The organism is Actinomadura nitritigenes (assembly GCF_017573545.1).
GTDB classification, from domain to species: Bacteria; Actinomycetota; Actinomycetes; order Streptosporangiales; family Streptosporangiaceae; genus Spirillospora; species Spirillospora nitritigenes.
The window spans coordinates 339,896-396,131 of sequence record NZ_JAGEOK010000003.1 but is presented as its reverse complement, the minus strand read 5'-3'; the positions used below and the strand labels follow the sequence as shown (position 1 = coordinate 396,131).

Genomic DNA, 56,236 nt, shown 5'->3' with positions numbered 1-56,236 from the left:
GCCTTCCAGCCGGGGTCGGCGGTCGAGGCGACCTTCGCCTTGCCCTCGCTCCACCCGGCGGCGAGCTGGTCCAGCTCGGCGATCACACCGGAGTCGGGGTCGGCGTACAGGTGGAACACCCGCAGGCCGTCCCCGGTCTCGCGGACCGCGAGGACCGCCCGGTCGCCGAGCTTGGTCAGCTTCTTCTCGAACGCCCGCAGCGCCCCCGACGACGGCTCGACCGGGAGCCGGTCGGGGTTGGCGTTGGCGTACGGGACGGTGATCGCCACATGCAGGTCGCAGAGCGGGTAGTCCTGCCGGTGCAGCGGGAAGCGGGCGCCGAGCCGGGCCGGGTGGCCGCGGGGCGTGCGGCCCTCGCCGGTGAGCCAGGCGGGCTCGCTGAACGGCTCGGCGATCTGCTCGACGACCGCGGACAGCATCGACGGCGGCAGCGAGTCGATCGGCGCCTCCGTCGCGATGGAGACCTCGCCGATCCAGCGGGCCACGTCGTCCTCGCCGAGCGCCCAGTCCAGCACGTGCAGGGCCACCGCCACCTGCTGCTCCTCCGACACGAACAGGAAGTCGGGGTGGTAGGCGGTGATGTGCACCCGGGCGCGGTCGGCGTCGGCGCGCATGCCGAGCCGGACGTACTCCAGGTCGAACTCGTGTTCGCCGAGGACCAGGTCCTGCGACAGCATCTCCAGGTCGGGGCGGCGGGCGGGATGGAACGTCCAGCCCCCGGCCGCCGCGCCGGCCGGGGCGGCGCGGAACCAGCGCTCGGTCAGCCCGCGCAGCTCCGGGTCGCCGCCGCCGGTGATCGTCAGGGACGGCGCGCGGTCGTCCGCGCCGCCGATCTCCCACTGCAGGTCCGGGTGGATCCGGTGGACGCGCCGGGACAGCTCCTCGATCGCCTCCGCCGACAGCCCCTCGCCGGGCGCCGGGCCGCCGGCGTCCTCCGGGTCGGCGCCCGAGGCCGCCAGCGACGCCTCGAGAGTCGGGCGGGCCTGCGCCCACCATTCCCAGAACTCGCTGATCGCGGGCGGTGTCGCGGCGGAGGACTCGCGCGGGCGGCGGAAGATTCCCATAACCCGCCTCATCGTACGCGGAAACGACGACGACCGACCCTCGGACGCCGCGTACGCTCGGATGCACTATGACTCTGCGCGTACTCGCCGCCATGTCGGGCGGCGTCGACTCCGCGGTGGCCGCGGCCCGCGCCGCCGAGGCGGGGCACGACGTCACCGGCGTCCACATGGCCCTGTCCAGCAACCCCCAGTCGTACCGGACGGGAGCGCGCGGCTGCTGCACCCTGGAGGACTCCCGGGACGCGCGCCGCGCCGCCGACGTGATCGGCATCCCGTTCTACGTGTGGGACCTCGCCGAGCGGTTCCACCAGGACGTCGTCGAGGACTTCGTCAGCGAGTACGCGGCGGGCCGCACCCCGAACCCGTGCCTGCGCTGCAACGAGAAGATCAAGTTCGCGGCGCTGCTGGACCGGGCGATGGCGCTCGGCTTCGACGCGGTCTGCACCGGCCACTACGCGCGGCTGGACGGCGGCGTCCTGCGCCGCGGCGTGGACGAGGGCAAGGACCAGTCGTACGTGCTGGCGGTCTGCACGCCCGAGCAGCTCGCGCACGCGATGTTCCCGCTCGGCGACACCACCAAGGCCGACATCCGGCGGGAGGCGGAGCGGCGCGGCCTCCAGGTGGCCGACAAGCCGGACAGCCACGACATCTGCTTCATCGCGGACGGCGACACCCGCGGGTTCCTCGCCGAGCGGCTCGGCTCGGCGCCCGGCCCGATCGTCGACACCGACGGGACGCGGGTCGGCGAGCACGACGGCGCGTACGCGTACACGATCGGGCAGCGCAAGGGGCTGCGGCTCGGCGTCCCCGCCCCGGACGGCAAGCCCCGCTACGTCCTGGACATCTCGCCGGTCATCAACACCGTGACCGTGGGCCCGCGCGAGGAACTGGACGTCCACGAGATCACCGGGGAGCGGCCGGTATGGCTGGCGGAGGCGCCCGCCGGGCCGTTCGCCTGCCACGTTCAGCTCCGCGCGCACGGCGAGGTCTACGCCTGCACCGCCGAGCGGGACGGCGACGGCCTGCGCATCCGGCTCGCCACCCCGGCGCGCGGCGTCGCGACCGGCCAGGCCGCCGTCCTCTACGAGGGCGACCGCGTCCTCGCCTCCGCCACGATCGCCGAGACCGCCCGCGTCCCCGCTTGACGAGCACCCCATGACCATGCGTTGACTTGCCGCGAGTCAATGAGCTCTTGTGCGCTTGGAGGGTGCTGTGGAATTCGGTGTGTCGACGTTCGTGACGGACGACGGGATCGGGCCGGCCGCGCTGGGGCGGGCGCTGGAGGAGCGGGGGTTCGGGTCGCTGTTCGTGGCCGAGCACACGCACATCCCGGTGAAGCGGGAGTCGCCGTGGCCGGGCGGCGACGAGCTGCCGCGGCACTACTACCGGACGCTCGACCCGTTCGTGACCCTGACCGCGGCCGCGACGGCGACCGAGCGGCTGCGGGTCGGGACGGGCATCGCGCTGATCGTCCAGCGGGACCCGATCGTGCTGGCCAACGAGGTCGCCTCGCTCGACCTGATCTCCGGCGGGCGGGCCGTGCTGGGCGTCGGCGCGGGCTGGAACCGGGAGGAGATGCGCAACCACGGCACCGACCCGAAGACCCGGATGCGGCTGCTGCGCGAGCGCGTCCTCGCGGTCAAGGAGCTGTGGACGAAGGACGAGGCGGAGTTCCACGGGGAGTTCGTCGACTTCGACCCGGTGTTCTCCTACCCCAAGCCGGTGCAGGACCCGCACCCGCCGGTGCTGATCGGCGGGTCCGGGCCGACGACGTTCGACCGGGTGATCGAGTTCGGTGACGGCTGGATGCCGATCTTCGGGCGGGGCACCGACGCGCTGGCCGCGCAGATCGCCGAGCTGCGGGAGCGGGCCGGGCGGCGCGTCCCGGTGACGGTCTTCGCGGTCCCGCCGAAGCCCGAGGTGATCGGGAGCCTGGAGGGCGCCGGCGTCGACGAGGTCCTGTTCAACCTGCCCACCGAGCCGGAGGACGACACGCTGCGCCGCCTGGACCGGCTGGCGGAACTCCTCTGATCGTCCCGCCGGTAGGGTTCCGTCCGTGACGAGCGACTTCCCGTGGCAGGCGGGCACGGCGACCGGGGTCGGGTCGTATCCGGGGGACGACCCGGCCGAGGCGCTGCGGATCGTGCTGGGGGAGCTCCCCGAGCTGCCGCACCTGCCGGAGCTCCCCGCGCGCGGGCCGGGCGCCGACCTGACCGGGCGGACGGCCGGGCTGCTGGTGGACATGCCGGTGCGGGTGGAGCCGTCCGGCTGGCGGTTCTCGGACCGGCCGGGCCGCGACACGCTGCGCTCCCTCGACCACCTCGCGCGGGACCTGGACGTCCTGGAGGAGGTCGCGGGCGGCCACGACGGTCCGTTCAAGATCCAGGTGTGCGGGCCGTGGACGCTGGCGTCGACGATCGAGCTGCGGAACGGCGACCGCGCGCTGAAGGACCCGGGCGCCGTCCGCGATCTCGTCGCGTCGCTGGCCGAGGGCGTCGCGGCGCACGTCGCCGACGTCCGGCGGCGCCTGCCGTCCGCGCAGGTCGTCGTGCAGCTGGACGAGCCGGGCCTGCCCGCCGCGCTCGCCGGGACGGTCCCGACGGCCAGCGGGTTCGCGCGGCTGCGGGCCGTCGAGGCGCCCGTCGCCGAGGACGCGCTGCGGCAGGTGATCGACGCGGCGGGCGCGTACCCGGTCGTGCACTGCTGCGCCCGGAACGTGCCCTACGCGCTGCTGCGCGGCGCGGGCGCGAAGGCGGTCTCGGTCGATCTGAGCCTCGTGCCGAGGCGGGACGACGACGCGGTGGGCGAGACGATCGATGCGGGCGTCGGCCTGTTCCTCGGCGTGGTGCCCGGAACGGACGCGGCGCTGCCGTCCCTCCAGGCGACCGCCGCGCCGGTGAAGGAGCTGTGGCGCCGGCTCGGCTTCCCGGCCGCGCAGCTGGCGCGGCAGGTCGTGATCACGCCGGCGTGCGGGATGGCGGGCGCGTCGCCGCGCTACGTCCGCACCGCCCTCAAACGCTGCCGCGACACCGCGAGGATGCTGTACGAAGCCGCAGAGTAGGGGGCGTGCCGCTGGTCATATTGTCGGTGGCAGCGGCGAGAATAGGCGCATGACCACCAGCAGCGAGGGCGTTCCGACGGAGGCGGCTCAGCGGCACCTGGAGCTGAGCGAGCGCATCGACGAGGCCAACTACCGCTACTACGTGCTCGACCAGCCGACGGTCACCGACGCCGAGTACGACCGGCTGATGCGCGAGCTCCAGGCGCTGGAGGCCGAGCACCCGGAACTGGTCACGCCGCGGTCGCCGACGCAGCGGGTCGGCGCGCCGATCACCACGGACTTCGCGACGGTCGAGCATCTGGAGCGGATGCAGAGCCTCGACAACGCGATGAGCGCCGACGAGCTGCTGGCCTGGGACGAGCGGGTGGTCAAGGAGGTCGGCGAGGTCGCCGGCTACCTGTGCGAGCTGAAGATCGACGGCCTGGCGATCGCGGTGACCTACGAGAAGGGCCGGCTGGTGCGCGGGGTGACCCGCGGCGACGGCCGCACCGGCGAGGACGTCACCAACAACGTCCGCACCATCGGCGCGCTGCCGGACCGGCTGGCGGGCGAGGGCTGGCCGGACCTGCTGGAGGTGCGCGGCGAGGTCTTCCTGCCGGTCGAGGGGTTCGAGCAGGTCAACGCGGTGCAGGTGGAGGCGGGCAAGGAGCCGTTCGCCAACCCGCGGAACGCGGCGGCGGGGTCGCTGCGGCAGAAGGACCCGCGCGTCACGGCGCACCGCCCGCTGAGCATGCTCGTCCACGGGTTCGGCGCGTGGGAGGGCGGCGAGCGGCCGGAGAGCCAGTCCGGGGCGTACGAGCTGATGCGCGGCTGGGGCCTGCCGGTCAGCGACCGGTACAAGGTCGTCGGCGGGCTGGACGCGGTCCGCGAGTACATCGACTACTACGGCGAGAACCGGCACGACCCGGCGTACGAGATCGACGGCGTGGTGGTGAAGGTCGACCAGTTCTCGCTGCAGCGGCGGCTGGGGTCGACGAGCCGGGCGCCGCGCTGGGCGATCGCGTGGAAGTACCCGCCGGAGGAGGTCAACACGAGGCTCCTCGACATCAAGGTGGGCGTCGGCCGGACCGGGCGGGTCACCCCGTACGGCGTGATGGAGCCGATCAAGGTGGCCGGATCGACGGTCGAGCGGGCGACGCTGCACAACGCGGGCGAGGTCAGGCGCAAGGGCGTGCTGATCGGCGACACCGTGGTGCTGCGCAAGGCCGGCGACGTGATCCCGGAGATCGTCGCGCCGGTGACCGCGCTGCGGGACGGCTCCGAGCGCGAGTTCGAGATGCCGGCCGAGTGCCCCGAGTGCGGGACGGAGCTGGCGTACGAGAAGGAGGGCGACGCCGACATCCGCTGCCCGAACGCGCAGTACTGCCCGGGGCAGCTGCGGGAGCGGCTGTTCTTCGTGGCCAGCCGGAACGCGCTCGACATCGAGGCGCTCGGGTACGTGGCGGCGACGGCGCTGACGCAGCCGCTGGAGCCGAGCGACCCGCCGGTGAAGAACGAGGGCGACCTGTTCCACCTGACGGTCGACCAGCTGCTGCCGATCCGCAGCCTCGTGCTGGACCAGCGGACGGGGACGACGAAGACCGATCCCAAGACCGGCGAGCCGAAGGTCGTGTCGTTCTTCGCGAACAAGGAGGGCGAGCCGAAGAAGACGGTCGAGGTCCTCTTCGACGAGCTGGAGAAGGCGAAGCGGCAGCCGCTGTGGCGGGTGCTGGTGGCGCTGTCGATCCGGCACGTGGGGCCGTCGGCGTCGCGCGACCTGGCCCGCGAGATGGGGTCGATGGACGCGATCGCGAACGCGACGGAGGAGGAGCTGGCGGCGGTGGACGGCGTCGGCCCGACGATCGCCGCGTCGATCAAGCGCTGGTTCGAGGTCGACTGGCACCGCGAGATCGTGGACAAGTGGCGGGCCGCCGGCGTCCGGATGGAGGACGAGGGCGCGGCGGGCCCGCGGCCGCTGGAGGGCGTCACCGTGGTGATCACCGGTTCGCTGGAGGGGTTCAGCCGGGACTCGGCGACGGAGGCGGTGCAGCGGCTCGGCGGGAAGGTGTCCGGGTCGGTGTCGAAGAAAACGGGCTTCGTGGTCGTGGGCGACAGCCCAGGGTCGAAGTACGACAAAGCCGTCAAACTCGGCGTACCGGTCCTGGAGGAGGAGGGCTTCCGGGTGCTCCTCGCTGATGGGCCAGATGCGGCCAAAAATGTAACTATGCGCGCGGACGCATGACCCGGCGTGGTTAAGCGGCCCCTCACCAGTGTCGCGTTACTCAGGGGTACACTTCAGCTACCGACAGGTGAGGGGCCGGTACGGAAGGGGCATAACGGAACGTACGCAATCGGTTTCGCGAAGTTGAGCAAAGGCCGTACTCTCCCTCACATCACGACCCACCTGAATCTTCGGACGCACCATCCGGGGGGAGTCGCCCCGGAGTCCGGTGCGCCCGGTGCCGGGGACGGCCCCCCGAACCCCCCGAGGATGTGATGAAGGACCCGAACAACACGCGGAACACGGCCCCGCGCCGCGGCTCCCCGTTGTGGATCTACTTCGTCGTCGTCATCCTGCTCGGCGTCGCCGTGTGCGCCGCCGCGTTCGCCGGGCTGACCGGCGCCGACCTCGACGCGCTCGCCGGGAACCCGGTGTTCTGGATCCTCGGCTGCTTCATCGTCTTCGGCGAGCTGCGGCCGATCATCACGCCGGGATCCACCGAGACCAACGGCGCCACGACCTCCACCACGTTCGCCTTCGCCGCGCTGCTGTACGCCGGGCTGCCCGTCGCCGCCGCGCTCCAGGCGATCGCCGTCGTGACCTGCGGGGTCTTCCGCGGCCGCACCCCCCACCGGATCGCCTTCAACGCCGCCCAGTACAGCCTCAGCCTCGGCGCCGCCCAGCTCGTCCTCGCCCTCGCCGGCGACCTCGCCACCCCGTCCAGCACCTGGGTCCCCGACGGCGACGACCTGCCCGCCATCGCGCTCGCGGGCACCGTCTACTTCCTCTGCAACGACACCCTCGTCGGCTCGGCCGTCGCGCTGCACGAGCGGGTCTCGCTGATCAAGGCGCTGCGCTGGGACCTCGCCTACCAGGTCCTGGTGCACCTGGCGCTGCTCGGCCTCGCCCCGCTCATGGTCATCGCGATGGACCGGTCCGCGCTGTTCGTGCCGCTGATCCTGCTGCCGTTCATCGCCGTCTACCTGAACGCCTCCGTCGCCGTCCGGCGCGAGCACCAGGCCCTGCACGACGGCCTCACCGGCCTGCCGAACCGCAAGCTGCTGATCGTCCGGACCGAGGAGGCCCTCGCCGAGGCCCGCGGCGCCGAGAAGCGCAGCGCGGCCGGGCGCGCCGCGAAGCGCGGGCCGGTCTCGCTCCGGCCGCCGCGCCGCCGTGCCGTCCCGGAGGAGCGCGACCAGCGCGCCGGGCTGTTCCTCCTCGACCTCGACCGGTTCAAGGAGGTCAACGACACCCTCGGGCACCCCACCGGGGACCGGCTGCTGCAGCTCGTCGCGCACCGGCTCACCCACAGCGTCCGGCCCGGCGACCTCGTCGCCCGGCTCGGCGGCGACGAGTTCGCGGTGCTGCTGCCGTCCGTCCGGGACGAGGCCGCCGCCCGCGAGGTCGCGGCCCGGCTGCGCGCCGCGCTCGGCGAACCCGTCCGGCTCGACGGCATGTCGTTCGACCTGGAGGCCAGCGTCGGCATCGCGCTGTTCCCCGACCACGCCCCCGACTTCGAGCTGCTCCTGCAGCGCGCCGACGTCGCGATGTACAACGCCAAGGAGGGCCGCACCGGCGTCGAGGTCTACTCGCCCGCCAACGACCGCAACTCCCCGGAGCGGCTCACCATGCTCGGCGACCTGCGCCGCGCCATCGACCGGTCCGAGCTCGAGCTGTTCTACCAGCCGAAGGTGTCGCTGCGGGACGGCCAGCTCGTCGGCATGGAGGCGCTGCTGCGCTGGCGCCATCCCGACAAGGGGCTCCTCGAACCCGAGGCGTTCCTGTCGATCGCCGAGCAGACCTACCTGATGCGCTCCATCACGCACCACGTCGTCGAGGCCGCCCTCGCCCAGACCGCCGCCTGGTGGCGCGAGGACCTCGCCGTCCAGGTCGCGGTGAACGCCTCCGGGCGCGACCTCCTCGACATGGGCCTCACCGAGACCATCGAGGAGGGCCTGCTCGCCCGCGGCCTGCCGGCCGCCGCGCTGCAGCTGGAGATCACCGAGCGGATCCTGATGAGCGAGCCCGCCTACGCCTCCGACACCGTCGCGAGGCTCGCCGAGCTCGGCATCCCGCTCAGCCTCGACGACTTCGGCACCGGCTACTCCTCGCTCGTCCGGCTGAAGCGCCTCCCGGTCGAGGAGATCAAGATCGACTCCTCGTTCGTCGGGCGGCTCGCGGAGTCCACCGACGACGCGGTGATCGTCCGCTCGATCGTGGACCTCGTCCGCACCCTCGGCCTGCGCTCGGTCGCCGAGGGCGTCGAGGATCCGCAGACCGCGCGCCTGCTCCGCGAGATGGGCTGCGACGCCGCCCAGGGCTGGCACTTCGGCCGCCCGATGGACGCCGACACCGCCACCGACTGGCTCCGCCGCAACGTCCAGCGGGCCCCCGAACCCGCGGCGTAGCGGACCTCAGTAGCGGCGCCGGGTCTCGTAGGGGTCGTCCTCGTAGTAGTGCTCCTCGCGGATCGCGGGCGGCGGACGGCGCTCCACGCTGCGGCGCGCGGAGGCGATCCGGACGATCCCGACGACCAGCCCGATCAGGCCGCCGATCATCAGGATCACGCCGACCAGCCGGATGTCGATGCCGCTGAACTGGAAATTGACCGCATAGGCCAGGATCGCGCCGATGATGATCAGGGCGATGCTGCCGCCGATGGTCACGGCGGGCTCCTCTCGTCGTCCCGGGGTGGACGTGAGGAGCGTTCCCCGCAGGAGGATCTGAAACGGCCCGTGCCGCGCCGCCGCGGCGGCGCGAGGCGGCGCGGCGGGGTAAAGCGTTCGGGCGGCGGGGCCTCGGCCAATAGGATGGCGGGTATCCCAATCGATCGCAGGAACGGTTTCTCATCATGTCCGCCATCACCCGTGACGAGGTCTCGCACCTCGCCCGGCTGTCCCGGCTGGCGCTCGGCGACGATGAGCTCGACCATCTCGCCGCCCAGCTCGACCAGATCATTTCCGCGGTCGCGCGGGTGCAGGAGGTCGCCGCGGAGGACATCCCGCCCACCTCGCACGCGCTGCCGCTGACCAACGTGTACCGGCCCGACGAGGTCCGGCCGTGCCTCACGCCGGAGCAGGCGCTCGCCGGCGCGCCCGCCGGCGAGCAGCAGCGCTTCCGCGTACCGCGGATCCTGGACGAGGAGGCCTGATGGCGGAGCTGTTCCGGAAGGGCGCCGCGGAGCTCGGCGAGCTGATGGCGGCGGGCGAGGTGTCGGCGGTCGAGGTCGCGCAGGCGCACCTGGACCGGATCGCCGCCGTGGACGGGCGGGTCGAGGCGTTCCTGCACGTGGACGCGGAGACCACGCTGGCGCAGGCGCGCAGGGTGGACGAGCGGCGCGCGGCGGGGGAGGAGCTCGGCCCGCTGGCTGGCGTCCCCATCGCCCACAAGGACGTGTTCACCACCACCGACATGCCGACCACGGCCGGATCGAAGATCCTCGAGGGCTGGCGGCCGCCGTACGACGCGACGGTGACGAGCCGGCTGCGCGAGGCCGGCCTGGTGATCCTCGGCAAGACGAACATGGACGAGTTCGCGATGGGGTCGTCCACGGAGAACAGCGCGTACAAGACGACGCGCAACCCGTGGGACCTGTCGCGCGTCCCCGGCGGGTCGTCGGGCGGGTCGTCGGCGGCGGTCGCGGCGTACGAGGCGCCGCTGTCCACCGGCACCGACACCGGCGGGTCGATCCGCCAGCCCGCGGCGGTCACCGGCATCGTCGGGACGAAGCCGACCTACGGCGGCTCGTCCCGGTACGGGATCATCGCGTTCGCGTCGTCGCTGGACACGCCGGGCCCGTTCGCCCGCAACGTGCTGGACGCGGCGCTGCTGCACGAGGCGTTCAGCGGCCACGACGCCATGGACTCGACCTCGATCGACCGGCCCGTCCCGAACGTGGTGGAGGCGGCGCGCAGCGGCGACGTGGACGGCCTGCGGGTCGGCGTCGTCCGCGAGTTCGCCGGCGACGGGTACGAGGCGGGCGTGTCGGCGCGGTTCACCGAGGCCGTGGAGCTGCTGGAGTCGCTCGGCGCGAAGGTCGTCGAGGTGTCCTGCCCGCACTTCGCGTACGCGCTGCCCGCCTACTACCTGATCGCGCCGTCGGAGGCGTCGTCGAACCTGGCGCGGTTCGACGCGATGCGGTACGGGCTGCGCGTCGGCGACGACGGCACCCGCAGCGCCGAGGAGGTCATGGCGCTGACCCGCGCGGAGGGCTTCGGGCCCGAGGTGAAGCGGCGGATCATGCTCGGCACCTACGCGCTGTCGTCGGGCTACTACGACGCCTACTACGGCAAGGCGCAGCAGGTCCGCACGCTGGTCAAGCGCGACTTCGACGCGGCGTTCGAGCAGGTGGACGTGCTGGTCTCGCCGACCACGCCGACCACGGCGTTCCCGATCGGGGAGCGCGCGGACGACCCGATGGCGATGTACCTGGCCGACCTGTGCACGATCCCGGCGAACCTCACCGGCAACGCCGCGATCTCCGTGCCGTGCGGCCTCGCGGACGGCCTGCCGGTGGGCCTGCAGGTCATGGCGCCCGTCCTCGGCGACGACCGCGTCTACCGGGTGGGCGCCGCCGTCGAGCGGGCCCTGGAAGAGCGCTGGGGCGGCCCGTTGCTGGCCAAGGCCCCCGAACTGGCGGAGGCGAAGTGAGCACCCCGACACTCATGCCGTACGACGAGGCGCTCGCGAAGTACGAGCCCGTCCTCGGCCTGGAGACGCACATCGAGCTCGGCACCGCGTCGAAGATGTTCTGCGGCTGCCCGACGGCGTTCGGCGCGGACCCGAACACCCAGGTCTGCCCGGTCTGCCTGGGCCTGCCCGGGTCGCTGCCGGTGACCAACCACGCCGCGATCGAGGGCATCATCAAGATCGGCCTGGCGCTGAACTGCACGATCGTCGAGTGGTGCCGGTTCGCCCGGAAGAACTACTTCTATCCGGACATGCCGAAGGACTTCCAGATCTCGCAGTACGACGAGCCGCTGTGCGTCGACGGCCATCTGGACGTCGAGGTGGACGGCGAGACGTACCGGATCGAGATCGAGCGCGTCCACATGGAGGAGGACACCGGCAAGTCGCTGCACGTCGGCGGCAGCACGGGCCGCATCCACGGCGCCGAGTACTCGCTGGTGGACTACAACCGGGCCGGCATCCCGCTGGTGGAGATCGTCACCAAGCCGATCCCCGCGACGGGCGACAAGGCGCCGCTGGTGGCCCGCGCGTACGCGACGGAGCTGCGCGAGCTCGTGCGCTCGCTCGGGGTTTCGGACGTCCGCATGGAGGAGGGCTCCATGCGCTGCGACGTGAACGTGTCGCTGATGCCGCGGGGCGCGTCGGAGTGGGGCACCCGCACCGAGACCAAGAACGTGAACTCGCTGCGCTCGGTGGAGCGCGCCGTCCGCTCGGAGATCGAGCGGCAGGCCGGCGTGCTGGACGCGGGCGGGCGGGTGACCCAGGAGACCCGCCACTTCCACGAGGACACCGGCCGCAGCACCAGCGGGCGCAGCAAGGAGGAGGCGCAGGACTACCGCTACTTCCCCGAGCCCGACCTGGTGCCGATGGCGCCGTCGCGGGACTGGGTGGAGGAGCTGCGGGCGTCGCTGCCGGAGCTGCCCGCCGCGCGGCGCCGCCGCGTCCAGCGGGAGTGGGGCCTGTCGGACCTGGAGCTGCGCGACGTCGTCAACGCGGGCGCCGTCGACCTGATCGAGGCGACGATCGCGGCGGGTACGGACGCCGGCGCGGCCCGCAAGTGGTGGATGAACGAGCTGTCGCGGCGCGCGACCGAGCAGGGCGTGGAGCTGGCCGAGCTGCCGATCACGCCGGAGCAGGTCGCGCGGATCCAGGCGATGGTGTCCGCCGGCGAGCTGAACGACAAGCTGGCCCGGCAGGTGTTCGAGGGCGTCCTCGCGGGCGAGGGCGGCCCGGACGAGGTCGTCGCGGCCCGCGGCCTGAAGGTCGTCAGCGACGAGGGCGAGCTCGCCTCGATCATCGACCAGGTGATCGCGGACAACGCCGCCGTGGCGGACAAGGTCCGGTTCGGCAAGGTCGCCGCCGCCGGCGCCCTCGTCGGCGCCGTGATGAAGGCCACCCGCGGGCAGGCCGACGCCGGCCGCGCCCGCGAGCTGATCCTCGAGAAGCTCGGCGCGTCCTGACGGTTCCCGCCGTCCCGCGGGCGCGCCCGCGGGACGGCGGGGACCCGCTCGCCCTCGGGTCGACCGGCCGAGCCGGTCGTTCCGGTGGGTCAGCGGAGCGGGACGGTGATGATGCGGTCGTCGGTCTTCGCGGGGGTGCCGCGGCCGTCGCGGTTGCTGGTGGTGAGCCACAGCGAGCCGTCCGGGGCGCGGACGGCGGCGCGCAGCCGGCCGTAGGCGCCGGTGAGGCGGGCGATGGGGCGGCCCACCGCGCCGTCCGCGGACAGCGGGATCTGCCAGAGCCGCTCGCCGCGCAGCGCGGCGGCCCACAGGGAGCCGCCGGCGTAGGCGAGCCCGGACGGGGACGCCTCGGACGTCCTCCACGTCAGCAGCGGGTTCGTGAAGCCCTCGTGGTTCCCGAAGCCCTCGACGGCCGGCCAGCCGTAGTCGCGGCCCTTCTGGACGAGGTTGATCTCGTCGAAGCGGTCCTGGCCGAACTCGGTGGTGTAGAGGCGGCCCTTCGGGTCCCAGGCGAGGCCCTGGACGTTGCGGTGGCCGTACGTCCACACGCGCGTGCCGAACGGGTTGCCGGGGGCGGGCGCTCCGCCCGGCGTGACGCGGAGGATCTTTCCGGCGAGGGAGTTCCTGTCCTGCGCCTTCTCGCCCTGGCCGGTCTCTCCGGTGGTGACGTACAGCATCCGGTCGGGGCCGAACGCGAGGCGCCCGCCGTTGTGGATCTCGCCCTTGGGGATGCCGGTGACGATCGGGCGCGGGGTTCCGAGCCGGCCGTCGTAGGAGGCGCGGACGACGCGGTTGTCGGTCGCGGACGTGCAGTACAGGAAGATCTGGTGGTCCTGGGCGTAGCCGGGCGAGACGGCGACGCCGAGCAGCCCGCCCTCGCCCGCCGCGTCGACGCCGGGAACGGTCCCGATCGGTGTCACGGCGCCGGACGGGGTGACGCGCAGCAGCCGCGCGGATTCACGTTCGGTCACAAGTGCGTCACCGCCGGGTAGGAACGAGATGGCCCACGGGATCTTCAGGCCCGTGACCAGAACCCGGGGCGTCCCGGGCGCGGTGGTGCCCCCGGACGGCAGCGGCGGCGGGGTGCGCGCACCGCCCGTGTCCTTCGACGGTGACGACGAGCACCCCGCGAGGACGAGCGCGGCAAGGACGATCAGGTGCTTCCGCATGAGAACGCCTCCCGCCCCAAGCATGACACTTCGGTGTCGCGTGCATCACACCGTCCCTCTCCGCACCCCCGGCGGACGGTCCGGGACAAGAAGGGCACCGGCCGCTCGGGGCCACGAATGCGGTCACCCAACGTGATGCCGGGCAAGGCGCCGATTCGGTGACGATCACGTTTCGGCCGTCCCAAACGGATCGCCGACGAGGCGGTTCGTCGCCATGAGGACGCCCAGCCTCAATCGGTCCGTGACCTACGGAACGTACTGTGAGCATCACGGTGATCCCGCAGTGCAGCAACGTCGCTGATCTCCGGCAAGCGCATCCGATGCGCCGCCGTCCCGCGCCGACCCTGCGCGGGGCACGATCCACGACCCTCCGGCCGTTATCCCTGCGACCGGATGAGGTCTCCGGACCCAGGTCCCCTCTGGCGCACCGCCGCGACCGCGAGGGACGGACAGCTCCCCGCGGGGCAGGAAGGGACACGGCGCGATGAGCGGCGAGAACGCCAGGCGGATGCCGCCGCGGGCGGTGCCGGTCGCCATGGCCGCGATCGTCGGCGTCCTGTACGCCACCGGGTCGCTGCTCGGCTGGGGCGGCACGGCCTTCATCGCCTGGACCGAGGCGGTCGCCGCGGGCGCCGCGGCGGTCTCGCTGCTGATGTCGGCGGGGCGGCCGAAGGGCGCCGCCGCGGACGCCGGCGACGTCGGGATCTTCCGGCGGGTGTCGTCCGGCGGGATCTGGCGGGCGTCGTGGCGCTGGTACGGGGTGGCGGCCGCGGGCTGGTTCGGGGGCGCGGTCGGCAGCGCGCTGGACGGCCACGTCTCGCGCAGCGCCCTGTCCCTCTCGGTACCGGACCTGTTCTACCTGCTGGCCGCGGTGGCGCTGGTCACCGGCCTGATCGTGCCGGTGCGGCTGGCGCGCGACGTGGGCATGTGGCTGCGGTACCTGGCCGACACCTACGTCTGCGCGTGCGCGATCTTCGTGCTGGGCTGGGTCGCGCTGTTCGGCTCGCTGTACCACCAGTCCGGGGAGTCGGCGTCGGAGTTCCTGCTGGAGCTGCTGTACCCGCTGATCGACGTGGTGCTGGTGTGCGGGGCGCTGCCGTTCGCGCTGGGCGCGGCGCGCGGCCGCCGGCGGCTGGCGTGGATGGGGTTCGGGGCGCTGGCGGCGTTCGCGACCGCCGACGTCGTGACGACGTTCGTCCGGCTGGACGGCGGCGGGCCGTCCGACGACCCGTCCGACATCCTGCGGCTCGCCGGGCTGCTGCTGCTCCTGCTGGTGCCGTGGACGGGCCCGGCGCCGGCGGCGGAGCCGGACGGCCCGTCCGACGACGTCCCGGCGGACGCCCTGCCGCCGGGCGCCGCGCCGGAGCCCGACGAGCGCGGCCGAATGATCGGCCCCGGGCTGGCGCCGGCGGCGGTCGCCGCCGCGGCCTCCCTGTTCGTCGCCGGGCACTCGCTGACCGGCCGCAACGGGCTGGAGCCGGTGGTGTCGATCGTGGCGGGCTCGGCGGCGCTGGTGCTGCTGGCGCGGCTCGCGGGGCTGCTGCGGGAGAACGAGCGGCTGCACCGGGCCGTGGAGGCGAGCGAGGAGCACTTCCGGGCGCTGTCGGAGAGCAGCAACGACGCGGTGCTGATCTGCGACCTCGACGCGACCGTCCAGTACGCGAGCGCGGGCGCGCTGCGCACCTACCACTACACGCCCGAGGAGCTGCTCGGGCGGCCGCTGCACGAGATCATCCATCCGGAGGACCTGCCGCGCGTCCAGGAGGCGTTCACCGAGTTCCTCGACGAGGAGGACGCGGCCGGCGGGGACCGGCCGGGCGCCACCGGGTCGCTGCGGGTGTCGTGCCGGGTCCGCGCCGCGGACGGCACGTGGCTGCCGACCGAGTCGACGATCTCCCGGTACGCGGGGACGGGCGAGGCGCCGGGACGGCTGCTGGTCACCACCCGCGACCTGAGCGAGCAGGCGGCGCTGCAGCGGCAGGTCGCGCACCTGACGTTCCACGACGGGCTGACGGGCCTGCCGAACCGGTCGTACTTCGAGGAGCGGACCCGGGAGGTGCTGGCGCAGCAGCGTCCGGGCGGCCGGGTCGCGGTGGTGTTCGTCGACATGGACGGGTTCACCGACGTCAACGACTCGGCCGGGCACGCGGCCGGCGACCAGGTGCTGGCGCAGGCGGCGCGGCGGCTGCGCGCCAACGTGCAGGCCGACGACACGGTGGCGCGGTGGGGCGGCGACGAGTTCGCGGTCCTCGTGCAGCTGCCGTCGGACGACCGGGAGACCCGCGCGGCGGTGGAGCTGGCGGGGCGGCTGCTGCGGGTGCTGTCGGTGGACCCCTACCAGGTGGGCAGCAAGCAGATCGTGCTGACCGCGAGCGTCGGGATCGCGTTCGCGGGGGACGAGGAGGCGCCGGCGGGCCCGGCGAAGGACCGGGGCGGCGACGCGGGCCGGCGGCTGCGCCGGAACGCCGCGGACCTGATCCGCAACGGCGACCTGGCGATGGCGCGGGCGAAGGAGCTGGGCGGCGGGCGCGTCGAGGTGTTCGCGCCGCACATGCACGCCGACGTGGTGCGGCGGCTGGAGCTCGGCAGCGACCTGCAGCGGGCCCTCGCGGAGGAGCAGTTCGCGGTGGAGTTCCAGCCGGTGGTGGACCTCGCGACGTCCCGGGTGACCGGGGTGGAGGCGCTGCTGCGCTGGTGGCGGGGGAGCGAGTCGGTGCCGCCGGAGGAGTTCATCGGGCCGGCGGAGGAGTCCGGGCTGATGATCCCGCTCGGGGACTGGGTGCTGCGGGAGGCGTGCCGGGAGGTGGCGCGGTGGCGCCGCGACTCCTGGGACGTGGGCCTGTCGGTGAACTTCACCGCCCGGCAGATCGCCGCGCCCCGGTTCGTGGAGTCGGTCGCGGCGGCGCTGGAGGAGACGGGGCTGCCGCCGCAGGCGCTGACGCTGGAGGTCCGCGAGGAGGTGCTCGTCGAGGACGGCGGGCAGAACGTGGCGCGGCTGTCGGAGCTGCGCGACCTCGGCGTCCGGCTGGCGATCGACGACTTCGGCACCGGGTACGCGTCGCTGGCCTACCTCGGCCAGCTCCCGGTGGACATCATCAAGATCGACCCGTCGTTCGTGGCGGGGCTCGGCTCGGACGAGACGCTGTCGCTGCTGACCCGGACGATCGTCCGGCTGGGCCGCGACCTGGGGCTGACCGTGGTGGCGGAGGGCATCGAGCGGCCGGAGCAGCTGGAGCTGCTGCGCGCGATGGACTGCCCGCGCGGCCAGGGCTTCCTGGTGGCGCGCCCGATGGCCGCCGGACGGGTGGAGTCGCTGGTCCGGACGAACCTCGCTGCACAGCATCTGCCAGGCGATCTGCCGCTTCCGCTGCCGGGCTGAGGAGACCGGTTCCGCCGGGAATCCGTCTCAGATGCCGAGATTTCCTGTCCACGGATTTGACCGGCGGCCGGATCTCGGCGAAAGTGGCTCCGTGCAGAACACCACCAGCATCCTCGTAGTACTTGGTCGGCGCGCAGGCTGACCAAGCTCACCGACCTGCGCGCCTCCCCTCGACCGCTTCCGGCGGCGGGGGTTTTTTGTTGCCCGGCGAGCCCCAGACTTCTCTCCCAAGGAAACAGGATCATGACGACCGAACAGATGACGGGAGCCCAGGCGCTGGTGCGCGCCCTGGAGAACGTCGGCGTCGACACCGTGTTCGGCATCCCGGGGGGCGCGATCCTCCCGGCCTACGACCCGCTGTTCGACTCGAAAAAGCTGCGCCACATCCTCGTCCGGCACGAGCAGGGCGCCGGCCACGCCGCGCAGGGCTACGCGATGGTCACCGGCAAGGTCGGGGTGTGCATGGCCACCTCGGGGCCGGGCGCGACGAACCTGGTCACCGCGATCTCCGACGCCTACATGGACTCGGTGCCGATGGTGGCCATCACCGGCCAGGTCGCGACCTCCCTCATCGGGACCGACGGCTTCCAGGAGGCCGACATCGCCGGCATCACGATGCCGATCACCAAGCACAACTTCCTGGTCACCCGCGCCGAGGACATCGCCCGCACCGTCGCCGAGGCGTTCCACATCGCCGGCACCGGCCGGCCCGGGCCCGTCCTGGTCGACATCGCCAAGGACGCGATGCAGGCCACGGTCGAGTTCCAGTGGCCCGTCCAGCTCCAGCTCCCCGGGTACCGCCCCGTCACCCGGCCGCACTCCAAGCAGGTCCGCGAGGCGGCACGGCTGATCGTCGAGGCGGAGCGCCCGGTGCTGTACGTCGGCGGCGGCGTGCTGAAGGCCGGCGCGGCCGCCGAGCTGAAGGTGCTCGCCGAGCTGACCGGCGCCCCCGTCGTCACCACCCTGATGGCCAAGGGCGCGCTGCCCGACAGCCACCCGCTGCACATGGGCATGCCGGGCATGCACGGCGCGGTCGGCGCGGTCGGCGCGCTGCAGCGCTCGGACCTGCTCGTCGCGCTCGGCGCCCGGTTCGACGACCGGGTCACCGGCAAGCTCGACGGGTTCGCCCCGCACGCCAAGGTCGTGCACGCCGACATCGACCCGGCGGAGATCTCCAAGAACCGGCACGCGGACGTCCCGATCGTCGGCGACGCCCGCGAGGTCATCGCCGATCTGATCGTCGCGCTGCAGAACGAGCACGAGGCGGGCCGCAAGGGGAACTACGAGGACTGGTGGCGCCAGCTCAACGCGTGGCGCGAGACCTACCCGCTGGGCTACGACGTCCCCGAGGACGGCACCCTGTCCCCGCAGTACGTCATCGAGCGGATCGGGCGGATCGCCGGCCCGGACGCGTACTACGTCGCGGGCGTCGGCCAGCACCAGATGTGGGCGGCGCAGTTCATCAAGTACGAGCGGCCGGGCGCGTTCCTGAACTCCGGAGGCGCCGGGACGATGGGGTACTCGGTCCCGGCGGCGATGGGCGCCAAGGTCGGCGCGCCGGACGCCACGGTCTGGGCGATCGACGGCGACGGCTGCTTCCAGATGACCAACCAGGAGCTGGCCACCTGCGCGATCGAGGGCATCCCGGTCAAGGTCGCCGTGATCAACAACGGTAACCTCGGCATGGTCCGGCAGTGGCAGACGCTGTTCTACGACGGCCGCTACTCCAACACCAACCTGCACACCGCCAAGCGGATCCCCGACTTCGTCAAGCTCGCCGAGGCCTACGGCTGCGTGGGGCTGCGCTGCGAGAAGGCCGAGGACGTGGACGCCGTCATCGCCAAGGCGATGGAGATCGACGACGCCCCCGTCGTGATCGACTTCGTGGTGCACAAGGACGCGATGGTCTGGCCCATGGTCGCCGCCGGCACCACCAACGACGACATCAAGATCGCGCGGGACATGGCGCCCGAGTGGGAGAACGGAGACTGACCGCGATGAGCTCGCACACCCTCTCGGTCCTGGTGGAGAACAAGCCGGGCATCCTGGCGCGGGTCGCGGCCCTGTTCTCGCGCCGCGGCTTCAACATCGAGTCCCTCGCGGTCGGCACCACCGAGCACCCGGACATCTCCCGGATGACGATCGTGGTGAACGTCGCCGAGCTGCCGCTGGAGCAGGTCACCAAGCAGCTGAACAAGCTGATCAACGTGCTGAAGATCGTCGAGCTGGAGCCGTCGGCGTCGGTCCAGCGCGAGCTGGTGCTGGTCAAGGTCCGCGCGGACGCCGAGACGCGCTCGCAGGTCCTCGAGACCGTCACGCTGTTCCGTGCCAAGGTGGTGGACGTGGCGCCCGACGCGGTCACGATCGAGGCCACCGGCAACCGCGACAAGCTGGACGCGTTCATCAAGGTCCTCGAGCCGTTCGGGATCAAGGAGCTGGTCCAGTCCGGCATGGTGGCCATCGGACGCGGTGCCCGGTCCATCACCGACCGCTCGCTGCGGGCCATCGAGCGCAGCGCCTGAGACGTACAACCACATCGAAGAAAGGCAACAGCACTGTGGCTGAGATGTTCTACGACGACGCCGCCGACCTGAGCGTGATCCAGGGCCGGCACGTCGCGATCATCGGTTACGGCAGCCAGGGGCACGCGCACGCCCTGTCGCTGCGCGACTCCGGCGTCGACGTGCGGGTCGGGCTCCGCGAGGGGTCGGCCAGCCGGGAGAAGGCCGAGGCCGAGGGCCTGCGCGTGGTCACCCCCGCCGAGGCGGCCGAGGAGGCCGACCTCGTCATGCTGCTGGCCCCCGACCACCACCACCGCGAGATCTTCGAGAAGGACATCAAGCCGGCCCTCGTCGAGGGCGACGCGCTGTTCTTCGGGCACGGTTTCAGCATCCGGTACGGCCTCGTCCAGCCGCCGGAGGGCGTGGACGTGGCGATGGTCGCGCCGAAGGGCCCGGGCCACCTCGTGCGCCGCCAGTTCGTCGCGGGCCGCGGCGTCCCGGTGATCGTGGCGGTGGAGAAGGACGCCTCCGGCAACGCGTGGCCGCTGGCGCTGTCGTACGCCAAGGGCATCGGCGGCCTGCGGGCGGGCGGCATCAAGACGACCTTCACCGAGGAGACCGAGACCGACCTGTTCGGCGAGCAGGCCGTGCTGTGCGGCGGCGCGTCCGAGCTGGTCAAGGCCGGTTTCGAGGTGCTGACCGAGGCCGGCTACCAGCCGGAGGTCGCCTACTTCGAGGTGCTGCACGAGCTGAAGCTGATCGTCGACCTCATGTACGAGGGCGGCATCTCCAAGATGTACTGGTCGGTCTCCGACAACGCCGAGTACGGCGGCTACAGCCGCGGCCCGCGCGTGATCACGCCGGAGACGAAGGCCGCGATGAAGAAGATCCTCGGCGAGATCCAGTCCGGCGAGTACGCCAAGGAGCTGGTGGAGGAGTTCGAGGGCGGCCAGGCCCAGTTCGGCAAGTACCGCGAGCAGCTCGCCGAGCACCCGATCGAGAAGACCGGTGCGGAGCTGCGCCCGATGATGAGCTGGCTGAACGACTAGCCGTTCCGCCGAAACGGGGGCGGGCGCGCGGCGCCCGCCCCCGTTTCGCGTTCCCGCGCGCCGCTCAGCGGGGCGCGGAGGCGCGGGAGAGGCGGCGGCGGATGCGGGCGCGCAGGGACGTGGCGCCGGCGTCCTCGCGCACCACCAGCGCCAGGTGGCCGCCCTTGGTGAAGTACACCGAGACGTGGTGCCCGCCCACGGGGCGCCGCTGAGGCGCGGTCTTCAGGCCGTCGGCGCGGCGCGAGCCGAAGCGGGCCTCCCGGGTCACGCCGTGCGCGGTCGCGGCGACGTGCACGTCCCAGCGGCCGGGCGCGACGCCGGACGGGTCGGCGAACGCCTCGAACCCGCCGGTCCCCGTGTCGGGCGCGGAGCGCGGGCCGGCGGGGAAGACGTGCTCCTTGCCGGTGGTCCGCTCGCGCAGGATGACGTCCACGACCGTCCGGTTGGTCTCGACGCGCTCGAGCACGGCGGTGCCGCGGATCCGCACCCGCCGGCCCTGCCAGGACACCGCGTCGAGGCGGTGCTCCACGCCGACCTCGGTGGTGATGTCGGCGTCCTGCCGGGGGACGCCGCGCAGGTACGGGTACATCGCGTAGATCCGGCCGCCGACCACGACGGCGCCCGCGGGGCTGCCTTCCACCTCGTCGCGGATCAGCCGCTCCAGCTCCTCGCGCAGGCCGTACTGGATGCAGAACGCGCGCAGCCGGTCGGCGGCGGGCAGCGCGGCGCGGGCCGCGTCGCTGAGGCCCTCGTCGCCGATGACCCGGCGGGTGCCGTCGACGAGCCGCTCCCGCTGCCGGCGGTCGAGGTCGAGGTACCGGTGGTCGTACACGCGCAGGACGTCGCGCAGGACGCTGATCGTGCTGTCGGAGGTCACGCTTCTCTCCTGATCGTCCGGGGACATGGTCACGGTAAGGCGTGAGATGGTCGCGCACAGTGAAATTCCGGTAGCGTGTCCTTCGGGATGCATACGCGGTATTGCGTTGGGGATACCGCGTATGCATACTCGGTGCTCATGTCCATACGTCACGGCCTGCTGGCTCTGCTGTCCCAGGGGCCCCGCTACGGCTACCAGCTGCGCGCCGAGTTCGAGGCGTCCACCGGATCGTCCTGGCCGCTCAACATCGGGCAGGTGTACTCCACGCTGTCCCGGCTCGAACGCGACGAGCTGGTCACCCGCGTGGGGGCCGACGACGAGGGCCGGTTCGTCTACCGGATCACCCCGGCCGGCGAGGCGGACGTGCGGGACTGGTTCGCCGCCCCGGTGGCCCGCGCCGACCGGCCCCGCGACGAGCTGGCGATCAAGCTCGCGATGGCCGTCACCGCGCCCGGCGTCGACGTCCGCCAGGTCGTCCAGGCGCAGCGCACCGCCACCCTGCGCACCCTGCAGGACCTCACCCGGATGAAGGCCGCCGCGCCCGCCGAGGCCGCCGACCGGGGCGGCCGCGCCTGGCGGCTCGTCCTGGAGTCGATGATCTTCCAGGCGGAGGCCGAGGTCCGCTGGCTGGACCACTGCGAGGCGTTCGTCGCGCGGACCACCCCCGCCGCCCCCGCCCCCGCCGCGCCCGCAGGCGCGCCGTAGGGGACCGCCGGGGCCGTCCTCGCCGACCGGCGCGAGCGCCCCGCCGAAGGCGCCGCCGGAGGGGCTGGTAGCGTCCGGCGCGTGGCGGAGGCGGAGGCGGTCGCGGTGGAAGTGCCGGTCGGTGCGGGACGCCTCGGCACGGGCGCGCGGCGGCACGCCTGGGCGCTCGCCGCGGTGGTCACGGCGAGCGCCGTGCTCGACTCCGCGTTCGGCCTGATGCGGCTGCGCGCATTCCGGGCCAGCACCTACGACCTCGTGATCTTCGACCAGGCGGTGCGGTCCTACAGCCGGTTCGGCGCGCCGGTCGCGATCGTCAAGGGCGTCCACAACGGGTTCGGGCCCGGCTTCTCCGTGCTCGGCGACCACTTCTCGCCGCTCCTCGCGGTGCTGGCGCCGCTGTACTGGATCCACGACGGCCCCGGGACGCTGCTGGTCGCGCAGGGCGTGCTGTTCGCGCTGGCGATCGTGCCGATCTGGCGGTTCACCGAGCGCCGCCTCGGCGCGGGCGCCGGGTACTGCGCGGCGGGCGCCTACGCGCTGTCGTGGCCGGTCGCCGAGGCGCTCGCGTTCGACTTCCACGAGGTCGCGTTCGTCCCGCTGCTGTCGGCGGTGATGATCGAGCGGTACGACGCGGGGCGGCGCGGCCGGGCGGCGCTCGCCGCGTTCCTCCTGCTGCTGGCCAAGGAGGACATGGGGCTGCTGCTCGCCGGGTTCGGGCTGTTCCTGCTGACCCGCCGCGGGGAGCGGCGCGCGGGCCTGGCCTACCTGGTCGCGGGCGGCGCCGCGACGGCGGTGTGCTCGAAGATCGCCATCGCGGCGTTCGGCGGCGACAACGATTACTACTGGGCCTACACCTCGCTCGGCCGGGACCTCCCGGACGCCGCCGTGCACGTTCTGACGCGCCCGTGGGACGCGGTCGCGATGATCGGCACCCCGCCGGCCAAGCTCGCCATGATGGGGCTGCTCGTCCTGCCGCTGCTGCTGCTCCCGCTGGCGTCCCCGCTGACGCTGGCCGCCCTGCCGCCGCTGGCGGAGCGGATGCTCGCCGACCGCTTCGCGAACTGGTGGTCGCCGCACTACCACTACAACGCGTTCATCGTCGCGGTGCTCGTCCTGGCCGCGGTGGACGGGGCCGCGCGCCTGCGCCGGAACGCCTGGCTGCGTTCCCGCGTCCGCCGGCTCGGGCGGCTCGGGCGGCTCGGGAGGCGGCTGGGCCCCGGCTGGGTCCCGGCGGCCGGCCTGCTGGCCGCGGCGATCATCACCGTGCCGTTCTTCGCGTTCGGCCATCTCGTCGATCCCGCGCTGTACCGCCGGAACGAGCGCGCGTCGGCCGCCGCCGCGGCGGTCGCGAAGGTCCCGGACGGCGCGCTGGTGGAGACCGCCAACGGCCTCGGGCCGGGCCTCACCGGACGGACCCGCGTGCTCCTGTGGGACTGGCAGCCGCGCAACGCGCCGTGGGTCGTCGCGGACGTGCGGCGGCACACGTTCCCGTTCCCGTCGGTGGCCGAGCAGCAGCGGCGGGTCGCCCTGCTCACGGCGTCCGGCTACCGGGAGGTGTTCCACCGGGACGGCTACGTCGTGCTGCACCGGGACGGCCCGGACCCCTGGTGAGAGCGCCGTCCGCCGGCGCGGGAAAGGCGGCGATCGTTTGGACGGATTGTCCAATGACCCTCGCGTTCCGGGTCGGTCAGAATGCCGGTGGAGATGGCTTTCAGGGTAAAAGAACCTATCCTTTTGGCGCCCCTTGCCGGATACTTGAAGAAAGTCGCGACGGCCACGGCCGGCGCGGGAGCACCTGCGCGAACACTCACGTGACCGCCGCCGGAACGGCGTGGGGACGGGCACATGGGTGGCGAGAGGCCGACAGGGACCGGATCGGGACGGCCGGCCGGGCGCGCGGCGCAATTCCTCACCGGCGCGGCAATGCCGCGGTCGATGAAACGCCCGTTCCGCATTGGCGATGATCGGGCCGGCAATGGCGCGGAGAGGTGACGTGCAGGCGCGAGAGGACAACGGCGTCCGGCGCTGGGAGACGTGCGGGAGGGCGTGGATCGGCGTCCTGCGGCACGTGTGGGCGGCCGGCGTCGCCGGCATGGAGGACGCGGGGCCGATCATCGAAGGGCCCCCGCTGCTGTTCGAGATCGACTCGCTCAGCTGGGAGGACCCGATCCTGCGCGAGCACGGCGACCGCGCACGGCTCGCGCACCGCGCCCGGGAGCGCGACCGCGACGCGGCGGCCGGGCGCCGCGAGCCCCGGCTGAGCGACCTCGAGGGCGCCGACCAGCTGCGCTGGGTCGTCGGCCTGCTGCGGGCCCGGCCGTGGACGACCAGCGCGTGGATCTCGCTGGCGCTGCCGGGCGGCGACGCCGCCGCCGTGCCGTGCCTGACCGCGCTGTCGTTCCGCATCCGCGGCTACCGGCTGATCATGACCGGGATGTTCCGGTCCCAGGACGTCTTCCGCGGCTACCTGGCCTACGTCCCGCTGCGGGAGGTCCAGCTGCACGTGGCCGAGCGGCTGGGGCTGCCGGCCGGGCCGCTGCGGATCTTCGTGGACGTCCCGCACGTCCGGGTCGCCGACGCCGAGCGGGTCGCCGCCGTGCTGGCCGCGATGCCCGAGCCGAACGCGGCCTGACGGGCGCCGCGCGGCCGGAGGCGAGGGCGGCGGACGCCCCGGAGTTACCGGCGGGTGTTTCCCCGTCGCGAACCCCGCCGCCCGCCGGGGGATAGACTCGCCGCTGGGGGCGAGGGCACGACGAGGTGACTCGCGCACTTCACCTGCACATCAGCCGAACATCCGACTTCCGAAGGACTGTTTCCTTGAGCAAGCCCGTCGTCCTCGTCGCAGAAGAGCTCTCCCCGGCCGGCATCGCCGTGCTGGAAACCGACTTCGAGGTCCGTCACGTCGACGGCAGCGACAAGGCCAAGCTGCTGCCCGCCGTCGCGGACGTCGACGCCCTGATCGTCCGCAGCGCCACGAAGGTCACCTCCGAGGTCTTCCAGCACGCCGGGAGGCTGCGCGTGGTGGCGCGGGCCGGCGTCGGCCTCGACAACGTCGACGTGGAGGCCGCCACCAAGGCCGGCGTCATGGTCGTCAACGCGCCGACCTCCAACATCGTCACCGCCGCCGAGCACGCGATCGCGCTGCTGCTGGCCACCGCCCGGAACGTTCCGCAGGGCCACTCCGCGCTCAAGCAGGGCGAGTGGAAGCGGTCCAAGTACACCGGCGTCGAGCTGCAGGGCAAGACCGTCGGCGTGCTCGGCCTCGGCCGCATCGGCGTGCTGGTCTCCCAGCGCCTCGCCGCCTTCGACATGAACGTGATCGCGTTCGATCCGTACGTGCAGGCCGCCCGCGCGGCCCAGCTCGGCGTGAAGCTCGTCACCCTGGACGAGCTGCTCCAGCAGAGCGACTTCATCACCGTCCACCTGCCGAAGACCCCCGAGACCCTCGGCCTCATCGGCGACCGCGAGCTGCACCAGGTCAAGCCGAGCGTGCGGATCGTCAACGCCGCGCGCGGCGGGATCGTCGACGAGGAGGCGCTCGACCTCGCGCTGAAGGACGGCCGGGTCGCGGGCGCCGGCATCGACGTGTTCAGCAGCGAGCCCTGCACCGACAGCCCGCTGTTCGTCCACGACAACGTGGTCGTGACCCCGCACCTCGGCGCCAGCACGCACGAGGCGCAGGAGAAGGCGGGCACGCAGGTCGCCCGCTCGGTGAAGCTGGCGCTGTCCGGCGAGTTCGTGCCGGACGCGGTGAACGTCCAGGGCGGCGCGGTCGCCGAGGACGTCAAGCCCGGCCTGCCGCTGGCCGAGAAGCTCGGCCGGATCTTCACCGCCCTCGCCGGCGGCGTGCCCGTCCGGCTGGACGTGGTGGTGCGCGGCGAGATCGCCGAGCACGACGTCAAGGTGCTGGAGCTGGCCGCGCTCAAGGGCGTGTTCTCCGACGTCGTCGAGGAGTCGGTGACCTTCGTCAACGCCCCGCTGCTGGCCCGCGACCGGGGCGTCGAGGTCACCCTCACCACCAGCGAGGACAGCCCCGACTGGCGGAACGTGGTGCAGGTGCGCGGCACGATGGGCGACGGCGGCGTGGTGTCGGTGTCCGGCACGCTGACCGGCCCGAAGCACGCCGAGCGGATCATCGAGATCAACGGCTACAACATGGAGCTGGTGCCGACCGAGCACATGGCGTTCTTCTCCTACGTCGACCGCCCGGGCATCGTCGGCGCGGTCGGCAAGCTGCTCGGCGACGCCGAGGTCAACATCGCCGGCATGCAGGTCGGCCGGGACGCCAAGGGCGGCCGCGCGCTGATCGCGCTGACCGTCGACTCCGGCATCCCGCCGCAGCTCGTGGACGCGATCAGCGCCGAGGTGGGCGCCGACATGGGCCGCCGCGTCGACCTGGACTGATCCGGCCGATCGAAGAAGTGACCGCCGCGGGCGGGCGTCCGGCACGGGCCGGATGCCCGCCCGTCGTGGTCGTGAGCGCCGTCACGTCTCATATGGTGAGAATTTACGCCACGGGTCGGGACAGTCGCCCGGACGGCGGGTACCGTCGAAAGCAGTCATGCGGCGTTTCGTGGTAATCCTTCGCTGCCGCAGCGGGGCCTGATATCGGCAGGCCGGCACCGCTGCGGAGGTTCGACCCGGCCATGAGCCCGATTCCGCGCCCGGACCCGTGCGAACCACGCGTCCCGGCGGCCCGGCAATCCAGAGTCTCGGCGATTCGGAGCGAATCATGAACGACACCACCCGTACCGGCACGCCCGCGGACGACGCCGCGGAGGAGGCCGCCCGCGCCCTGCAGACGGCCCTGGACCGCCGCGACAACGGCGGCCACCCCTCCCGGTAGCGTCCCCGGGGCCTCCCGGCCGGCGCGCCGGTGCGGCATGGCAGGGTGAACGCCATGCCGTCGCCGCTGCCCGCCGGGGCCGGGGAGGTCACGGAGGCGCTGCGCGCCGCCGGCCGCCTCGGGCCCTACTTCGAGATCACCACGGACCCGGCCGAGGAGGCCGACCCGACGTGGCGTCCGCTGCCCGAGCGCGACCCCGGCCGGCTCGCCGGCCTCACCGACCGCTACGCCGAGCGGCTCGGCACCCGCGAGCGGCGCGTCGCCGCGTCCATCCTGTTCCAGGGCCTCGCGTCGCGCCTGTGGTCGCCGGTCGTCGCGGCGGCGGCGCGGGGCGTCGTCCCCGACCTGTCCGGCCTCCACTGGCGGTGGGCGCCCGGCGCTCCCATCGCGCTCTGGCTGGCGGAACCGCGCGGGCACCGCGCAGGCGGCACCGATGAAGCCGCCGGCCTGGTCCATGACGCGGTCGTCACCGGCCAGTTGGAGCCGCTGCGCACGACGATGCTCACCTTCACCCGCCTGGCGGACGGCCTGCTGTGGGGGAACGCGGCGTCGGCCCTCGCCGGCGGCCTGAACGTCGGCCCGCGCGACGATGCCCGCGCCGCGCTCGTCCGCGAACTCCTGACCCGGCCCCCGCTGGCGGGCGCCGGGGAGTTCGGCCCGCGCGGCTTCGTCCGGCGCAACTGCTGCCTGTACTACCGCGTCCCGCCCGGCGGCGAGATGTGCGGCGACTGCGGCCTGCGCCGCCCGCCGCACCGTGCCGGACCGCCGCCACGGGTGCGCCCGTGACGGCGGCCCGCGGCGGTCAGGCGAGGGCGGCCGCCCGGCGGCGCGCGACCGAACGCTCGGTCAGGTAGCCGAACAGCAGCCCGATCGTGCTCCACAGGACGAGCTGGACGCCCAGGGAGGCGAGCCGGAAGTCCCACAGGACCGTGGCCGGGAAGTGCTCCGGAACCGCCTCCGGCTTCGGCGTGAGCCGGTACACGACCGCCAGCAGGACGGCGTAGCCGACCGTCGTCACCGTGATCGCGTTCCACGCGCCGAGCCGGGGGACGAGGCGGCGGCACACGATCACCGCCGCGGTCGTCGCCAGGATCCCCAGCGCCATCATGCAGAAGTACAGCGCCGTCCGGCTGCCGATCGTGGTCGGGTTGCCGACCGCCGGAGGCGTCGCCGGGTACTTCAGGAACGGCACCAGTTCGATCGCGACGAACCCGGCGAGGGCGACCAGGGCGGCGGTGGCGCGCGCGCCGAGCCGTCCCAGCCGTCCGGACGCGAAGGCGAACGCGATCGAGAACAGCCCGCCGAGCGCCGTCCCGTACACCGCCATCGCGATGATCAGCCCGGCGGTCTTCTGCACGGTGCGGCCGACCACCTCCGGGTCGTGCCCGGTGTGCTCGGCGTGCGCCCTCGCCTCCTCGACCGCGATGGCGTGCCCGACCTGCGGTTCCCCGTACAGCCAGGCCACGACCAGGGCGAGGGCGGCGGCGGCCAGGCCCGCGAGCATCCCGCGGACCAGCAGTGCTCTCATCATCGGCGCCGGCCTAGTGGCAGGGGAAGCCGAGCAGGTGCCGGCCGTCGTGGGTGAACTCGTGCACCCAGGTGCCGCCGAAGAGCGATGTGGCGCCCTGCTCGGCGCCGACGAAGTAGATCAGGATCGCGGCCAGCACGACGGCGAGCACCGCCCACGGCACGATGTCGCGGATCGGCAGGCGCAGCGGCACGGCGGACGGCTCGGCCTGCGGGGACGTGGCGGACGGTACGGCGGACTCGGCCATGTCGGGTTCTCCTCACGGGGTGCACTCGCCCCGGTTGCGGGAGGACGACGGGTCAGTGTCCTGACTCCCAGATCGCCGTCTCCCTCCGACCTTCCCGCCGGTCGGCCGGCCGTGGTCGTGCGGTGGGGGAGACTCCCTGGTCACAGTGGCGGGACCGTCCTGGATTCGCACCAGGTTCCTGCGCACCGTCGCCTCGATGTGAACTTGTCGAGGAGAGCGTCTCCCCTCCCCTCCGGCGCGTCAAGCCCGCGAGGCGTGACAAAGCCGACGTCCGCCGCCGCGCGACCGCGCGACGGCCGTCGCCGAGACACCGATACCGGGATATGAGACGCAAGCCCAAGCAGTGAGACGTTTGCAGTACAGTACGCCCATGGCTTCCCGCAGCATTCGTCTGGCCGTCATTCCCGGTGACGGGATCGGCCCCGAGGTGGTCGCCGAGGGGCTGAAGGTCCTCGAGGCCGTCGCCCCCTCCAGCGGCCTCGCGTTCGAGCAGACCTCCTACGACCTGGGCGCCGCCCGCTGGCACCGGACCGGCGAGACGCTGCCCGACTCGGTGCTGGAGGAGCTGCGCGGCCAGGACGTCATCCTGCTCGGCGCCGTCGGCGACCCGAGCGTGCCGAGCGGGACGCTGGAGCGCGGGCTGCTGCTGCGGACCCGGTTCGAGCTCGACCACTACGTCAACCTCCGCCCGGTGAAGCTGTTCCCGGGCGTGCGGACCCCGCTGGCGGACGTCACGCCCGACGACATCGACATGGTCGTCGTCCGCGAGGGCACCGAGGGCCCCTACACGGGCGTCGGCGGCGTCCTGCGCAAGGGCACCGAGCACGAGGTCGCCACGCAGGAGAGCGTCAACACCGCCTTCGGCGTCGAGCGGGTCGTCCGGTACGCGTTCGAGGTCGCGGCGTCGCGCCCGCGCAAGAAGCTGACGCTCGTCCACAAGGACAACGTCCTCACCTTCGCCGGTGATCTCTACCAGCGCGTCATGAAGCGGGTCGGCGCGGAGTATCCGCAGGTCACGACCGACTACTGCCATGTCGACGCGGCCACCATGTTCTTCGTCGGCCAGCCGCAGCGGTTCGACGTCGTCGTCACCGACAACCTGTTCGGCGACATCATCACCGACATCGGCGCCGCGATCGCCGGCGGCATCGGGCTCGCCGCGTCCGGGAACGTCAACCCCGACCGGACGGCGCCCTCGATGTTCGAGCCGGTGCACGGCAGCGCGCCCGACATCGCGGGGCAGGGCAAGGCCGACCCGACCGCCACGATCCTGTCGGTCGCGATGCTGCTCGACCACATCGGCGCGGGCGAGGCCGCCCGCCGCGTCGAGCAGGCCGTCTCCGACGACCTGGCCGAGCGCGGCGCGCTCGGGACGCGGTCGACCGTCCAGATCGGCGACGCGATCGCCAAGCGAGTATCGGGCTGAGGGCGCGCCTCTCTGGCCACGAGCAGGGACACTCCGGGCGCGCCTCGCGGCGCGCCCGGTTTTCCGTATGCGCCGCGTGCGAGGAGTGGGGTCAAGGCACGAAGTACGACAATAGGGACTAAGGACGCCGCAGCGGCAATGGAGCCGCACCGGCGATCGGGAGAGGACGAACGGCGATGAGCGACACCCTGGACTTCGAGATCACGCTGACCGAGCGGCCCGCGACGGCCGCCGAGCGCGAGCGCGTCCTGGCCGACCCGGGCTTCGGCCGGTACTTCACCGACCATATGATCACCATCCGGTACTCGGCGGACCGGGGCTGGCACGGCGCGAAGCTCGAACCGTACGGGCCGATCCCGATGGACCCGGCCAGCCAGGTGTTCCATTACGCCCAGGAGCTGTTCGAGGGCCTCAAGGCCTACAAGCAGCCGGACGGCTCGATCGTCACCTTCCGGCCGTACATGAACGCGGCCCGGATGAACCGCTCCGCCAGGCGGATGGCCATGCCGCAGATCCCCGAGCAGCTGTTCGTCGACGCGGTCGAGCTGCTGGTCGCCACCGACAAGGCGTGGGTGCCCGACACCGAGGGCCACAGCCTCTACCTGCGGCCGTTCATGTTCGCCACGACCCGCGCCCTCGGCGTGAACAGCCCGGCGAACGAGTTCCTCTTCATGATCATCGCCTCCCCGTCCGGGCTGTACTACCCGCGCGGGATCAAGCCCGTCTCGGTGTGGCTGTCGCAGGACTACACCCGCGCGGCGCCCGGCGGCACCGGCGAGGCCAAGTTCGGCGGCAACTACGCCGCGTCGTTCGCCGGCCAGGCCGAGGCCGTCGCGCAGGGCTGCGACCAGGTCGTCTGGCTCGACGCGGTGGAGCACCGCTGGGTCGAAGAGGTCGGCTCGATGAACCTGATGTTCGTCTACGGCTCCGGCTCGGGGGCCCGGCTGCTCACCCCGGCGCTCACCGGCACGCTCCTCGCCGGCGTCACCCGCGACTCGATGCTCAAGCTCGCCCCGGACCTCGGCATCCCCGCCGAGGAGGGCAAGATCAGCATCGACGAGTGGCAGGCCGGCTGCGCGTCCGGCGAGATCACCGAGGTGTTCGGCTGCGGCACGGCCGCGATCATCAGCCCGGTCGGCCGGGTCAAGGGCCGCGACCGCGAGTGGACGATCGGGGACGGCGAGCCCGGCGAGATCTCCATGAAGCTGCGGCAGGAGCTGGTCGGCATCCAGTACGGCACCCGCCCCGACCCCTACGGCTGGGTCCACAAGATCGCCTGATCCGTGGTGGCGCCCGATGGCGCGCCCGTCCCCGGGTGCGCGCCATCGGGCGCGGTCATGGGCGGCCGCGTCAGCGGCCGTAGCGGACCGTGGTGGTGAGCGCCGAGCCGGCGGTCTTCGGGCTCACCCCCCGCGCGTCCGGGTTGATCGCGTAGTGGAAGGCGAACCCGACGAAGGCCCGTCCGGGCCTGCCGCCGACCTGCACGGGGAACGTGCACGTCCCCGAGAGGACGTAGACCTTGCGGACGCGGTGCGGCCGGACCGTGGAGTGCCAGACGTAGCCCACCGGGACGACGTGCCGGTCGTGGTAGTGGCCGTTGAGGCCCGTCGCGGTGCAGACCGCGTTGCCCCGCGCGATGGCCTTCAGCCTGCCGTTGGTGATCTGGAACGACCACGCCATCGGGTACTGCCGCGAGTACCGCCCGGTGAGCCTCACCTGCGCGTGGAACGCGCCGATCCGGTCCCGGTACGCGAAGCCCTGATGCCGTTTCGTGAACACGAAGTACTGGGCCGCCGCGTCCGGGGCGCGGTGGCGCGGACGGTTCTCGGCGGACGCGGCCGACGCGGCGCCGAGCGCCATTGCGAGAGCCGTTCCAGAGATCACGGCCGTCCGGCCGAATGTGTGCATGCGCATGACAGGCATTCCCTTCGGAAATGGTCGCCGCCCGCCGGGACCGGCGGGCGGCCGTGCCGGGTCCGCCGCGGGGGCCTCAGTCCCGGCCCGCCCGCCGCACGTCCAGCGCGCGGTAGGCGTAGCCGTCCTGCTCGGCTTCCTCCCAGGTGAACAGCACGCTCTCACCAGGGTCCAGAGAGGCGAAGCCGCCGGGTGCGGTGCGGACGGCGGAGAAGTGAGCCCAGACCTCGCCCGGGACGTCCGGTGAGACGAGCACTCCCCAGCCGTTCTCGTCGTCCCAGGACGTGACCGTTCCGCGAACCGGATCCCCGCTCATCTCAAATCCCTCCTCCGGCGGACAGCGCGATCCTCGGTCATTTACCGGGCCATGCGCAAGCGTGTTTACGCGATGAAAACCTTACTTAACCATGGGAGATCATTTCCCGCACTTCTATAAATCCTTATCGCCGGAAATGGCAGTGGACTTCGCGATGTGCCCCGCTTGTGCCGTCGTCTCAGCATCCGAGACGGGTGTCCCAGGCATGACGGGCGGTATGGCAGACTGGGCCGCATCATGCGCCTCAGCCTCGTCATTATCGGCTGGCGCGCCGGCAACTAACGGGACACCGCCGGCGCGCAGACCTCTCACGTCCGTGAGGGGTCTTTTTTGTGCCCTGGCGCTGATCACCCATCCCTGGGGGGACCCACACCATGCACGGCGACGACTTCCACGTCTACGACACAACGCTCCGCGACGGCTCGCAGCAGGAGGGGCTGAACCTCTCGGTCAGCGACAAGCTCGTCGTCGCGCGCCACCTCGACGACCTGGGCGTCGGCTTCATCGAGGGCGGCTGGCCCGGAGCGAATCCCAAGGACACCGAGTTCTTCAGGCGGGCTCGAACAGAGCTGGACCTGAGGCACGCGCGGCTCACCGCGTTCGGCGCGACCCGCCGGGCCGGGGTGAAGGCGGCCGACGACCCCCAGGTCGCCGCCCTGCGCGAATCCGGCGCGTCCGTCGTGACCCTGGTCGCCAAGAGTCACGACAGGCACGTCGAGCTGGCCCTCCGCACGACCCTGGAGGAGAACCTCGCGATGATCCGCGACACGGTCTCCCACCTGCGTGCGGAGGGCCAACGAGTCTTCCTGGACGCCGAGCACTTCTTCGACGGCCACAAGGCCAACCGCGCCTACGCGCTGGAGGCCGTGCGCACCGCCGCCGAGGCGGGCGCGGACGTCGTCGCGCTCTGCGACACCAACGGCGGCATGCTGCCCGACGAGCTGGCCGACGTCGTCCACGAGGTCGTGGGCCTCGGCGTCCGCGTCGGCATCCACTGCCACGACGACTCCGGCTGCGCGGTCGCGAACTCGCTCGCGGCCGTGCAGGCCGGCGCGACCCACGTCCAGGGCTGCGCGAACGGCTACGGCGAGCGCAGCGGCAACGCCAACCTGTTCACCGTCATCGGGAACCTGCAGCTCAAGCGGGGCATGGACCTGGTGTCGGACGCGCAGCTGGCCGAGATGACCCGGATCGCGCACGCGGTGTCCGAGGTCACCAACGTGGCGCCCAGCTCCCAGCAGCCCTACGTGGGCCTGTCGGCGTTCGCGCACAAGGCGGGGCTGCACGCCTCCGCCGTCAAGGTCGACCCGGACCTCTACCAGCACATCGACCCGGCGGCCGTCGGCAACGACATGCGGATGCTGGTCTCCAGCATGGCGGGCCGGGCGTCCGTGGAGCTGAAGGGCCGCGAGCTCGGCTACGACCTGTCCGGCGAGAAGGCCAAGACCGTCGTGGACAAGGTCAAGGAGCTGGAGTCGACCGGCTACACCTTCGAGGCCGCGGACGCCTCGTTCGAGCTGCTGCTGCGCGAGGAGCTGACCGGCGTCCGGCAGCGGCACTTCGAGGTCGAGTCGTGGCGGTCCATCGTGGAGCGCCGCCCGGACGGCTCCATGGTCAGCGAGGCGACCGTCAAGCTGCACGCCAAGGGCGAGCGGATCATCGCGACCGGCGAGGGCAACGGCCCCGTCAACGCCCTGGACAACGCGCTGCGCATCGCGCTCGGCCGGCTCTACCCGGAGCTGGCGCGGCTGGAGCTCGTCGACTACAAGGTCCGCATCCTGGAGGGCGCGCACGGCACCGACGCCCGCACCCGGGTGCTGATCGAGTCCACCGACGGCGAGCGCGAGTGGGGCACGGTCGGCGTCGAGGACAACGTCATCGCCGCGTCCTGGCAGGCCCTGGAGGAGGCCGTCACCTACTGCCTGCTGCACGCGGGGTACGAGGCGGGCTAACCCGCGCGGCGTGGGGCATGATCGGGGGATGAGCACCGAGATCAGCGACAATGCCGGAGAAGGCCGCTACGAGATCCGGGTGGACGGCGGCCTCGCCGGGTTCGCCGAGTACGAGCGGCGCGGCGGCGCGGTCGTGTTCACCCACACCGAGGTCGACCCCGCCTTCGAGGGCAAGGGCATCGGCAGCGCCCTCGCCCGCGGCGCGCTCGACGACGTCCGCGCCAAGGGCGACCCGGTCGTGCCGCTCTGCCCGTTCATCAAGAAGTGGATCGAGAAGCACCCCGACTACCAGGACCTGGTGAAGGGGTGACCGCGGCGGCGGGCACGGGCCCTCGCCGGGCGCGCGCCCGCCGCGTCGCGGCAGGTCAGCCCTGCTTGGGGCCGGCGCTCTCGACGACCTCGAAGCTCCACAGCTCCGAGCCGGACGCGGCGGGCCCGCCGTGGCCGTGGCCGTGGCCGTGGCCGGCGGGGCGTTCGGCGGCGGCCTGCGCGTGCCCGTGCTGGAACGCCTGGCTCTGCGTCCAGCGCTGGAAGTCCTCCTCGCTGCGCCACTTCGTGTAGACCAGGTACCGGTCCTGGCCCTCCACGGGCCGCAGCAGCTCGAAGCCCTCGAAGCCCTCCGCGGACTCCACCAGCCCCGCCCGCCCGGCGAAGCGCTTCTCGATCTCCTCACGCATCTCCGGGTTCACGGTGAGGACGTTGATCTTCACGACGGACACGCTCGACCCCCTTCACGTCTTGTCGTGCCCACCGTACTCACCGCGCCCGAAGCCGGGACGCGCCCCCCTCCGGCGGCGGCCGGGGCGGTGACGTGAGGGGCGGTCGTTCGAACGGACGACCGTCTTTTCGCTCCTGACACCCGGTCAGGTGGATATTTCAACAAAACCGGCTAAAGCGGTGGCGGATTTCGGGCGCCGCCGCCACCATGGTTCGCGCACGGCACGCGTGAGGTTCCCGCGCGCCGTGGTCCCGTAGCCGAACGACCGGAGTGATCGCATGCCTGTCCGACCCTGGAGTCCCGAGGACCTCGGGCGTCCCACGGACGGATCCTGGGCCGACGTCGCCTTCGGGCTGGGCGAGATCTACGAGTGCGAGGGCGATCTCGGGCAGGCCGCCGACTGGTTCCGCCGGGCCGCCGAGTCCGGGCACGACGCCGCGGCGCTGCGGCTCGGCGCGGTGCTCGGCCGGATGGCCGACGACGGCGCCGACGGGTCCGCCGAGGACCTGCTCGCCGAGGCCACCCGCTGGCTCAGCGGCGCCCAGGACATCGCCACCCCGGACGCGATCGAGCTGATCACCGACATGCTCAACCGGCACCAGCGGCGGGCCGCCCGCCGGGGGCTGGAGCCCGCCGGCCAGCAGTGCTGAGTGGACATTTCCGGCGTTCCCCTCGAACCTGATCGTCGCGCCCGCCGTCGGACTCCATGAGACCCGGCCACAGGAGGGCGAGGAGTTGAGCGGCGACGAGCCCGGCTACGTGCCCCCCGACCACACGACCACCGTCGAGTTCCTGCGTCCCGCCCGTCCGGCCGAGGCCGCCGCGGCGGATCCGCCGGTGGAGACCGGCGAAGCGCCGCCCGCCGGCGTCTCCGAGCCAGCGCCGCCCGCCGGCGTGTCCGAGCCCACCGGCGGGGACGATCCGGACGCGACGGCGCCCGACCGGCCCGAACCGGCCGGCGAGGCGCCGGCGCCCGACCCGGACGATCGGCTGATCGCGGGGCCGCGGAACGCCGGGGGCCCCGTGCCGGATCCGGTGCTCGCCGGGTCCGGTGCGCCCCCGGCGTGGGAGAAGGGTGCCGCGTGGCTGCGGCGCTTCCCGGTCCTCCTGGCGCTGGTCGCCGCCGCACTGGTGATGGCCGTGGCGCTGGGCGCGGTATCGCTGTTCAGCGGAGGCGGATCCGACGGCGGCGAGGACGCCGCCGGGACGCCGGCCAAGACCCGCGCTCCGGCCTCGGGCCGTCCCGCGCCCGGTGCTCCGGCGGGGTCCCCGGGGTCGGTGGTGACCGGCAGCGGCATCACCTACCGGCTCGTCCAGCGGGACGACGGCTACTACGAAGGCCGGTTCGTCATCACCAACCGCACCGGACGTCCCATGCAGACGTGGCGGGTGAGCTTCGACGCGCCCGGCGCCGACGTCCGGAGCGTCTGGGACGCCCGGCTCGTCCGGGGCGGGTCCCATCCGGTGATCGTGAACGCCGACGGCGCCGACCCGATCCCGCCCGGCGGCACCATGGACGTCCAGTTCGGCGCGTCCGGCGCCCCGGCGGCGCCGCGCGCGTGCCTGTTCAACGGCGCCGCGTGCGGCTTCTGAGCCGCGTACTAGGCTCTCGACCATGCGTATCGCCAGGTTCTCCACCGACGAGGGCATGTCCTTCGGCGTGGTGGAGGAGAACACCATCGCCGCCGTCGCGGCCCACCCCTTCGGTGACCTGACCTTCACCGGACAGCGCTTCCCGCTCGCCGACGTCCGGCTGCTGGCCCCGATCCTGCCCAGCAAGGTCATCGCGATCGGCAAGAACTACGCCGACCACGCCCGCGAGATGGGCGGCGAGCCGCCCGCCGAACCGGTGATCTTCGCCAAGCCGTCCACGGCGGTGATCGGGCCCGGCGAGGCGATCGCCTACCCGGAGAAGCTCTCCGAGCGCGTCGACCACGAGGGCGAGCTCGCCGTGGTGATCGGCCGCATGTGCCGCGAGGTCCCCGCCGCCCGCGCCGCCGACGTCATCCTCGGCTACACCTGCGCGAACGACGTCACCGCCCGCGACCTGCAGAAGAAGGACGGGCAGTGGACGCGGGCGAAGGGCTTCGACACCTTCTGCCCCCTCGGCCCGTGGATCGAGACCGAGGCCGACCCGTCCGACCTCGCGATCTCCACCACCGTCAACGGGGAGGTCCGCCAGGAGTCGCGCACGTCGCTGCTGCTGCACGACGTTCCCAGCCTGGTCGAGTACGTCAGCCAGGTCATGACCCTGCTGCCCGGCGACGTCATCCTCACCGGCACGCCCGCCGGCGTCGGCCCCCTGGAGATCGGCGACGAGGTCACGGTCACCGTCGAGAACGTCGGCGCCCTCACCAACCGCGTCGTCGCCCGCGACTGACCCCGCTGTCGTACGGCGTCCCTAAGCTGGGGACGCCGTACGAAGGGGGAGGTCATGGCGTTCACCGGCTTCAGCGGCGAGGCGTTCGAGTTCTACGAGGGCCTCCTCGCCGACAACAGCAAGTCCTACTGGACGGCCAACCGCCGGGTCTACGACGAACACGTCCGCGGCCCGATGGCCGACCTGTGCGCCGAACTGGAGGAGGAGTTCGGCGCGGTCAAGCTGTTCCGCCCCTACCGCGACGTCCGCTTCAGCAAGGACAAGACGCCCTACAAGACCCACCAGGGCGGTCACAGCGGCGGCTTCTACGTCCAGATCGACGCCGACGGGCTGATGGTCGCCGGCGGCATGTACGCGCCCACGCCGGAGCAGCTCCGCCGCTACCGGGCCGCCGTCGGCTCCGACTCGTCCGGCAAGCGGCTCCAGGCCATCGTGGACGACCTGCGCGCCGCCGGCCTCGAGATCGCCGGGGACCGCCTCAAGACCCGTCCCCGCGGCACTCCCGAGGACCACCCCCGCCTGGAGCTGCTCCGCCACCGCTCCCTCTACGCCCACGAGGGATGGCCCGCGGACCCCTGGATGGCGACGCCCGAGGTCGTCACCCGCGTCCGGGACGCCTGGCGCCGCCTGCGCCCCCTCGTCGAGTGGGGCGACGAGCACGTGGGCCCGCCCGACTTCAGCCGCTGATCCCGCCCGCGGCGGCAATCGTTTTGGCCGCTGACCCGCTGTCCTGTATTCTCTTCGAGGCGCGAGCGACCAGCCGGAAACGGCCGGGAAGCCCGTACCGCACTGGGGTATGGTGTAATCGGCAGCACGAGTGATTCTGGTTCACTTAGTCTAGGTTCGAGTCCTGGTACCCCAGCTCCGTCCACCTTCGTGGACAGGCCCCCGTCGTCTAGTGGCCTAGGACGCCGCCCTCTCAAGGCGGTAACGGCGGTTCGAATCCGCTCGGGGGTACGTTCGCTGCGAGCGGTGTGCTCGTCGGCCTCCGGCCGACGTCGCCACCGCTCTTTGTGTTTGCCCAGGGGGCGACCCCCTGGAACCCCTGGTGCGCGGCTCCGCCGCGCGAGCCGCTGGGCGCACCGGTTCCGGAGTGAAATTCGGTTCGAGGTGGGGGTCCGGGTCCGGTAAGCTGGGCGAGGCCCGAGCGGGAGACCGCCAAGGCCGACAGTCCTGCCCCCGTCGTCTAGTGGCCTAGGACGCCGCCCTCTCAAGGCGGTAACGGCGGTTCGAATCCGCTCGGGGGTACATCAGGGAAAAGCGACCGCGGATCCGTTCGGACCCGCGGTCTTCTGCTTTCGCGGGCCGTCACGACGCCCGGCGCCGGCGCCCGGAACCGGTGCGGAGGCCGAAGACCACCACCACGAGCGCGACCACGATGATCGCCGCGACGCCGGTACGCCCGTTCGCGAACGCCCGCACGGTGCCGGACGTCCGGGACCACAGCCCGTTGTCCGGCGACGCGTCGGTCCCGCCCAGCCAGATCGAACCGTCCGCGGCGGACGTGGGGCGGGACGCGGACGCCCGCACCGTCCGCGGAAGCCCCGGATGCTCGCGGTCCATCCGCGCGGCGTCGACCGGCGTCATCGGGACCTTGCCGAAGTCGACACCGCCGGTCACGATCCGCATCCGCATCCGCACGCCGCCTCGTTCCACGGTCCGGGTGAAGGTGAAGTCGCCGTTCTGGATGGAACGGACGTAGGAGTCGTAGACCTGCCGGGGCCGCCACCCGTCCGTGAGCTGCGCCGAGCCGAGGTCGCCCGAGCCGATGAGGCCGTCGAACGACGTGCGGTGGCCGTCGCCGTGCCGCTTGCGGATCCACTGCGCGACGACGCGGGCCAGGAACGCGCGGCGGATCGGCGCGTACGCCGGGTCGGTATTGACCGCCTTGGCCACCTCCGGCACGATCAGCGTCTGCTCCAGCCGCTCGCTGCGCGCCTGCGTCGCGGGGTCGGTCGCGCAGGACAGCTTGCCGGTGTTGCCGATATCGGTCGCCTGGGCCTTCACCGCGAGGTCCGCCTTCAGGATGTACAGGGACGAGCCGTCCTCGCGCACCTCGACGTCGCCGGGCACGATCCACAGCCGGGTCTCGGCGCAGGGCTTGTCCGAGGCGGCCTCCATCGCGTCCCAGTACTTCGCCCCGACCCCGGTGTTCGGGTCCAGCAGCTTCCCGGCGGTGCGCTTCATCTGGTAGTCGGCGTCGAGCAGGGCCCGGCCGGCGTTCGTCCGCCCGAGGGCCGGGTCGACGATCCGGTCGGGTTCGGTGGGGTTGAGGTTGACCCAGAACTTGCTCGGGTCCAGCACCAGCCACGTCCGCAGGTCGGCGTTGCCGGCCGCGACCGCGTCGAAGCCCGACCCGACGTCCTGCACGACCCCGGGGGCGCCCGGGCGGCCGGAGAAGGAGTACTTCACGTGGCCGCCGTCGTCGGACATGTAGCGCATCTGCAACGTGGAGAAGTCGACCCCGCCAAGGTCGCCGGACATGAGGCCCTTGACGAGCCCGCTCTCCTCCTCACCGTCGCACGGGTCCTTCAACGGGAACGCCGCCGGCGCCGCCGCCCGCAGTCCGGGGACCGGCAGGATCATTCCCGTCACGGCGCACGCCTGTTTCTTCTTTTTCTGGTCGTCCTTCTTGGCCTCGTCGACGCGTTTCTGGACCTGCGTGGGGCCTTCGCCGTACTTGTTGAGGGCCTTCCGCGACTCGTTCACCTTGTCGGCGACCTTCGGCTGGTCCTTGTAGCGGTAGTTGAAGTCCTCCTTCTTCAGGATGTCCATCGCCTGCTTGCGCGCCGCGGTGAGCAGTTGCACCTTGGCCGTCGGCTTGGAGCCCGCGACGCCGGTCTCGTAGGTCGCCTGGAGGCCCTTCGCGATCTCGGTGAGATGGCCGGCCCACTCCAGTGCGGCGGCCTCGTCCTGCCGCGCCAGCGCGTCGTCGGTCCGGTGCAGGACGGCGAGCAGGTAGTCCGTGCCGATGGCGAGACCGCCCATGGTCTGGGTCGGGACGACGTAGTCGGCGTCCTTGGCGATGGCGCTGCACCTCGAGCCCGACTTGTTGCCGCAGGGCTGGTTCGTGACCAGGTCACCGGCGGAGAGCTCGGTCTTCGTGATCTTCACATGATCGAGCTTGCGGGCCCGCTGCAGTTCGGTGCGGTACGCGGTGCCCTCACCGCGCTTCCTGAGCTGGGCGTCGAGCTTGCGCAGCGAAGCCTTGATCTGCGCCGGCGTCTTCCCGGCCTTCAGCGCCGCCTCGACGTACTTCGCCTTCACCTGGGCCTTGAGCGCCATGATCTCGGCGTGCAGCGCGAGGAGGCCGTTGTTCTTGCCCGGTGCCTGCGACCAGTTGCGTCCGACGGTCTGGAGGACGGTGCCGTTCGGGACGATCTCCTTCGCCGCGCGCAGCTCCGCGTAGAGCTCCGGGTCGTTCTTCTCGATCGTCTGCGCCGCCACGACCTGGACCTCGGTGCCCGCCTCCTCGTTCTGCCCCCAGTTGTCCCGCAGGATCTGGTCGACCTCCCCGGCGGCCGCCGGGGACACGTCGGGCAGCGCCAGCCAGGTGGCGGCGTAGGTGGTGTTGAACTGCGCCAGATACTCGTCCTTGACGATCTTGTCGAGGATGACGCGGCCGCGGGCCGTCCAGAACAGCGACACGTTGCCGAGGTCGGGTCCTCCACCGGACGCGGCCGGGGCCGTCCAGGCGGCCGGCGCGCGTGCGGCCGAGGGAGCCGTCCGGGCCGCCGACGCGCCCGGGCTCGCGGCGGCGAGGGCGACCAGGGCCGCCGCCAGGACCGCGGCGAGCCGGCGGCCCGGCCGTGCCGGCCGTCCGGCGGGGCGGATGCGCATCGTCGCCTCCTTGGCGGTCGTCCTGCTCCTGGCGGAAGGTCAGGCGGGAGGGGGATCGGCGTCGTGGACGCACGCGCCGGCCGTGCGTCCGCAGGGAGTGGTTAGGGCGCTGGGCGGGGGCCTTCGCCGTCGGGGCGCGGCTGAGGGGGAGGAGGCTGCGGACTCGGGCCCTGCGGTGGCCGGGGGCTCCACGGGCCCGGCGCGACGCCCGGCGGCGGTGCCTGCGGGGGCACGGTCCAGCCGGGCGGTGCCTGCGGGGGCACGGTCCGGGGGCCGGGAGGCGCCTGCGGAGGTACCGGTCCGGGACCTCCTGCGGCAGGAGGCTGCGGGTAGCCGGGATGCGGCGGATACGGCGGCGCGGGCCGTCCCTGCACGGGACCCGGCGGCTGGTACGGGGGCGCTCCGGGCGGGGGACCTGACGACCGTGCGGGGAAGGACAGGCCCGTCGCCCGCAGGTAGGCGATCAGGGCCGGGGAGGGACCGGGACCGGCGGAAGAGGCGCCGACCGCCGCGGCGCCGCGTTTGAAGGCCATCGCGCCGGCGGCGGCGAGGGCTCCCAGGGCCAGGACGGCGACGATGGTGGCGCCGCCAAGGGACGTGGACGTCGAGCAGGCGCGGGTGTGCCCGAAGTGCTTGAGATCGACGGTCGGCTTGTACTCGTAGCCGACGTCGCAGGCGGAGGCGCTCTGCGGGGCCAGCGGAAGGACGAGGGCGGCGCAGAGGAGCGTCCCGAGCACGAAGCCGATCGCGCGCGCCGCGCCGGTGCGGCGGCTCATGACGCCGCTTCCCCGGGACGCGGCCAGGGAGCCGGTGGCACGGGCGGCGGCGGTACGGGCGGCGGCGGTACGGGGCCGGCCTTCAGGCGCATCACCTTGGCGCGCAACGCGTTCCCCTCCTCGCCGGTCGGGTCAGGGTGGCGCCAGCGCCACGCGGCCAGGTCGAGCTGGGCCGTCTGCAAGCGCCGCAGGGTGCGCATCCCGCTCCATCCCTGGAGGCGCCAGGTGCCGACGAGCGTCCAGAAGCGGAGGGCCGGATCGACGAGGAACGGCGCCTCCTGCGGGGTGATGGCCGGGCCCGTGGCCGTCTCGGCCGACACGGCGGCACGGGCGGCGGCCGCCCGGACGCGCGTCCCGTGGACCAGCAGCAGCACGGCCACGAGGAAGAACGGCGCCTGAGGGAGCAGCCAGAAGAACGGCGAGATGATCAGAGTGTCGAGCGGGCCGCCGACGCCGACGTGGTCGTGGGCCAGGTGCGACAGCCAGGCCGCCAGGGTCTCGGTGGCGACGGCCCCGGAGAACGCGGCGACGAGGGCGGCCGACGCCACGCGCAGACGCCGCCCGCGGTCGGGCACCCGCGCGGCGAGGCCGATCCCGGCGCCGAGCACCGCGCCGAAGGCGACCTGCCCGCCGAGGAGGCCGATCGACTGGCGGATCCAGTACTCGAAACCGCTCGTCGCGCCGTTGAACGCGCTGAACAGCCCGTACAGGCGGATGAACAGGACGCTCTCCACCAGGTCGTAGCCGAGGCCGATGGCGGCGCCGAGCACCAGGCCGGTGACGGCGTCGGTGACGCGGTGCCGGAACAGCGCCAGCAGGAGGACGACCCCGGCCGCGACGAGCAGCGCGTTCACGAGGGCGAGATGCACGAGCATGCCGTCGATCACGCGGTACTGGGTGTGGATCTGGCCGGCGAGGTCGCTCTTGTGGCCCTTGAGGACGAAACCGTTGATCGTGCCGAACGCGAGGTTGCTGTAGGCGCGGCCGAGCCCGAACACGATCAGCGCGCCCCAGCCGAACGCGACCAGCAGCATCGCGAGCGGGATCCGCGCGAGCCGCTGGGCGTGGTGCAGCAGCCACAGAACGAACGCGGTGCCGGGGACGCAGGCGAGCGCCTGGCCCGGGTAGGAGCCGACCACCACGAGCGGGATCAGCCCGAACGGCAGCAGCAGGACCCCGATGATCGCCCAGGTCAGCGCCCTGGCGCGGCGCTCGTCCGGGCGCGTGACCAGCACGAACGCCTGGAGTGCGGCGCCGGCGGCGATGCCGGCGAGCAGCGTCCAGAACACGGCCTCGGGCGTGGCGAGCAGCCGTCCGATCGACCCCTCGGAGCCGGCCGCCTTCTGGAAGATCGACAGCGTCGGCTCGTCGGGCAGCACGTGCGGCCGCAGGAGGTTGAGCAGCAGCTCCACCAGGTACAGCGCGATGGCGAGCCGGGCGACCAGCAGCGCCCGCGCGCGGGCGGCGGCGTCGTCGCGGACGGTGTCGCGGAGGGCGGCCCGGACGCCTTCCGCCGCGGCGGGGGCCGTCACGGCGCGCCTCCCGGAATTTGCGGAATGCTGGGCAGGTTCGTCGGGAAGGACGGCATTTCCGTCGGGAAATTCGTCGGCAGCTGAGTCGGGATATCGGTCGGCATTCCGGTCGATCCCGGCGGGACGTTCGGGAACGTCGTCGGCAGGTTCGGGATCGTCGGCCGGGCGGGGGTCGGCATCGACGGCATCGCCGGGGCCCGCGGGTCGTTCGCGCCGGACAGCTCGACGCCCAGGGCCGCCGCCAGCAGCACCACGCCGATCACCGCGCCCGCCGTCAGGAGCCGCAGCTGCGGGCGCGGTGCGCCGCCGGCCGCGTCGGCTACGCGATTGTCATTCATGGTCCCTGTTCGATCTGTGCGATGTGATCAAGGCTCGTCATGCGTCGCGCGGCGGAACGCGGTCGGGCGTCGCGTTCCGCGGTGGAAATCATCGAAATGCGGGGCGGGGGACTGACGATCCGAATGGTAGGCGCGGCGGGTATACGACGGGAATACGGCCACCGACGTGTCACCGCGGAGTGAGGCCCCGGCCGCCATGGGCGGCCGGGGCCCCGGATTCCTAGGCGCGGGGGACCGGTTCCCGGTCCGGCGCGGGGCGCGCCTGGGCGCGGGGGAGGCGGCCGGGCCACCAGAAGCGGGGGCCGCTGTCGAGGGCCAGCGCGGGGACGATCACCGGCCGGACGACGAAGGTGTCGAGCAGCACGCCGAGGGACACCAGCACGCCGATCTCCACGAACATGGTCACGGGCATGACGCCGAGGACGCCGAACGTGCTGGCGAGGACGAGCCCGGCGCTGGAGATGACGCCGCCGGTGAGGCCGAGGCCGCGCAGGACGCCCTCGCGGTGCCCGGCCGCGGCGGCCTCCTCGCGGATGCGGGAGACGAGGAACAGGTTGTAGTCGACGCCGAGCGCGACCATGAACAGGAAGCCCATCAGCGCGACCTGGACGTCCATGGCCGGGAAGCCGAACACGTGGCGGAAGAGCAGCCACGACCCGCCGAGCGCGGCGAAGTAGGACCCGACGACGGTCGCCATCACCAGCAGCGGGGCGACGAGGGCGCGGAGCAGGGCGATCAGCACGACCAGCACGACGCCGAGGACCAGCGGGATCACGACGCGGCGGTCGTGCGCCTGCGCGTCGGCCAGGTCGAGTTCGCTCGCCGCGCCGCCGCCGACGAGCACGCCGGGCACCGCGCGGCGGATCCGCTCGACGGTCCGCTCGGCGGCGCCGCTGTCGGGCGGGGAGGTCAGGACGACGGCGGTGCGGGTGAGGCGACCGTCGGTGGACGTCTCGGGCGTCCCCGTCCGCGCGATGCCCGGGATCCCGCGGAGGTCGACCGGCCTGCCGCTGACGACCTGGAGCGGGCGGCTCTCGTCCCCGGGGAAGTGCGCGTCGGCGATGCGCTCGCCCTGTACGGAGTTCGGAGTGGTGGTGAGGAAGTGCGCGCGGTCGAGCCCGGTGTGGACGCCGAGGCAGCCGGCGGCGAGCGCGGCGAGGACGGCCGCGCCGAGCGCCCAGACGAGGCGGGGGCGCGCCGCGATGCGGCGGCCGGCGCGGTCCCAGGCGCCGCCGCGCGCGGGCGGCGCGTCGCCGAAGCGCGGGATGCGCGGCCAGAACACCCAGCGGCCGAGGACGACGAGCAGTGCGGGCAGCAGCGTCATCACGACGGCCAGCCCGCCGATGATCCCGATCGCGCTGATCGGCCCGAGCGCGAAGTTGAAGCCCATGCGCGCGGCGAGCAGGCACAGCAGGCCGAGGCAGACGGTCGCGGCGGACGCGGCGACGGGCGCGGCGGCGCGGCGGAGCGCGACGGCCATCGCCCGGTGCCGGTCCTCGTGGCGCCGGAGCTCCTCGCGGTAGCGGGCGAGCAGGAGCAGCGCGTAGTCGGTGCCGATGCCGAAGACGAGCGCGTTGAGGATGGTCGACATGCCGTCCGCGACGTACAGGCCGGCATGCTCGGCCAGCAGGTAGACGACGGCGTTGGTGACCTGCAGCGAGATCGCCGCGCAGGCGAGGGGCAGCAGCCACAGGACGGGGCTGCGGTAGGTGAACAGCAGGACGGCGGCGACGAGCACGACCGTGATGAGCAGCAGCGGCTTGTCGACCTTGCGGAACGCGTCGCCCGCGTCGAGCGCCGCGCCCGCCGGTCCCGTCACCTTCACCTGGAGGCCCCGCGGGACGTTCCGCGTCACCGCGTCGCGGACCTTCTCGGCGTTGCCGCTCAGGTGGTCGTCGTCGTGCAGGGGGACGGCCAGCAGGAGCGCGCGGCCGTCGCGCGACGCCTGCGGGGCGCCGATCGGCGCCTCGGCGAGCGGGGCGAGGGCGCGGCGGTCGGCGTCGGCCTTGGCGCGGTCGGCGGACGTGATCCCCGGCCCGGCCGTGCTCCCCGCTCCGGCCGTGCTCCCTGCCCCGGAGGGGCCGGTGCGGGCGTAGACGATGACGGCCGGCGCCTGCCTGCCGTCCCGGAACCGGTCCGTCAGCTTCTCCACCTCGGTGGACTGGGCGCCGCGCGGGAGCTCGGCGGCGGACTTCGCCTGCACGACGTCCGGCAGCCTGCCCGCGAGCGGGACCGCCGCCAGCACGGCCGCGACCCAGAGCGCGAGGACCGCCCAAGCCGTCAGGCGTTTGCTTGAGAGCAGCATGAGGTGCTCTCCTTTCCGTGGGGGTTCTGCATTGCGTGAGCACCACGCCCGCGGCCGTGGTGAACGGCCTCCGGCGTGGGGTGATGCGGCCTCCGCCCGTCCGGGCCGTCGAGGGGCAACTCGGCGGCCCGGACCCGTCCGGGATCAGACCTCGGGAAAGGCCAGGAACCGGGCGTGCAGGGTGCGCGCGCCCGGCGGCGGGTCGCCGTCGGCGCGCTTGTAGCGGTAGAGGAGCGCGATGTACTCCTCGAAGAAGGGGCGCACCTGGTCGGGCGTCAGCGTGACGGTGGAGTAGGAGAACAGCAGGGCGTCCGCCCACGGCCCCATGCCGTCGCGTTCCCGCTGATAGCGGGCCAGCGACTCCAGCTCGTTCGCGAACTCCAGCCGCGTCAGCGCGTCGACGGCCTCGCGCATCTCGGGCGACTGCTCGCTGCGCGGCGGGAGCCGCCGGTCCGCCGGCACCGCCCGCCACCAGCGCTCCCGCCCGCGCTTGAGCTCCGGCACCTCCTCGACGAACCCGTACCTGGCGAGCTGGCGCAGGTGGTAGCTCGTCGCGCCGGTGCTCTGCCCGAGCTCGCGGGCGAGGGTCGTGGACGAGACGGGCCCGCGCCGCATGATCTCGGCGATCCGCTGCCGCAGCGGGTGGGCGAGCAGCCGCACCTGCCGCGGATCGGTGATCACCTCGGGCTCGGGCGGCCCCTCCGGACGCTGCTCCGGCGGTGGCCCGGCCGGTGGTCGCTCCTTCATGCCCCGGACGCTACGGAGTTGCAAAGGACCTTTGCAACGGTTCTTGGCAAAGTTGGCCGCAGCGGGGGAGGGGCCTGGCGCCGGCGGGGGAGGCGGCCGGTCACCCGGAGGTCCCGGTCCGGGTGCGTGATCGGTCCGACACGGAGTGGAACAATGCCTGTGTCCTTGGCTGACGGCCTCACGTACGGTCAACTAAAGTCGTTGGGACGGCGAGTTCGGGAGGGGCCGGATGGGCAACAAGACGGAAGAGATCGCGCCGGGCGCGACGCTGGCGGACAAGGTCGAGTGGCTGATCCGCAACCTGTGGCCGGTGGACGCCCATCCGCCGCGCAACAACGTCGAGACCGCCGCCGCCATCGCGCGCGCCACCGGCGAGGACATCTCGTCCACCACCGTGTGGAAGCTGCGCACCGGACGCCAGGAGAACCCGCAGCTCAAGACCCTCCGCGCGCTCGCCACCTTCTTCGGCGTCCCGATCGGCTACTTCGGCCGGCCCAGCGAGACCGCCCCCATCGACGAGGACATCACGCTCAAGGCCCTGCGCCGCGACGTCGAGCACGGCATCATCCGCCCCGAGGTCCTGCGCGCCCTCGTCGACCTGTCCCCGGAGGCCCGCTGGGTCGTCGACGAGATGATCCTCAGCGCCGCGGCGGCCGACCGGCGCCGCCAGGCCGCGCCCTGACCCGCGTTCCCGCACCTCCGAACGGCACCCGCGTACCTCCGAACGGCACGGCCGACCGCACGGCTCAGGGAAGGGCCGTGTGCCAGAGAGTCGGCGTGCCGCCGTCCATTCCGGTCGCCACCAGGCCCTGTCCCAGCACGGCCAGGCCGGTGAGGCGCTGGCTTCCCTCTCCCGCCAGGCGGGCCCCGCGCGGACGGGTCGCCCGCCACGACGCGCCGTCCGCCGAACTCCACAGCGCGACGTCGTCGGTCCCGGCGGGCGTTCCCGCGAGGACGAACCCGCGCGGCGTCGCCAGGCTCGCCGCCAGCGCGGACGCCTGGACGGTCTGCGCGCGCCACGTCCGTCCGGCATCGGACGAGACCGCGACGGTGCCGCCCGCACCCGTCGCGACCAGCGTGTCCCCGCGCGCGACCACGCGGGTGAGCGGGCCCTGCGCCTGCGGCGGCTGCACCGACGTCCACTTCGCGCCGTCATCGGACGTCCAGACGGCCGGCGCCCCGTCGCGCTCACCGACCGCGACGTAGCCCTTCGTCACGGCCGCGACGTCGTGCATCTTCCCGTCCCGCAGATCGCCGGAACCGGCCGTCCACCGGACGAGGTCGTCCGAACGCCAGGCGAGGGGCGCCTCGTCCGTCGAGCCCACGACGACGTAGCCCGCCGGCCCGTAGGCGGCGCCCGCCAACGCGCCGTCATCGCCCGCCGGGCCCGCGGCCGCGCTCCACGTGTTCGCGTCCCCAGACGTGAGCAGCAGCGGCTTCGCCGCGCTCCGTCCCGCGGCGACCCAGCCCTTCGGCCCGTACGCGGCGGCCGCGAGCCGCTGCACGCCCGGCCCGGTCAGGCCGGTCCCGCCCGCGCGCGTCCACGCCCTTCCGTCGCGCGTCGTCCAGACGGCCGCCTCGCCCGCGCCGCTGCCGACGGCCAGCGCCGCCCCGTTGCCCGCCACCAGCCGCGTGATGGTCCGGTCCGGCGTCACCGCGCCGGGGACGGACAGCAGATCGATGTCCCCGTGGCGCGCGCCCGGCGCCGCCAGGTACGCGCCGGAGTCCTGGCGGCCCGCCACGAGGACGCCCTGCGGCAGAGGCGCCGCCGCACCCGCTCGGCGGCCCTGGTCCGTCCCGAGCCTCTCCACGGACTCCCAGTTCACGCCGTCCTTGCTGCGCTGCGCGGCCACGCGCCCGTCGGTGAGCGGGGTCAGCGCGGCCAGGCCCGCGTCGGACCCGCCCAGTGCGGCGAGGCCGGCGTAGGTGCGCCGGTCGATGGTGCTCGACCGCGTCCAGCCGGCGCCGTCCGACGACCGGAAGAACACCGCGAGCGCACGCTTCTTCGGATTCTTGGACGACCCGCCCGTCCGGCGCCCCTCGCGCGCCGCGAAGAACCCGCCAGGACCCGACGTCAGCGCGACGACGGGCCCGTACGACCCGTCGCTCTGCGGGACCTCCGCGCGCGCCCACGTCCCCCCGCCGTCGGCCGACCGCCACAGATCGCCCTTGTCGTTCCGCACGACCAGCGTGGCGCCGCCGGCCGCGATGCTCACGGGCTTCCCCTGCAGCGGAGCTTGCCGCCGCTGCCACGCGGCGCCGTCCGAGGACGTCCACAGGATCGCCGCGCCCTGGTTCGTCCCGATCGCGGCGAACCCCGCCGAGGTGGCCGCGACCCCGGTGACCTGGTCGCCCGCCGTGAACGCGCCCGTGGCCCCGGCCCGATGCGTCCACGTGCGGCCGTCCGCGCTCGTCCACACGGCCACGCCGCCGGGGCCTCGTCCCAGCGCCGCCCAGGCACGGTCGCCGGCCGCGACGACCTCCGGCACGTCCTGGCCGGTGCCGCCCTCGTCCTTCACCTTCGCGGTGCTCCACGCCTTGCCGCCGTCGGACGACACGAGGATCTGCCCGCGCGGCGCGTCCACCGTCTCGCTGCCGACCGTCACCGCCGTGTCGCCGTGCACGGCGACCGCCGTGACCGTCTGCTCGTGCCCGTCGTACAGCGCCGCCGGCACCGCGAACACCTTGTCGGCGGCCTCGGCGCCCGGCGCGTCCTCGTGCCCGCCGCCGTGCCCGCCGTCGCGGACCAGGTAGGTCACGCCGCCGGCGACCAGCACCGCGACCGCCGCGACCGCGATCCCCGACCGCAGCCCGGGCCGGAACACGCGCGTACCGCCGCCCTCCGGCGGTGTGGGCGCGCCCTGGGGCCGGTCGAACACCAGCGGGTCCCCGCCGGGCGGCGGCTCCGGCGTCCGGACGCGCGCCTGCTGCCGGGGCATGGGCGGGCGAGCGGGCGAGGCCGCGTCGCCCTCCTGGCCGCCCGCGCTCGTCCCGGGCCGTTCCATGACCGGCTCGCTCGCGGCGCGCGGCCATGGAGCCGCGGCCGGCATCGGCCCCGGGCGTGGCGAGGTGGGCGCCGGCTTCTCGACGGGCTGGGGCGGTGCCTCCGGCTGCCGCGCTGTCGGCGGAGGCTGCGGAGGATTCGCGGCGGGCGGCGTTGCGGGAGATGAGGCCGCACTACGTGGGGCCGCGGCGAGTGGCGGCGTGGCTGGCGGGGGTGCCGCGGGCGGGGCTGCCGCGGCCAGGGGGCCGGTGGGCGGGGCGGTCGCGCCGGGCGGGGTGGGGAGGGGGCGCCTGGCGGTCCTGATCTGCTCGGCGGACGGGACGGCGGGTGTCTCGTCCGCCACCGGAGCCTCGGGCGTCGCGGGTCCGGTGGCCGCGGGTCTCGTATCGCGCGCGGCGGGCGTCTCGCCCGCCGCCGGGGAGGGGGGCGCCGGGGCGGCGGGGGCGCCGCGCCAGCTCGCCACCAGCTTGTCGCCGTCGGCGGGCGGCGGTCCGGGACGGTCGCCGCGCCCCCAGGCCGGCGGCGGAGAGGGAGCGCCGGTCGGATCCCGATCGTCGGGCAGGTCGGCCGTGCTCATGTTCGCCCCCCTCGCGACGGCACAGAAAGCGAAGTGTACGGAATCGCGGGGGATCGGAGGAAGGCCGGCGAGGGAGATCGGGCCCGCGCGCCGGAGGCGGGCACGACGGATTTCCGGGCCTGCGGAATCAATACCCCTAGGGGGCATGTTAGGGTCCATCGCACATACCCCCTAGGGGTAGAGCTCGAGTGGAGGAGTGGACCGTCATGTCCGCAGACCCGAGGCGCTGGTGGGCACTGGCCGTGCTCGCGACCGCCCAGTTCATGGTGATCATGGACACGTCGATCATCGGGGTGGCGCTCCCCGACATGCAGGGCGCCCTCGGTTTCAGCCAGAGCGGGCTGCAGTGGGTGTTCAACGCCTACGTCGTCGCCTTCGGCGGGCTGCTGCTGCTCGGCGGCAGGCTGTCGGACCTGCTCGGCGCGCGGCGCGTCTTCGCGGCCGGCTGGCTCGTGCTGATCGCCGGATCGGTCGTCGCGGCCGCCGCCGACGGCGCCGCCGCCGAGATCGCCGGCCGGGCCGTGCAGGGGATCGGCTCGGCGCTGATCGCGCCGTCCGCGCTGACCCTGCTGATGGTGCTGTTCTCGGCCCGGCCGAAGGAGCTGGCCAAGGCGATGGCGTTCTACGGCGCCGCCGCGCCGGCGGGCGGCACCGCCGGGGTGTTCCTCGGCGGGGTCATCACCGAGTGGCTGAGCTGGCCGTGGGTGTTCATCATCTACATCCCGATCGGGCTGGCGACGCTGGCGCTGGTCCCGGCCGTCCTGCCGGCGGTGCCCGGCCGCCGCGCCGGGCTCGACGTCGCCGGGGCGGCGGCGGTCACGGCCGGGCTCGGCCTCGCCGTCTACGCGATCGTCCGGGCGCCGGGGCGCGGCTGGGACGCGCCGGCCACCGCCCTGCAGCTCGGCGGGGCCGTCCTGCTGCTGGCGCTGTTCGTGGCATGGCAGCGGATCGTGCGCGGGCCGCTGATGCCGCTGTCGGTGTGGCGCACCCCTGGCCTCGCAGGGGCGAACACGGCGATGGCGCTGCTCGGAGCCGCGTGGATCCCGATGTGGTACTTCCTGAACCTCTACCTGCAGCAGGTGCTCGGGTACGGGGCGTTCCCCAGCGGTGCGGCGCTGCTGCCGATGACCGCGCTGATGATGGTGCTGATGGTCGGCGTCACCGGACGGCTCATCGCGCGGTTCGGCACGCGCCCGCTCATCGTCACCGGGCTGGCCGTGCTCGCCGCCGGGCTGCTCGTGCTGTCGACGATCGACGCGAACGGCGGCTTCCTCACCGACGTGCTGCCGGGCTCGCTGATCTCCGCCGTCGGGATGTCGCTGGTGTTCATCCCCGCCACGATGGCCGCGATCGGCGGCGTCGCGCCGGAGCAGGGCGGGCTGGCGTCCGGGATCGTCAACACCACCTACCAGGTGGGGTCGGCGATCGGGCTGGCGGTGATGACCGCCATCGCCACCTCGCAGGGCGCCGGGAAGCTGGGCGACCTGCCCGCGCTCACCGACGGGTTCCGGGCCGCGTTCATCGGCGCCGCGGTCGCGGCGCTGGCCGGTGCCGGTCTCGCGCTGGTGACGCTGCGCGCGCGCTCGCCTCAGCCGGCGGACGAGAAGGAGAGCGTCGGCGCGTGAGCCGGGCTCGGAGGGGAGCCGTCCAGGTTCGGGCGGCTCCCTTTCGCGCGTCCAGGCCCTTCCTGCCGGGCGGACGGCCCCGCGACCTGCGCCGCCGTGGTGGTTCGGCCCGTCGTGGAAGTCGGGGTCATCGACGCGGCGAGCCTTCTGCGCGGCCGCGCAGCCAGGCGACGTAGCCGGCCACCGCGCCGTCCAGGTCGTGGGCGGGCGCGAAACCGGTGTCCGCGCGCAGGCGGGTGACGTCGAGGCGGTAGTCCTCGTCGGGTCCGTCGGGGGAGCGCCCGGCGGTCAGCTCGATCGGGGCGTCCGGGACGGCCTTCTCGATCGCCGCCGCGACCTCCGCGTTCGTGGTGACGAGGCCGGAACCGACGTTGTAGACGGCGTGGTGCAGCGTCTCGGCCGTCTGGAGGAGGGCGATGGCGCGCCCGCAGTCCGGGGCGTACAGCGCGTCGATGCCGTCGCCGGCGTACGCCTTCCCCGGGTACGGCTCGCCGCGAACCGCCGCGTTGACCAGGCCCGGGATTGCGAAGAACGGCGACTCGGCGCGCCCGCGCGGACCCCAGATGGCGCCGATCCGCAGGCACACGGCCTCGAAGTCCGCGTGCCCCGCGATGGCCGACGCCAGCGCCTCCGCGCTCCGCTTGAACGCGGGGATCGGGTGCGCCACGCCCGGCGGGAGCGGCGCGTCCTCGCGGAGCGGTGTGCCGCGCACGCCGGCGTAGACGCCGATCGTGCTGGCGACGCAGACCCGGCGGACGCCCCAGGCGCGCGCGGCCTCGAACGCGTTGAGCAGGCCGGCGGTGTTGGCCCGCATCTCCGCGACCACGTCGGTGCCGCGCAGCGGGGTGCTCGCCAGATGGACGATCCCGGTGACGGCGTACCGGTCGCCGAGCGCGAGGAACGCGTCCCGGTCGGTCATGTCGAGCCGCTCCGCGGCGGCCCCGGCGGGCACGTCCCGCGGGGCGGCCGAGTGCCGGGTGAGCAGGCACGACTCGCCGAGGTCGAGCAGTGCCCGCGCGACGTGCGAGCCGATGAATCCGAGCCCGCCGGTGACGAGGATCATGGGCCTCTCCTTTCGTTAGCGTGCTAATGGAACGCTAGCGACGAAATCACTAGCATGCAAACGATTACTAGGATCGAGGCATGGACGACCTGCTCCGGCTCTCCACCCGCGCCCACAAGCTGCTGCGCGCGGCCTCCGACGAGGCGATGAGCGAGCACGGCGTCCGCGTCGGGCAGAACCTGCTGCTGGAGGTGCTCTGGCGGGAGGACGGCCTGACCCCCGGCGAGCTGGCGAACCGGCTCGCCCTCACCACCCCGACCGTCGTCAACACCGCGACCCGCATGGAGGCCGCGGGCCTGGTCACCCGGCGCCGCGACCCGTCCGACGCCCGGCTCGTCCGGCTCTACCTGACCGAGCGCGCCCGCCGGGCGGAGGCGCCGATCCGGGAGGCGAGGCGGCGGCTGGAGGAGCGCGCCACCGCCACCCTCACCGACGACGAGCGCCGGCACCTGCGCAGCGCGCTCGAGAAGATCATCGCAGCGCTGTCCTGACCGGCGTGGCGCGCCGGGGGCGGGCCGGCAGGGCCGTCAGCGGCCGTCGAACCGCTCGCCCGCGGTCCGCGCGCGGGGAGCGTCCGGCGCGGCGTCCGGCCCGCCGTCCTCCGTGGCCTCCGCCCGCCGCGCGGCGATGCGCTCCTGGAACTCCGCGTCGGCCCGGATCTCGTCCTCGCTCGGCGCCATCGCGATGATGATCAGCAGCGTGATCGACACCACCGCGATGCCGCCGATCAGCGGGATCAGGAAGTCGGACGCGGTGGCGCCGCGCGGGGCGGGCATGGCCGGGTCCATGGTGATCCGCATGGCCGCCATGCCGGTGTAGTGCATGCCGGTCACCGCGATCCCCATGATGAGCGCGGCCCCGGCCGTCGCCGGCAGGCCCCGCACGCGCACGCAGAACCACAGCGCCGCGGTGGCCGCCACCAGGGCGATGACGACCGACAGCACGACCAGGCCCGGCCGGTACCCGATGTCCCCGGGCATGGTCATCGCGGCCATGCCGGAGTAGTGCATGCTCACCACGCCGATCCCCATGACCGCTCCGCCCGTGACGATCACGCCCGGCCCGGACCCGCCGAACCCGAGCACGAACAGCCCGACCGCGACGACCGCCACGGCGGTCAGGCAGCTCAGCAGCGTGACGGGCACGTTGTAGCGGATCGGCATCCCCGAGACGCTGAAGCCCAGCATCGCGATGAAGTGCATCACCCAGATCCCGGTGCCGCCGATGGCCAGCGCCGCGAGCGACAGCCAGGACGCGCGCGAGCGCCCGGTGGACGCGCGGGCGCGGGACATGCACAGCAGCCCGAGGAAGGACCCGACGAACGACATCAGGTACGCCGCCACGGGCGTGAGCGGCCCGTAGGAGAAATGATGCACGTGCGCCATGCGAGTCCCCGGAAAGTGAAGAGATCTCGGATCCAGGCAGGCATCCTAACCGGGTCCATCCGGCGATTGGTGTGATTCCGGGGACCTTCAGTGCAGCAGGCCGTGGTCCAATGCCAGGTCGAGCGCCGCCCGGGCCGCCGGGGCGAGCAGGTCCCGGTCGGCCGGTGCGAGGTAGAGGTACTCGTCCACCTCGCCGGACGCCGCGATCGCGCCGCGGCACGCCGCGGTGAAGCACGCCATCCGGGCGTGCGTGTAGTCCGGCTGGTCGTGCGCCGGCGCGCGGATCACCCCCAGCTCGCGGAACGACGCCCGGTCGAGCTCGACGTCCAGCTCCTCCCGGACCTCCCGGGACAGCGCCGCCCAGTCGTCCTCGCCCGGCTCCCGCTTGCCGCCGGGGAGGTACAGCAGGTCACGGCCCCGCGACCGGACGGCCAGCAGCCGCCCGTCCACCACCCGCACCCACGCCACCACGTCCAGATCCGCCACGCCGGCCATCCTAGATGCGCCGGGATTCGAGGACGCGGCGGAGGAACTCGCGGGTGCGCGGCTCGGCGGGCTCCTCGAAGATCTGCTCGGCCGGGCCGCGCTCCAGCAGCACGCCGTCGTGCAGGAAGCAGACCGTGTCGGCGATGTCCCGGGCGAACCCCATCTCGTGGGTCGCCAGGATCATCGTCATCCCGGACTCCTTCAGCTCCCGGATGATCCCCATCACCTCGGTGACCAGCTCCGGGTCGAGCGCGGAGGTCACCTCGTCCAGCAGCAGCAGGCTCGGCCGCGTCGCCATCGCCCGGATGATCGCGACGCGCTGCTGCTGGCCGCCCGACAGCCGGTCCGGGTACTCGCCGGCCTTGTCCGCGAGGCCGAACCGCTTCAGCAGCTCGCGGGCCTGCTCGGCCGCCTCCGCCTTGGGCCGCCTGTGGACGCGGACGGGCGCCAGCGTGATGTTGTCCAGCACCGACATGTGCGGGAACAGGTTGTAGGACTGGAACACCATCCCGATCCGCTTGCGGACCTCGTCGGGGTCGGCGTCCGGGTCGGTGATGTCGTCGCCCTCCAGGAGGATCGCGCCGTCGTCCACCGTCTCCAGCACGTTCACGCAGCGCAGCAGCGTCGACTTGCCCGACCCGGACGCGCCGATGAGGCAGACGACCTCGTGCGGCGCGACGTCCAGGTCGACGCCGCGCAGCACCGGATGCGCGTGGTAGGTCTTCCAGACGCCTTCGACGCGCAGCAGCGGTCCGCTCATGTGCCGCCTCCCGGGGCGCGGCGGCGCTCGGCGCGCGCCGCGAGGTGGTCGGTGAACCGGGCCATCGGCACCGTCAGCGCGACGAACAGCACCGCCGTGGCCAGGTAGGGCGTGTAGTTGAAGTTCGTCGCCGAGTGGATCTGCGCCTGCCGCAGCGCCTCCAGCGGGCCGAGCACCGCGACGAGCGCGGTGTCCTTCTGCAGCGAGGCGAAGTCGTTCAGCAGCGGCGGGACGACGCGCCGCACCGCCTGCGGCAGCACCACGAACCGCAGGCTCTGCGTCTTGCTGAGCCCGAGCGACCGGGCCGCCGCGCGCTG

At 73.3% G+C, this 56,236-nt stretch carries 49 protein-coding genes, 3 tRNA genes and 1 riboswitch (2 of these 53 cut by a window edge); of the genes, 31 read left to right on the top strand and 21 right to left on the bottom strand.

Annotated elements, in window-relative coordinates; all coding sequences use genetic code 11:
* A protein-coding gene (locus tag J4557_RS06310; protein ID WP_208265455.1) for a DUF695 domain-containing protein crosses the window boundary here: on the bottom strand, positions 1 to 1,064 show its 5' portion. 22 nt of this gene lie to the left of the window's left edge; only the first 1,064 of its 1,086 coding nucleotides appear in the window; its start codon is at positions 1,062 to 1,064; its stop codon lies beyond the left edge, outside the window.
* A 68-nt stretch (positions 1,065 to 1,132) separates the two neighbouring features.
* On the opposite strand from J4557_RS06310, the gene mnmA reads away from it, so the two are divergent.
* The 5 genes from mnmA to J4557_RS06285 all read left to right on the top strand — a co-directional run bounded on the left by mnmA (position 1,133) and on the right by J4557_RS06285 (position 8,733).
* Positions 1,133 to 2,209, top strand: coding sequence for a tRNA 2-thiouridine(34) synthase MnmA (mnmA, locus tag J4557_RS06305; RefSeq protein ID WP_208265454.1), 1,077 nt, complete (start codon positions 1,133 to 1,135; stop codon positions 2,207 to 2,209).
* A 67-nt stretch (positions 2,210 to 2,276) separates the two neighbouring features.
* Positions 2,277 to 3,095, top strand: coding sequence for an LLM class F420-dependent oxidoreductase (locus tag J4557_RS06300; protein WP_208265453.1), 819 nt, complete (start codon positions 2,277 to 2,279; stop codon positions 3,093 to 3,095).
* A 25-nt stretch (positions 3,096 to 3,120) separates the two neighbouring features.
* Positions 3,121 to 4,125, top strand: a complete 1,005-nt coding sequence (locus J4557_RS06295) for a methionine synthase (RefSeq protein WP_208265452.1) — start codon at positions 3,121 to 3,123, stop codon at positions 4,123 to 4,125.
* Positions 4,126 to 4,174: 49 nt separating this feature from the next.
* Positions 4,175 to 6,346 (top strand): NAD-dependent DNA ligase LigA, encoded by a 2,172-nt coding sequence (gene ligA, locus J4557_RS06290; RefSeq protein ID WP_208265451.1) that lies wholly within the window; start codon positions 4,175 to 4,177, stop codon positions 6,344 to 6,346.
* A 254-nt stretch (positions 6,347 to 6,600) separates the two neighbouring features.
* Positions 6,601 to 8,733 (top strand): putative bifunctional diguanylate cyclase/phosphodiesterase, encoded by a 2,133-nt coding sequence (locus J4557_RS06285; protein ID WP_208265450.1) that lies wholly within the window; start codon positions 6,601 to 6,603, stop codon positions 8,731 to 8,733.
* A gap of 6 nt (positions 8,734 to 8,739) precedes the next feature.
* On the opposite strand, the gene J4557_RS06280 is transcribed toward J4557_RS06285, so the two are convergent.
* The gene (locus J4557_RS06280; RefSeq protein WP_208265449.1) at positions 8,740 to 8,991 is read right to left on the bottom strand and encodes a DUF6458 family protein; all 252 of its coding nucleotides are present in this window, start codon (positions 8,989 to 8,991) and stop codon (positions 8,740 to 8,742) included.
* A gap of 185 nt (positions 8,992 to 9,176) precedes the next feature.
* Here J4557_RS06280 and gatC point away from each other — a divergent pair, with 185 nt between their 5' ends.
* From gatC to gatB, 3 genes are read left to right on the top strand one after another with little or no spacing between them, the layout of a single operon-like run.
* Positions 9,177 to 9,476, top strand: coding sequence for an Asp-tRNA(Asn)/Glu-tRNA(Gln) amidotransferase subunit GatC (gene gatC / locus J4557_RS06275; RefSeq protein WP_208265448.1), 300 nt, complete (start codon positions 9,177 to 9,179; stop codon positions 9,474 to 9,476).
* Positions 9,476 to 10,975, top strand: coding sequence for an Asp-tRNA(Asn)/Glu-tRNA(Gln) amidotransferase subunit GatA (gene gatA / locus J4557_RS06270; protein WP_208265447.1), 1,500 nt, complete (start codon positions 9,476 to 9,478; stop codon positions 10,973 to 10,975). The genes gatC and gatA overlap by 1 nt, the downstream gene beginning before the upstream one ends.
* A gap of 14 nt (positions 10,976 to 10,989) precedes the next feature.
* The gene (gene gatB / locus J4557_RS06265; RefSeq protein ID WP_208265497.1) at positions 10,990 to 12,474 is read left to right on the top strand and encodes an Asp-tRNA(Asn)/Glu-tRNA(Gln) amidotransferase subunit GatB; all 1,485 of its coding nucleotides are present in this window, start codon (positions 10,990 to 10,992) and stop codon (positions 12,472 to 12,474) included.
* Positions 12,475 to 12,563: 89 nt separating this feature from the next.
* On the opposite strand, the gene J4557_RS06260 is transcribed toward gatB, so the two are convergent.
* Positions 12,564 to 13,643, bottom strand: a complete 1,080-nt coding sequence (locus J4557_RS06260; RefSeq protein WP_208265446.1) for a PQQ-dependent sugar dehydrogenase — start codon at positions 13,641 to 13,643, stop codon at positions 12,564 to 12,566.
* A 484-nt stretch (positions 13,644 to 14,127) separates the two neighbouring features.
* On the opposite strand from J4557_RS06260, the gene J4557_RS06255 reads away from it, so the two are divergent.
* From J4557_RS06255 to ilvC, 4 genes are all read left to right on the top strand, one after another.
* Positions 14,128 to 17,022: a putative bifunctional diguanylate cyclase/phosphodiesterase gene (locus tag J4557_RS06255; protein WP_208265445.1), complete on the top strand. Its 2,895-nt coding sequence runs from the start codon at positions 14,128 to 14,130 to the stop codon at positions 17,020 to 17,022.
* A 240-nt stretch (positions 17,023 to 17,262) separates the two neighbouring features.
* Entirely contained in the window at positions 17,263 to 19,014 is a 1,752-nt protein-coding gene (locus J4557_RS06250; protein WP_307799464.1) for an acetolactate synthase large subunit, read from the top strand.
* Positions 19,015 to 19,019: 5 nt separating this feature from the next.
* Positions 19,020 to 19,544: an acetolactate synthase small subunit gene (gene ilvN, locus J4557_RS06245; RefSeq protein WP_190865099.1), complete on the top strand. Its 525-nt coding sequence runs from the start codon at positions 19,020 to 19,022 to the stop codon at positions 19,542 to 19,544.
* Positions 19,545 to 19,588: 44 nt separating this feature from the next.
* The gene (gene ilvC, locus J4557_RS06240; RefSeq protein ID WP_190865092.1) at positions 19,589 to 20,572 is read left to right on the top strand and encodes a ketol-acid reductoisomerase; all 984 of its coding nucleotides are present in this window, start codon (positions 19,589 to 19,591) and stop codon (positions 20,570 to 20,572) included.
* Between the two features lie 64 nt (positions 20,573 to 20,636).
* Here the strand turns inward: ilvC and J4557_RS06235 are convergent, their stop codons facing one another.
* Complete coding sequence (locus J4557_RS06235; RefSeq protein WP_208265443.1) at positions 20,637 to 21,449, bottom strand: hypothetical protein; 813 nt, start codon at positions 21,447 to 21,449, stop codon at positions 20,637 to 20,639.
* A gap of 138 nt (positions 21,450 to 21,587) precedes the next feature.
* On the opposite strand from J4557_RS06235, the gene J4557_RS06230 reads away from it, so the two are divergent.
* The 5 genes from J4557_RS06230 (at position 21,588) to J4557_RS06210 (ending at position 27,786) form a co-directional block, all read left to right on the top strand.
* Positions 21,588 to 22,154 (top strand): PadR family transcriptional regulator, encoded by a 567-nt coding sequence (locus J4557_RS06230; RefSeq protein WP_208265442.1) that lies wholly within the window; start codon positions 21,588 to 21,590, stop codon positions 22,152 to 22,154.
* 81 nt (positions 22,155 to 22,235) lie between these two features.
* Positions 22,236 to 23,765 (top strand): DUF2079 domain-containing protein, encoded by a 1,530-nt coding sequence (locus tag J4557_RS06225; RefSeq protein ID WP_307799459.1) that lies wholly within the window; start codon positions 22,236 to 22,238, stop codon positions 23,763 to 23,765.
* Between the two features lie 382 nt (positions 23,766 to 24,147).
* A complete protein-coding gene (locus tag J4557_RS06220; RefSeq protein WP_307799458.1) occupies positions 24,148 to 24,786 on the top strand; it encodes a thymidylate synthase family protein in 639 nt (212 codons plus the stop codon).
* A 185-nt stretch (positions 24,787 to 24,971) separates the two neighbouring features.
* Complete coding sequence (serA, locus tag J4557_RS06215) at positions 24,972 to 26,558, top strand: phosphoglycerate dehydrogenase (RefSeq protein ID WP_208265441.1); 1,587 nt, start codon at positions 24,972 to 24,974, stop codon at positions 26,556 to 26,558.
* Positions 26,559 to 27,054: 496 nt separating this feature from the next.
* On the top strand, positions 27,055 to 27,786 hold the full coding sequence (locus J4557_RS06210) for a (2Fe-2S)-binding protein (protein ID WP_208265440.1): 732 nt from the start codon (positions 27,055 to 27,057) through the stop codon (positions 27,784 to 27,786).
* A 16-nt stretch (positions 27,787 to 27,802) separates the two neighbouring features.
* Here the strand turns inward: J4557_RS06210 and J4557_RS06205 are convergent, their stop codons facing one another.
* Positions 27,803 to 28,531: a CbtA family protein gene (locus J4557_RS06205; protein ID WP_208265439.1), complete on the bottom strand. Its 729-nt coding sequence runs from the start codon at positions 28,529 to 28,531 to the stop codon at positions 27,803 to 27,805.
* A 10-nt stretch (positions 28,532 to 28,541) separates the two neighbouring features.
* Entirely contained in the window at positions 28,542 to 28,775 is a 234-nt protein-coding gene (locus J4557_RS06200) for a CbtB domain-containing protein (RefSeq protein WP_208265438.1), read from the bottom strand.
* A 33-nt stretch (positions 28,776 to 28,808) separates the two neighbouring features.
* Positions 28,809 to 28,998: riboswitch (cobalamin riboswitch) on the bottom strand.
* A 147-nt stretch (positions 28,999 to 29,145) separates the two neighbouring features.
* On the opposite strand from J4557_RS06200, the gene J4557_RS06195 reads away from it, so the two are divergent.
* Entirely contained in the window at positions 29,146 to 30,201 is a 1,056-nt protein-coding gene (locus J4557_RS06195; protein ID WP_208265437.1) for a 3-isopropylmalate dehydrogenase, read from the top strand.
* A gap of 176 nt (positions 30,202 to 30,377) precedes the next feature.
* Complete coding sequence (locus J4557_RS06190) at positions 30,378 to 31,481, top strand: branched-chain amino acid aminotransferase (RefSeq protein WP_208265436.1); 1,104 nt, start codon at positions 30,378 to 30,380, stop codon at positions 31,479 to 31,481.
* Positions 31,482 to 31,551: 70 nt separating this feature from the next.
* Here the strand turns inward: J4557_RS06190 and J4557_RS06185 are convergent, their stop codons facing one another.
* Entirely contained in the window at positions 31,552 to 32,115 is a 564-nt protein-coding gene (locus J4557_RS06185; protein ID WP_208265435.1) for a hypothetical protein, read from the bottom strand.
* Positions 32,116 to 32,191: 76 nt separating this feature from the next.
* Complete coding sequence (locus tag J4557_RS06180; protein ID WP_208265434.1) at positions 32,192 to 32,431, bottom strand: cold-shock protein; 240 nt, start codon at positions 32,429 to 32,431, stop codon at positions 32,192 to 32,194.
* A gap of 374 nt (positions 32,432 to 32,805) precedes the next feature.
* Between J4557_RS06180 and cimA the strand changes: the two genes are divergently transcribed.
* On the top strand, positions 32,806 to 34,383 hold the full coding sequence (cimA, locus tag J4557_RS06175; RefSeq protein WP_208265433.1) for a citramalate synthase: 1,578 nt from the start codon (positions 32,806 to 32,808) through the stop codon (positions 34,381 to 34,383).
* Positions 34,384 to 34,411: 28 nt separating this feature from the next.
* A complete protein-coding gene (locus J4557_RS06170; protein WP_208265432.1) occupies positions 34,412 to 34,693 on the top strand; it encodes a GNAT family N-acetyltransferase in 282 nt (93 codons plus the stop codon).
* A 55-nt stretch (positions 34,694 to 34,748) separates the two neighbouring features.
* On the opposite strand, the gene J4557_RS06165 is transcribed toward J4557_RS06170, so the two are convergent.
* Positions 34,749 to 35,102, bottom strand: coding sequence for an antibiotic biosynthesis monooxygenase family protein (locus tag J4557_RS06165; protein ID WP_208265431.1), 354 nt, complete (start codon positions 35,100 to 35,102; stop codon positions 34,749 to 34,751).
* Positions 35,103 to 35,379: 277 nt separating this feature from the next.
* Between J4557_RS06165 and J4557_RS06160 the strand changes: the two genes are divergently transcribed.
* The 7 genes from J4557_RS06160 (at position 35,380) to J4557_RS06130 (ending at position 38,729) form a co-directional block, all read left to right on the top strand.
* Positions 35,380 to 35,751 (top strand): SEL1-like repeat protein, encoded by a 372-nt coding sequence (locus tag J4557_RS06160; protein WP_208265430.1) that lies wholly within the window; start codon positions 35,380 to 35,382, stop codon positions 35,749 to 35,751.
* Positions 35,752 to 35,836: 85 nt separating this feature from the next.
* Positions 35,837 to 36,694 (top strand): cellulose binding domain-containing protein, encoded by an 858-nt coding sequence (locus J4557_RS06155; RefSeq protein WP_208265429.1) that lies wholly within the window; start codon positions 35,837 to 35,839, stop codon positions 36,692 to 36,694.
* Positions 36,695 to 36,716: 22 nt separating this feature from the next.
* Positions 36,717 to 37,481 carry a fumarylacetoacetate hydrolase family protein gene (locus J4557_RS06150; RefSeq protein ID WP_208265428.1) on the top strand — a complete coding sequence of 255 codons (765 nt, stop codon included), beginning with the start codon at positions 36,717 to 36,719 and terminating at the stop codon, positions 37,479 to 37,481.
* A gap of 54 nt (positions 37,482 to 37,535) precedes the next feature.
* On the top strand, positions 37,536 to 38,168 hold the full coding sequence (locus tag J4557_RS06145; protein ID WP_208265427.1) for a DUF2461 domain-containing protein: 633 nt from the start codon (positions 37,536 to 37,538) through the stop codon (positions 38,166 to 38,168).
* A gap of 103 nt (positions 38,169 to 38,271) precedes the next feature.
* A tRNA-Gln gene (locus J4557_RS06140) sits at positions 38,272 to 38,343 on the top strand.
* Between the two features lie 22 nt (positions 38,344 to 38,365).
* A tRNA-Glu gene (locus J4557_RS06135) sits at positions 38,366 to 38,438 on the top strand.
* Positions 38,439 to 38,656: 218 nt separating this feature from the next.
* Positions 38,657 to 38,729, top strand: a tRNA-Glu gene (locus tag J4557_RS06130).
* 60 nt (positions 38,730 to 38,789) lie between these two features.
* Here the strand turns inward: J4557_RS06130 and J4557_RS06125 are convergent.
* The 6 genes from J4557_RS06125 to J4557_RS06100 form a co-directional block, all read right to left on the bottom strand.
* Positions 38,790 to 41,321: a hypothetical protein gene (locus J4557_RS06125; protein WP_208265426.1), complete on the bottom strand. Its 2,532-nt coding sequence runs from the start codon at positions 41,319 to 41,321 to the stop codon at positions 38,790 to 38,792.
* Between the two features lie 101 nt (positions 41,322 to 41,422).
* Entirely contained in the window at positions 41,423 to 42,097 is a 675-nt protein-coding gene (locus J4557_RS06120) for a hypothetical protein (protein ID WP_208265425.1), read from the bottom strand.
* Positions 42,094 to 43,629: a PrsW family glutamic-type intramembrane protease gene (locus J4557_RS06115; protein ID WP_208265424.1), complete on the bottom strand. Its 1,536-nt coding sequence runs from the start codon at positions 43,627 to 43,629 to the stop codon at positions 42,094 to 42,096. The genes J4557_RS06120 and J4557_RS06115 overlap by 4 nt, the downstream gene beginning before the upstream one ends.
* The gene (locus J4557_RS06110; RefSeq protein ID WP_208265423.1) at positions 43,626 to 43,892 is read right to left on the bottom strand and encodes a hypothetical protein; all 267 of its coding nucleotides are present in this window, start codon (positions 43,890 to 43,892) and stop codon (positions 43,626 to 43,628) included. The genes J4557_RS06115 and J4557_RS06110 overlap by 4 nt, the downstream gene beginning before the upstream one ends.
* Before the next feature lie 295 nt (positions 43,893 to 44,187).
* Positions 44,188 to 46,272, bottom strand: a complete 2,085-nt coding sequence (locus J4557_RS06105) for an MMPL family transporter (protein ID WP_208265422.1) — start codon at positions 46,270 to 46,272, stop codon at positions 44,188 to 44,190.
* 144 nt (positions 46,273 to 46,416) lie between these two features.
* Positions 46,417 to 47,019, bottom strand: a complete 603-nt coding sequence (locus tag J4557_RS06100) for an ArsR/SmtB family transcription factor (RefSeq protein WP_208265421.1) — start codon at positions 47,017 to 47,019, stop codon at positions 46,417 to 46,419.
* A 229-nt stretch (positions 47,020 to 47,248) separates the two neighbouring features.
* Here J4557_RS06100 and J4557_RS06095 point away from each other — a divergent pair, with 229 nt between their 5' ends.
* Positions 47,249 to 47,701 (top strand): helix-turn-helix domain-containing protein, encoded by a 453-nt coding sequence (locus J4557_RS06095; protein WP_208265420.1) that lies wholly within the window; start codon positions 47,249 to 47,251, stop codon positions 47,699 to 47,701.
* A gap of 64 nt (positions 47,702 to 47,765) precedes the next feature.
* Here J4557_RS06095 and J4557_RS06090 read toward each other — a convergent pair whose 3' ends face one another.
* A complete protein-coding gene (locus J4557_RS06090; RefSeq protein ID WP_208265419.1) occupies positions 47,766 to 50,024 on the bottom strand; it encodes a sialidase family protein in 2,259 nt (752 codons plus the stop codon).
* A 782-nt stretch (positions 50,025 to 50,806) separates the two neighbouring features.
* Here J4557_RS06090 and J4557_RS06085 point away from each other — a divergent pair.
* Positions 50,807 to 52,225, top strand: coding sequence for an MFS transporter (locus tag J4557_RS06085; protein WP_208265418.1), 1,419 nt, complete (start codon positions 50,807 to 50,809; stop codon positions 52,223 to 52,225).
* 127 nt (positions 52,226 to 52,352) lie between these two features.
* Here J4557_RS06085 and J4557_RS06080 read toward each other — a convergent pair whose 3' ends face one another.
* A complete protein-coding gene (locus tag J4557_RS06080) occupies positions 52,353 to 53,288 on the bottom strand; it encodes an NAD-dependent epimerase/dehydratase family protein (RefSeq protein ID WP_208265417.1) in 936 nt (311 codons plus the stop codon).
* Between the two features lie 80 nt (positions 53,289 to 53,368).
* Here J4557_RS06080 and J4557_RS06075 point away from each other — a divergent pair, with 80 nt between their 5' ends.
* A complete protein-coding gene (locus J4557_RS06075; protein ID WP_208265416.1) occupies positions 53,369 to 53,779 on the top strand; it encodes a MarR family winged helix-turn-helix transcriptional regulator in 411 nt (136 codons plus the stop codon).
* A gap of 36 nt (positions 53,780 to 53,815) precedes the next feature.
* Here J4557_RS06075 and J4557_RS06070 read toward each other — a convergent pair whose 3' ends face one another.
* The 4 genes from J4557_RS06070 to J4557_RS06055 form a co-directional block, all read right to left on the bottom strand.
* A complete protein-coding gene (locus J4557_RS06070; RefSeq protein WP_208265415.1) occupies positions 53,816 to 54,673 on the bottom strand; it encodes an MHYT domain-containing protein in 858 nt (285 codons plus the stop codon).
* Between the two features lie 87 nt (positions 54,674 to 54,760).
* On the bottom strand, positions 54,761 to 55,168 hold the full coding sequence (locus tag J4557_RS06065; RefSeq protein WP_208265414.1) for an NUDIX hydrolase: 408 nt from the start codon (positions 55,166 to 55,168) through the stop codon (positions 54,761 to 54,763).
* 1 nt (position 55,169) lies between these two features.
* Positions 55,170 to 55,919 carry an amino acid ABC transporter ATP-binding protein gene (locus J4557_RS06060; RefSeq protein ID WP_208265413.1) on the bottom strand — a complete coding sequence of 250 codons (750 nt, stop codon included), beginning with the start codon at positions 55,917 to 55,919 and terminating at the stop codon, positions 55,170 to 55,172.
* Positions 55,916 to 56,236 carry the 3' portion of an amino acid ABC transporter permease gene (locus tag J4557_RS06055; RefSeq protein WP_190859645.1) on the bottom strand. 552 nt of this gene lie beyond the right edge of the window, so 321 of the gene's 873 nt are visible here — the last part of the coding sequence; the start codon falls outside the window, past its right edge — the gene reads right to left on this strand; the stop codon is at positions 55,916 to 55,918. Before J4557_RS06055 ends, J4557_RS06060 begins: the two co-directional genes overlap by 4 nt.

Excerpts from the sequence above, each read along its gene's own strand:
- mnmA (WP_208265454.1), top strand. The coding sequence starts at position 1,133 with ATGACTCTGCGCGTACTCGCCGCCATGTCGGGCGGCGTCGACTCCGCG.
- ligA (WP_208265451.1), top strand. The coding sequence starts at position 4,175 with ATGACCACCAGCAGCGAGGGCGTTCCGACGGAGGCGGCTCAGCGGCAC.
- J4557_RS06285 (WP_208265450.1), top strand. The coding sequence starts at position 6,601 with ATGAAGGACCCGAACAACACGCGGAACACGGCCCCGCGCCGCGGCTCC.
- gatC (WP_208265448.1), top strand. The coding sequence starts at position 9,177 with ATGTCCGCCATCACCCGTGACGAGGTCTCGCACCTCGCCCGGCTGTCC.
- gatA (WP_208265447.1), top strand. The coding sequence starts at position 9,476 with ATGGCGGAGCTGTTCCGGAAGGGCGCCGCGGAGCTCGGCGAGCTGATG.
- gatB (WP_208265497.1), top strand. The coding sequence starts at position 10,990 with ATGCCGTACGACGAGGCGCTCGCGAAGTACGAGCCCGTCCTCGGCCTG.
- J4557_RS06260 (WP_208265446.1), bottom strand. The coding sequence starts at position 13,643 with ATGCGGAAGCACCTGATCGTCCTTGCCGCGCTCGTCCTCGCGGGGTGC.
- J4557_RS06255 (WP_208265445.1), top strand. The coding sequence starts at position 14,128 with ATGAGCGGCGAGAACGCCAGGCGGATGCCGCCGCGGGCGGTGCCGGTC.
- ilvN (WP_190865099.1), top strand. The coding sequence starts at position 19,020 with ATGAGCTCGCACACCCTCTCGGTCCTGGTGGAGAACAAGCCGGGCATC.
- ilvC (WP_190865092.1), top strand. The coding sequence starts at position 19,589 with ATGTTCTACGACGACGCCGCCGACCTGAGCGTGATCCAGGGCCGGCAC.
- J4557_RS06230 (WP_208265442.1), top strand. The coding sequence starts at position 21,588 with ATGTCCATACGTCACGGCCTGCTGGCTCTGCTGTCCCAGGGGCCCCGC.
- J4557_RS06210 (WP_208265440.1), top strand. The coding sequence starts at position 27,055 with ATGCCGTCGCCGCTGCCCGCCGGGGCCGGGGAGGTCACGGAGGCGCTG.
- J4557_RS06205 (WP_208265439.1), bottom strand. The coding sequence starts at position 28,531 with ATGATGAGAGCACTGCTGGTCCGCGGGATGCTCGCGGGCCTGGCCGCC.
- J4557_RS06200 (WP_208265438.1), bottom strand. The coding sequence starts at position 28,775 with ATGGCCGAGTCCGCCGTACCGTCCGCCACGTCCCCGCAGGCCGAGCCG.
- J4557_RS06195 (WP_208265437.1), top strand. The coding sequence starts at position 29,146 with ATGGCTTCCCGCAGCATTCGTCTGGCCGTCATTCCCGGTGACGGGATC.
- J4557_RS06190 (WP_208265436.1), top strand. The coding sequence starts at position 30,378 with ATGAGCGACACCCTGGACTTCGAGATCACGCTGACCGAGCGGCCCGCG.
- J4557_RS06185 (WP_208265435.1), bottom strand. The coding sequence starts at position 32,115 with ATGCGCATGCACACATTCGGCCGGACGGCCGTGATCTCTGGAACGGCT.
- J4557_RS06180 (WP_208265434.1), bottom strand. The coding sequence starts at position 32,431 with ATGAGCGGGGATCCGGTTCGCGGAACGGTCACGTCCTGGGACGACGAG.
- cimA (WP_208265433.1), top strand. The coding sequence starts at position 32,806 with ATGCACGGCGACGACTTCCACGTCTACGACACAACGCTCCGCGACGGC.
- J4557_RS06170 (WP_208265432.1), top strand. The coding sequence starts at position 34,412 with ATGAGCACCGAGATCAGCGACAATGCCGGAGAAGGCCGCTACGAGATC.
- J4557_RS06160 (WP_208265430.1), top strand. The coding sequence starts at position 35,380 with ATGCCTGTCCGACCCTGGAGTCCCGAGGACCTCGGGCGTCCCACGGAC.
- J4557_RS06150 (WP_208265428.1), top strand. The coding sequence starts at position 36,717 with ATGCGTATCGCCAGGTTCTCCACCGACGAGGGCATGTCCTTCGGCGTG.
- J4557_RS06145 (WP_208265427.1), top strand. The coding sequence starts at position 37,536 with ATGGCGTTCACCGGCTTCAGCGGCGAGGCGTTCGAGTTCTACGAGGGC.
- J4557_RS06125 (WP_208265426.1), bottom strand. The coding sequence starts at position 41,321 with ATGCGCATCCGCCCCGCCGGACGGCCGGCACGGCCGGGCCGCCGGCTC.
- J4557_RS06120 (WP_208265425.1), bottom strand. The coding sequence starts at position 42,097 with ATGAGCCGCCGCACCGGCGCGGCGCGCGCGATCGGCTTCGTGCTCGGG.
- J4557_RS06105 (WP_208265422.1), bottom strand. The coding sequence starts at position 46,272 with ATGCTGCTCTCAAGCAAACGCCTGACGGCTTGGGCGGTCCTCGCGCTC.
- J4557_RS06100 (WP_208265421.1), bottom strand. The coding sequence starts at position 47,019 with ATGAAGGAGCGACCACCGGCCGGGCCACCGCCGGAGCAGCGTCCGGAG.
- J4557_RS06095 (WP_208265420.1), top strand. The coding sequence starts at position 47,249 with ATGGGCAACAAGACGGAAGAGATCGCGCCGGGCGCGACGCTGGCGGAC.
- J4557_RS06090 (WP_208265419.1), bottom strand. The coding sequence starts at position 50,024 with ATGGAACGGCCCGGGACGAGCGCGGGCGGCCAGGAGGGCGACGCGGCC.
- J4557_RS06085 (WP_208265418.1), top strand. The coding sequence starts at position 50,807 with ATGTCCGCAGACCCGAGGCGCTGGTGGGCACTGGCCGTGCTCGCGACC.
- J4557_RS06080 (WP_208265417.1), bottom strand. The coding sequence starts at position 53,288 with ATGATCCTCGTCACCGGCGGGCTCGGATTCATCGGCTCGCACGTCGCG.
- J4557_RS06075 (WP_208265416.1), top strand. The coding sequence starts at position 53,369 with ATGGACGACCTGCTCCGGCTCTCCACCCGCGCCCACAAGCTGCTGCGC.
- J4557_RS06070 (WP_208265415.1), bottom strand. The coding sequence starts at position 54,673 with ATGGCGCACGTGCATCATTTCTCCTACGGGCCGCTCACGCCCGTGGCG.
- J4557_RS06065 (WP_208265414.1), bottom strand. The coding sequence starts at position 55,168 with ATGGCCGGCGTGGCGGATCTGGACGTGGTGGCGTGGGTGCGGGTGGTG.
- J4557_RS06060 (WP_208265413.1), bottom strand. The coding sequence starts at position 55,919 with ATGAGCGGACCGCTGCTGCGCGTCGAAGGCGTCTGGAAGACCTACCAC.